This window comes from Microbacterium hydrothermale (assembly GCF_004854025.1).
Taxonomy (GTDB): domain Bacteria; phylum Actinomycetota; class Actinomycetes; order Actinomycetales; family Microbacteriaceae; genus Microbacterium; species Microbacterium hydrothermale.
In genome coordinates, this window is record NZ_STGM01000006.1 from 56519 (window position 1) to 112856 (window position 56338).

The 56338-nt window shown below is 72.3% G+C and carries 52 protein-coding genes and 1 tRNA gene (1 of these 53 only partly in view); 32 read left to right on the plus strand and 21 right to left on the minus strand.

The annotated features are described in order from the left end of the window. Window positions 1-74 precede the first annotated feature (74 nt). A tRNA-Arg gene (locus tag FB047_RS12320) sits at window positions 75-147 on the minus strand. A gap of 148 nt (window positions 148-295) precedes the next feature. Here FB047_RS12320 and FB047_RS12325 point away from each other — a divergent pair. Beyond that, complete coding sequence (locus tag FB047_RS12325; RefSeq protein WP_136587510.1) at window positions 296-1792, plus strand: L-serine ammonia-lyase, iron-sulfur-dependent, subunit alpha; 1497 nt, start codon at window positions 296-298, stop codon at window positions 1790-1792. A gap of 14 nt (window positions 1793-1806) precedes the next feature. Here the strand turns inward: FB047_RS12325 and FB047_RS12330 are convergent, their stop codons facing one another. Continuing rightward, window positions 1807-2232 carry a MarR family winged helix-turn-helix transcriptional regulator gene (locus FB047_RS12330; protein ID WP_136587511.1) on the minus strand — a complete coding sequence of 142 codons (426 nt, stop codon included), beginning with the start codon at window positions 2230-2232 and terminating at the stop codon, window positions 1807-1809. 341 nt (window positions 2233-2573) lie between these two features. On the opposite strand from FB047_RS12330, the gene FB047_RS12335 reads away from it, so the two are divergent. The 4 genes from FB047_RS12335 to FB047_RS12350 are packed head-to-tail and all read left to right on the plus strand — an operon-like array spanning window position 2574 to window position 9680. Beyond that, entirely contained in the window at window positions 2574-5501 is a 2928-nt protein-coding gene (locus FB047_RS12335) for a hypothetical protein (protein WP_136587512.1), read from the plus strand. Beyond that, window positions 5498-8002 (plus strand): hypothetical protein, encoded by a 2505-nt coding sequence (locus tag FB047_RS12340; RefSeq protein WP_136587513.1) that lies wholly within the window; start codon window positions 5498-5500, stop codon window positions 8000-8002. Before FB047_RS12335 ends, FB047_RS12340 begins: the two co-directional genes overlap by 4 nt. Further along, entirely contained in the window at window positions 7999-9006 is a 1008-nt protein-coding gene (locus FB047_RS12345) for an ABC transporter ATP-binding protein (RefSeq protein WP_136587514.1), read from the plus strand. The genes FB047_RS12340 and FB047_RS12345 overlap by 4 nt, the downstream gene beginning before the upstream one ends. Continuing rightward, window positions 9003-9680 (plus strand): ABC transporter ATP-binding protein, encoded by a 678-nt coding sequence (locus FB047_RS12350; RefSeq protein ID WP_136587515.1) that lies wholly within the window; start codon window positions 9003-9005, stop codon window positions 9678-9680. Before FB047_RS12345 ends, FB047_RS12350 begins: the two co-directional genes overlap by 4 nt. A gap of 16 nt (window positions 9681-9696) precedes the next feature. Here FB047_RS12350 and FB047_RS12355 read toward each other — a convergent pair whose 3' ends face one another. Together FB047_RS12355 and FB047_RS12360 are read right to left on the minus strand one after the other, a co-directional pair. After that, window positions 9697-10314, minus strand: coding sequence for a histidine phosphatase family protein (locus FB047_RS12355; protein WP_136587516.1), 618 nt, complete (start codon window positions 10312-10314; stop codon window positions 9697-9699). A 216-nt stretch (window positions 10315-10530) separates the two neighbouring features. Further along, window positions 10531-11733 carry a trans-sulfuration enzyme family protein gene (locus FB047_RS12360; RefSeq protein WP_136587517.1) on the minus strand — a complete coding sequence of 401 codons (1203 nt, stop codon included), beginning with the start codon at window positions 11731-11733 and terminating at the stop codon, window positions 10531-10533. A gap of 106 nt (window positions 11734-11839) precedes the next feature. On the opposite strand from FB047_RS12360, the gene FB047_RS12365 reads away from it, so the two are divergent. Next, the gene (locus FB047_RS12365; RefSeq protein ID WP_136587518.1) at window positions 11840-12283 is read left to right on the plus strand and encodes an Lrp/AsnC family transcriptional regulator; all 444 of its coding nucleotides are present in this window, start codon (window positions 11840-11842) and stop codon (window positions 12281-12283) included. Window positions 12284-12407: 124 nt separating this feature from the next. On the opposite strand, the gene FB047_RS12370 is transcribed toward FB047_RS12365, so the two are convergent. Both FB047_RS12370 and FB047_RS12375 read right to left on the minus strand, forming a co-directional pair. Next, window positions 12408-13787, minus strand: a complete 1380-nt coding sequence (locus tag FB047_RS12370; protein WP_240752783.1) for an aldehyde dehydrogenase family protein — start codon at window positions 13785-13787, stop codon at window positions 12408-12410. A gap of 8 nt (window positions 13788-13795) precedes the next feature. Then, on the minus strand, window positions 13796-14851 hold the full coding sequence (locus FB047_RS12375) for a homoserine dehydrogenase (protein WP_136587520.1): 1056 nt from the start codon (window positions 14849-14851) through the stop codon (window positions 13796-13798). 267 nt (window positions 14852-15118) lie between these two features. On the opposite strand from FB047_RS12375, the gene FB047_RS12380 reads away from it, so the two are divergent. Beyond that, the gene (locus FB047_RS12380) at window positions 15119-16615 is read left to right on the plus strand and encodes an amino acid permease (protein ID WP_136587521.1); all 1497 of its coding nucleotides are present in this window, start codon (window positions 15119-15121) and stop codon (window positions 16613-16615) included. Continuing rightward, window positions 16612-17361: an IclR family transcriptional regulator domain-containing protein gene (locus FB047_RS12385; protein ID WP_136587522.1), complete on the plus strand. Its 750-nt coding sequence runs from the start codon at window positions 16612-16614 to the stop codon at window positions 17359-17361. Before FB047_RS12380 ends, FB047_RS12385 begins: the two co-directional genes overlap by 4 nt. 5 nt (window positions 17362-17366) lie before the next feature. Here FB047_RS12385 and FB047_RS12390 read toward each other — a convergent pair whose 3' ends face one another. Beyond that, a complete protein-coding gene (locus tag FB047_RS12390) occupies window positions 17367-18161 on the minus strand; it encodes an IclR family transcriptional regulator (RefSeq protein WP_136587523.1) in 795 nt (264 codons plus the stop codon). An 81-nt stretch (window positions 18162-18242) separates the two neighbouring features. On the opposite strand from FB047_RS12390, the gene FB047_RS12395 reads away from it, so the two are divergent. The 6 genes from FB047_RS12395 (at window position 18243) to FB047_RS12420 (ending at window position 25265) form a co-directional block, all read left to right on the plus strand. Further along, a complete protein-coding gene (locus FB047_RS12395) occupies window positions 18243-19724 on the plus strand; it encodes an amino acid permease (protein ID WP_136587524.1) in 1482 nt (493 codons plus the stop codon). 287 nt (window positions 19725-20011) lie between these two features. Beyond that, window positions 20012-20698 (plus strand): SipW-dependent-type signal peptide-containing protein, encoded by a 687-nt coding sequence (locus FB047_RS12400; RefSeq protein WP_240752785.1) that lies wholly within the window; start codon window positions 20012-20014, stop codon window positions 20696-20698. Beyond that, window positions 20695-21327, plus strand: a complete 633-nt coding sequence (locus FB047_RS12405) for a signal peptidase I (RefSeq protein ID WP_167494234.1) — start codon at window positions 20695-20697, stop codon at window positions 21325-21327. The genes FB047_RS12400 and FB047_RS12405 overlap by 4 nt, the downstream gene beginning before the upstream one ends. 13 nt (window positions 21328-21340) lie before the next feature. Then, window positions 21341-22069, plus strand: a complete 729-nt coding sequence (locus FB047_RS12410; RefSeq protein ID WP_136587526.1) for a hypothetical protein — start codon at window positions 21341-21343, stop codon at window positions 22067-22069. After that, window positions 22066-23826, plus strand: coding sequence for a choice-of-anchor G family protein (locus FB047_RS12415; RefSeq protein WP_136587527.1), 1761 nt, complete (start codon window positions 22066-22068; stop codon window positions 23824-23826). The genes FB047_RS12410 and FB047_RS12415 overlap by 4 nt, the downstream gene beginning before the upstream one ends. A gap of 110 nt (window positions 23827-23936) precedes the next feature. Beyond that, complete coding sequence (locus FB047_RS12420) at window positions 23937-25265, plus strand: flavin monoamine oxidase family protein (protein ID WP_136587528.1); 1329 nt, start codon at window positions 23937-23939, stop codon at window positions 25263-25265. Between the two features lie 15 nt (window positions 25266-25280). Here FB047_RS12420 and FB047_RS12425 read toward each other — a convergent pair whose 3' ends face one another. Together FB047_RS12425 and FB047_RS12430 are read right to left on the minus strand one after the other, a co-directional pair. Continuing rightward, window positions 25281-26144, minus strand: coding sequence for a sulfurtransferase (locus tag FB047_RS12425; protein WP_136587529.1), 864 nt, complete (start codon window positions 26142-26144; stop codon window positions 25281-25283). 4 nt (window positions 26145-26148) lie between these two features. Continuing rightward, a complete protein-coding gene (locus tag FB047_RS12430) occupies window positions 26149-26667 on the minus strand; it encodes a DUF4188 domain-containing protein (RefSeq protein ID WP_136587530.1) in 519 nt (172 codons plus the stop codon). Window positions 26668-26735: 68 nt separating this feature from the next. Between FB047_RS12430 and FB047_RS12435 the strand changes: the two genes are divergently transcribed. Then, complete coding sequence (locus FB047_RS12435) at window positions 26736-27350, plus strand: MerR family transcriptional regulator (RefSeq protein ID WP_136587531.1); 615 nt, start codon at window positions 26736-26738, stop codon at window positions 27348-27350. Here the strand turns inward: FB047_RS12435 and FB047_RS12440 are convergent. After that, complete coding sequence (locus FB047_RS12440) at window positions 27347-27637, minus strand: DUF4287 domain-containing protein (RefSeq protein WP_136587532.1); 291 nt, start codon at window positions 27635-27637, stop codon at window positions 27347-27349. The genes FB047_RS12435 and FB047_RS12440 overlap by 4 nt on opposite strands. Before the next feature lie 87 nt (window positions 27638-27724). Between FB047_RS12440 and FB047_RS12445 the strand changes: the two genes are divergently transcribed. From FB047_RS12445 to FB047_RS12470, 6 genes are all read left to right on the plus strand, one after another. Continuing rightward, a complete protein-coding gene (locus tag FB047_RS12445; RefSeq protein WP_136587533.1) occupies window positions 27725-28183 on the plus strand; it encodes a GNAT family N-acetyltransferase in 459 nt (152 codons plus the stop codon). Beyond that, on the plus strand, window positions 28180-29943 hold the full coding sequence (locus FB047_RS12450; RefSeq protein WP_167494235.1) for a S16 family serine protease: 1764 nt from the start codon (window positions 28180-28182) through the stop codon (window positions 29941-29943). The genes FB047_RS12445 and FB047_RS12450 overlap by 4 nt, the downstream gene beginning before the upstream one ends. A gap of 361 nt (window positions 29944-30304) precedes the next feature. After that, window positions 30305-31285 (plus strand): siderophore ABC transporter substrate-binding protein, encoded by a 981-nt coding sequence (locus tag FB047_RS12455; RefSeq protein WP_136587535.1) that lies wholly within the window; start codon window positions 30305-30307, stop codon window positions 31283-31285. A gap of 108 nt (window positions 31286-31393) precedes the next feature. Continuing rightward, window positions 31394-32359, plus strand: a complete 966-nt coding sequence (locus FB047_RS12460) for an ABC transporter permease (protein ID WP_240752787.1) — start codon at window positions 31394-31396, stop codon at window positions 32357-32359. Beyond that, window positions 32352-33362 (plus strand): iron chelate uptake ABC transporter family permease subunit, encoded by a 1011-nt coding sequence (locus FB047_RS12465; protein ID WP_136587537.1) that lies wholly within the window; start codon window positions 32352-32354, stop codon window positions 33360-33362. Before FB047_RS12460 ends, FB047_RS12465 begins: the two co-directional genes overlap by 8 nt. Further along, window positions 33359-34117 carry an iron ABC transporter ATP-binding protein gene (locus FB047_RS12470; protein ID WP_136587538.1) on the plus strand — a complete coding sequence of 253 codons (759 nt, stop codon included), beginning with the start codon at window positions 33359-33361 and terminating at the stop codon, window positions 34115-34117. Before FB047_RS12465 ends, FB047_RS12470 begins: the two co-directional genes overlap by 4 nt. Window positions 34118-34121: 4 nt before the next feature. On the opposite strand, the gene FB047_RS12475 is transcribed toward FB047_RS12470, so the two are convergent. The 3 genes from FB047_RS12475 to FB047_RS12485 form a co-directional block, all read right to left on the minus strand. Next, a complete protein-coding gene (locus FB047_RS12475) occupies window positions 34122-34343 on the minus strand; it encodes a hypothetical protein (protein ID WP_136587539.1) in 222 nt (73 codons plus the stop codon). Window positions 34344-34414: 71 nt separating this feature from the next. Continuing rightward, window positions 34415-35404, minus strand: coding sequence for a DNA-3-methyladenine glycosylase family protein (locus tag FB047_RS12480; protein WP_240752788.1), 990 nt, complete (start codon window positions 35402-35404; stop codon window positions 34415-34417). Between the two features lie 112 nt (window positions 35405-35516). After that, complete coding sequence (locus tag FB047_RS12485; protein WP_136587540.1) at window positions 35517-36281, minus strand: winged helix-turn-helix domain-containing protein; 765 nt, start codon at window positions 36279-36281, stop codon at window positions 35517-35519. Between the two features lie 438 nt (window positions 36282-36719). Here FB047_RS12485 and FB047_RS12490 point away from each other — a divergent pair, with 438 nt between their 5' ends. The 7 genes from FB047_RS12490 to FB047_RS12520 all read left to right on the plus strand — a co-directional run bounded on the left by FB047_RS12490 (window position 36720) and on the right by FB047_RS12520 (window position 43890). Further along, complete coding sequence (locus FB047_RS12490; protein ID WP_136587541.1) at window positions 36720-37019, plus strand: GNAT family N-acetyltransferase; 300 nt, start codon at window positions 36720-36722, stop codon at window positions 37017-37019. A gap of 91 nt (window positions 37020-37110) precedes the next feature. Further along, window positions 37111-37320: a hypothetical protein gene (locus FB047_RS12495; RefSeq protein ID WP_136587542.1), complete on the plus strand. Its 210-nt coding sequence runs from the start codon at window positions 37111-37113 to the stop codon at window positions 37318-37320. A gap of 1 nt (window position 37321) precedes the next feature. Further along, window positions 37322-37639 carry a hypothetical protein gene (locus FB047_RS12500; RefSeq protein ID WP_136587543.1) on the plus strand — a complete coding sequence of 106 codons (318 nt, stop codon included), beginning with the start codon at window positions 37322-37324 and terminating at the stop codon, window positions 37637-37639. A gap of 123 nt (window positions 37640-37762) precedes the next feature. After that, on the plus strand, window positions 37763-38917 hold the full coding sequence (locus FB047_RS12505; RefSeq protein WP_136587544.1) for an exonuclease SbcCD subunit D: 1155 nt from the start codon (window positions 37763-37765) through the stop codon (window positions 38915-38917). Next, window positions 38914-42072, plus strand: a complete 3159-nt coding sequence (locus FB047_RS12510) for an AAA family ATPase (protein WP_136587545.1) — start codon at window positions 38914-38916, stop codon at window positions 42070-42072. The genes FB047_RS12505 and FB047_RS12510 overlap by 4 nt, the downstream gene beginning before the upstream one ends. Window positions 42073-42105: 33 nt before the next feature. Next, the gene (locus tag FB047_RS12515; protein ID WP_136587546.1) at window positions 42106-42288 is read left to right on the plus strand and encodes a hypothetical protein; all 183 of its coding nucleotides are present in this window, start codon (window positions 42106-42108) and stop codon (window positions 42286-42288) included. A gap of 99 nt (window positions 42289-42387) precedes the next feature. Further along, window positions 42388-43890: an MFS transporter gene (locus FB047_RS12520; protein WP_240752789.1), complete on the plus strand. Its 1503-nt coding sequence runs from the start codon at window positions 42388-42390 to the stop codon at window positions 43888-43890. Between the two features lie 82 nt (window positions 43891-43972). Here the strand turns inward: FB047_RS12520 and FB047_RS12525 are convergent, their stop codons facing one another. The 4 genes from FB047_RS12525 to FB047_RS12535 all read right to left on the minus strand — a co-directional run bounded on the left by FB047_RS12525 (window position 43973) and on the right by FB047_RS12535 (window position 45990). Further along, window positions 43973-44530 (minus strand): phosphorylase family protein, encoded by a 558-nt coding sequence (locus FB047_RS12525; RefSeq protein ID WP_136587547.1) that lies wholly within the window; start codon window positions 44528-44530, stop codon window positions 43973-43975. 104 nt (window positions 44531-44634) lie between these two features. Then, the gene (locus FB047_RS12530) at window positions 44635-45579 is read right to left on the minus strand and encodes an aldo/keto reductase (RefSeq protein ID WP_136587548.1); all 945 of its coding nucleotides are present in this window, start codon (window positions 45577-45579) and stop codon (window positions 44635-44637) included. 76 nt (window positions 45580-45655) lie between these two features. Continuing rightward, on the minus strand, window positions 45656-45796 hold the full coding sequence (locus FB047_RS16960) for a hypothetical protein (RefSeq protein WP_167494236.1): 141 nt from the start codon (window positions 45794-45796) through the stop codon (window positions 45656-45658). Beyond that, a complete protein-coding gene (locus FB047_RS12535; RefSeq protein ID WP_136587549.1) occupies window positions 45793-45990 on the minus strand; it encodes a hypothetical protein in 198 nt (65 codons plus the stop codon). The genes FB047_RS16960 and FB047_RS12535 overlap by 4 nt, the downstream gene beginning before the upstream one ends. 104 nt (window positions 45991-46094) lie before the next feature. On the opposite strand from FB047_RS12535, the gene FB047_RS12540 reads away from it, so the two are divergent. Next, window positions 46095-46592: a DUF427 domain-containing protein gene (locus FB047_RS12540; RefSeq protein WP_136587656.1), complete on the plus strand. Its 498-nt coding sequence runs from the start codon at window positions 46095-46097 to the stop codon at window positions 46590-46592. 12 nt (window positions 46593-46604) lie between these two features. On the opposite strand, the gene FB047_RS12545 is transcribed toward FB047_RS12540, so the two are convergent. After that, window positions 46605-48665 (minus strand): NAD(+) synthase, encoded by a 2061-nt coding sequence (locus FB047_RS12545; protein WP_136587550.1) that lies wholly within the window; start codon window positions 48663-48665, stop codon window positions 46605-46607. A 107-nt stretch (window positions 48666-48772) separates the two neighbouring features. On the opposite strand from FB047_RS12545, the gene FB047_RS12550 reads away from it, so the two are divergent. Next, window positions 48773-52315, plus strand: coding sequence for a TM0106 family RecB-like putative nuclease (locus tag FB047_RS12550; RefSeq protein ID WP_136587551.1), 3543 nt, complete (start codon window positions 48773-48775; stop codon window positions 52313-52315). A 458-nt stretch (window positions 52316-52773) separates the two neighbouring features. Here the strand turns inward: FB047_RS12550 and upp are convergent, their stop codons facing one another. Further along, a complete protein-coding gene (upp, locus tag FB047_RS12555) occupies window positions 52774-53406 on the minus strand; it encodes a uracil phosphoribosyltransferase (protein WP_136587552.1) in 633 nt (210 codons plus the stop codon). Between the two features lie 84 nt (window positions 53407-53490). Between upp and tadA the strand changes: the two genes are divergently transcribed. Continuing rightward, window positions 53491-53922 carry a tRNA adenosine(34) deaminase TadA gene (gene tadA / locus FB047_RS12560; protein ID WP_136587657.1) on the plus strand — a complete coding sequence of 144 codons (432 nt, stop codon included), beginning with the start codon at window positions 53491-53493 and terminating at the stop codon, window positions 53920-53922. Between the two features lie 114 nt (window positions 53923-54036). Here the strand turns inward: tadA and FB047_RS12565 are convergent, their stop codons facing one another. Both FB047_RS12565 and FB047_RS12570 read right to left on the minus strand, forming a co-directional pair. Beyond that, window positions 54037-54966 carry an LLM class F420-dependent oxidoreductase gene (locus FB047_RS12565; protein ID WP_136587553.1) on the minus strand — a complete coding sequence of 310 codons (930 nt, stop codon included), beginning with the start codon at window positions 54964-54966 and terminating at the stop codon, window positions 54037-54039. A gap of 31 nt (window positions 54967-54997) precedes the next feature. Continuing rightward, a complete protein-coding gene (locus tag FB047_RS12570; RefSeq protein WP_136587554.1) occupies window positions 54998-56110 on the minus strand; it encodes an alpha/beta fold hydrolase in 1113 nt (370 codons plus the stop codon). A 122-nt stretch (window positions 56111-56232) separates the two neighbouring features. Between FB047_RS12570 and proC the strand changes: the two genes are divergently transcribed. Continuing rightward, a protein-coding gene (gene proC / locus FB047_RS12575) for a pyrroline-5-carboxylate reductase (protein WP_136587555.1) crosses the window boundary here: on the plus strand, window positions 56233-56338 show its 5' portion. 746 nt of this gene lie beyond the right edge of the window; the window shows 106 of its 852 coding nt (coding positions 1-106); it begins with the start codon at window positions 56233-56235; its stop codon lies beyond the right edge, outside the window.

Sequence of the window (56338 nt, forward strand, 5' to 3'; positions counted from 1 at the left end):
CCTCGCCGGGGACGGAAAAAGCCCCGGCTCAGAATTTCTTCTCAGCCGGGGCTTGTCACTGTCTCAACACAGTGTGCGCCCGAAGGGACTCGAACCCCTAACCTTCTGATCCGTAGTCAGATGCTCTATCCATTGAGCTACGGGCGCTAGGGCCTCCGCGCGAAACGGCGCGCAGGCCGTGGTCCAGCATAGCCGGGACCCCCGGAGACGTCTAATCGGGCCCGAACGGTGTGCATCCCGGGCGTGGCGCGCCGATGACCGGCGGGTGTCGGGACGACGGCCGTACGCTGGCGGGATGAGCGCTTACACCTCCGCGTTCGAGCTGTTCTCCATCGGGATCGGACCCTCGAGCTCCCACACCGTCGGCCCCATGAGGGCCGCGTTCTCCTTCGCCGCGCGACTCCGGGTCACAGGCGCCCTGGAGCGGGTGGCATCCGTCTCCTGCGCCCTCTACGGTTCCCTCGGCGCGACGGGGATCGGGCACGGCACCCCCGACGCGGTCGTCGCGGGCCTGCAGGGCCTCGAGCCCGAGACGGTGGATCCGGATGCCGTCCGCCGCGCGTGGTCGGATTGGCCCGACGGGCGCGCGCTCGCGCTCGCCGGCACGCACGACATCCCCTTCGCCAAGACGGACATCGCTCTCGAGCCCCGAACGCGGCTGCCCGGTCACCCCAACGCGATGACCCTCGTGGCGCGCGATGCGAACGGCGCCGTGCTCGCGGAGGAGACGTTCTACTCGATCGGCGGCGGCTTCATCCGCCGCGAGGGCGAGGCCGACGCCGTGGCCGCCGCGCCCCTGCCCCTCGCGTTCGACGACGCCGCGACCCTGCTCGAGATCTGCGACGAGCGCGGCATCACGATCGCCGAGGCCGCGCGGCTCAACGAAGAGGCGCTGCGCTCCGACGAAGAGATCGCCGCGGGCCTCGACCGCATATGGGACGCGATGGCGGCGTGCGTCAACGCCGGTCTGCACAACGACGGCGTGCTTCCCGGCATCCTGAAGGTGAAGCGTCGGGCCGCCGTCATCCGCGGGCAGCTCGACGCGATCGAGGCGGAGGGGCACCGCGAGCTGCCGGGCGAGTGGCTCGGGGCGTTCGCCCTCGCCGTGAACGAGGAGAACGCCGCGGGAGGGCGGGTCGTGACGGCTCCCACCAACGGGGCGGCGGGGATCCTGCCCGCGGTCGCGATGTACTGGTGGCGCTTCCTCGCCGACTCGGGGCTGGGGGTCGGCAATGCCGTCACCCCGCACGGCGAGCTCGTGGGAAGCGCTCTGCTCGGGTACGACGGTCACGCGGTCACGCGCTCCGAGGTCTCGCACTGGGACGACGACGACGTCGCCGAGGCGAATCGGCGACGCGGCATCCGCCGGTTCCTGTTGACCGCCGCGGCGCTGGGGTCGTTGTTCAAAGCGAACGCGTCGATCTCGGGAGCCGAGGGCGGATGCCAGGCCGAGGTCGGATCGGCCTGCGCGATGGCCGCGGGCGGACTGACGGCGGTCATGGGCGGCACGAACCGGCAGATCGAGAACGCGGCCGAGATCGCGATGGAGCACCACCTCGGGCTCACGTGCGACCCCGTGGGCGGTCTCGTGCAGATCCCGTGCATCGAGCGCAACGCGATAGCCGCGTCGACGGCCGTGACCGCCGCGCGGCTGGCCCTGCGCGGCGACGGCAGCCACTACGTCTCGCTCGACGCGGTCGTCGAGACCATGCGGCAGACGGGCATCGACATGTCGACGAAGTACAAGGAGACCAGCGAGGGCGGCCTCGCGGTCAACGTCATCGAGTGCTGACCCGCCGCGGTAGGTCAGGCGCGCAGCTTGGCGGTCAAGGTGCGCAGTTGCGCGAGTTCGTCGTCGGTCAGGCGGGCCATGCGGTCGGCGATCGAGCGACCGTGCGCCGCGGCCAGGCGGCGGAACATCACGGCCCCCTCTTCGGTCGCCGTCACGAGCGAGCCGCGGCCGTCTTCGGGGTCGGCGCACTTGGTGAGCAGCCCGCGCGCGACCATGCGCTCGACGAGCCGCGAGACGCTCGGCTGGCTGATGAGCATGTTGCCGGTCACGTCGCGCAGTCGCGCGGTCATGCGCGGGGCGCGGGTGACGGTGAGGAGCACGTCGTACTCGGCCTGGGTCAGGTCTTCGCCCTCGAAGTCCGATCGGATGTCTTCGAACACTTCGTGCTGCGCGCGGAAGAGGCTCTCCCAGGCCTGCACGGCGAGGCGACGATCGGTCATGTCCTCAGCGTAGAGGGATCGGGATGCCGCGGAGTCGGCGTCGACGCGGGAGCTGTGGACAGAGTAAGGGCCGGTCGGAGAGGCTTCCGACCGGCCCTTGTCCCTGCACCAAGAGTGTCCTGCAATCACATGTCGGTAGCTGCCACAGCAAAACAACTACCGTGCGAGCACTCTATAACGGTGAGGTAACGGAAGGGAAGAGGCGGCCGTTACATTTTCGTGACCGGTTTCGCGGGGCCGTTCTGCGGGTTTCGTCCGGCGCGCGGCGCGCCGGACCGGCCGCGCTCCCGGGCCCCCTCACGCGGAGTAGGGTCGGCCCATCTTCTTCGGGTAAGGACGCCGTGCGCCGACAGGTTCTCTCCGCGCGCGCTGTCTTCGAGGGCATGGTCGCCCTCGTGGCAGCCGTGGCGACCGCTCTGACCGTCGCCGTACTCGCGCTCACCGCGACCGCCGCCGACGCCGGGGCGCGCGAGGTGCTGGCGGCCGGAGCGGGTGCAGAGACCGGGCTCGACCTGTCGCTGCCCCTCGCCGTCGACGCCGCGCAGCAGGACGCACGCGTCCGCGATGCCCTCGAGCGCCTCCTGCCGACCGATGCGACGGTCACGATCGATCGCGTCGAGACCGCGGGCTTGATCGACCTCGGCCGCGGCCGCGGATACCTCGCCGGTGACGGAGGCGACGCGCTGCCCCTCGCCGCCGGCCGCTGGCCCGCGGCGTCCGACGAGGCCGCCCTTCCGGCGGTCGTCGCGGAGGAGCTCGGCATCGGTCTCGGCGACACCGTCGATCTCGGCGTCGGCCGCGTGACGGTGACCGCGCTGTGGGCATCGTCTCCGGCCGCGGCCGATCGGTGGTTCGGGGTGCGGGCGGCGTCCGCCACCGGCGGGGGAGAGGGGCCGCTCGCGGTCGCGTCGAGCGTGCTCGCCTCCGCGGCCTCGAGCGCCGGGCTGGACCGGCGCGCGCACTGGAGCATCCATCTCGGCGCCGACGGAACGGGCGTGTCCACGGTGCGCGACGTCGCGGCGGCCTGGCGGGGGCTCCCCGACGCGCTGACGGCAGAGGGCGTGGACACGGCGGACCTCGAGACGGCGGGCGCACTGATCCCCACGGCGCAGCGGATCGCATCCCGGGCCGCGGTCCTCGAGGCGGCCGCCCCGGTGGCGCTCGTCACCGCGATCCTCGCCGCGCTCGCCGTCAGCGCGCTGTTCGCGGCTCTGCTCGTCGACGCAGCGGCACCGGAACGACGCATCCGATGGGCCCGCGGTCAGGCATCCGCGCTCATCGTGCGGTCCGAGGCCGGACGGGCGCTGACGGCCGGTCTCGTCGGAGCCGCCGTCGGGGCGACCGCATCGACGCTCGTCCTCGCTCCCCCGACCGCACTGGTGCCCGCGGTCGTCGCGGTGGCGTGCGCGAGTGCCGCCGCTCCCGCCGCGCTGACCGCGGCCTACGTCGCCGCCGACCTGCGACGCCTGACGCGAGGCGGCGCAGCGGCGGCCCCCCTCGCGGTCCGGTGGACGACGGGCATCGCAGCATCCGTCGTCGTGCTCCTCGCGGCCCTGACGACCGCCCGCGCGATCTCGCTCGGGTCGACCCTGGGGCAGGGCCGCAGCGGACCCGAGCTCGATCCCCTCGCCGTCGTCGCCCCCGCCGCACTGCTGCTCGCACTCGTCGTGATCGGCGCGGTCGCGGTCGTCGTGCTGCCGAGGCGGCTACGGGAGCGCCGGGCCTCCGATGCGACGGTGGGGCCGTTCCTCGCGGCCACGACCGCGGCACGGCGGCCCCTGACCTCGGGCGCCGTCATCGTCCTCGTCGCCGCCGCGGTCGGTCAGATGACCTTCGCCGCGATGTACCAGGCGACGTGGAACTCCGCCTTCGCGACGGCCGTGGCGGTACAGGAGGGTGCGAGGCACCGCGTCTCGAGCGACGGGGACGACCTCACCCCGGCGGTGCTGGACCGCATCGTGGCCGCGTCGGGTGGTGGCGGCGTCGCGCCCGTCTGGACCGCGAACACGTCGATCGCCGCTCGCTCCGCCACCCTCGTCATGGCCGGCGCCGCCGCCGTGGCCTCGCTCGCCGACCCCGCGCTCGAGGATCTCGACCGCGTCGTGGGGGCGATGCGGACCGAGGTGGCCGGACCGGTCGTCCCCACCGGGGCGTCGACGCTCTCCGTCGAGGTCGACGTCCGCGACGCGCAGGCCGCGGTGGTCTCGGTGGCGCTGCTCGATGACTGGGGACGCCTGCGGGCCGTCACTCCCGACGCGTCGGGGGCGATCCCCGTGCCGCCGGTCGCCATCGGCCCGGGAGGTTCCTGGCGGGTGGCGGCCGTCGACGTCGCCGTGACGGCGGCCGAGCCGTCCGGCGCATCCGTGTCGATCGAGGGCCTGAGCGCGGGCGGTGAGAGTCTCAGCCTCGGCGGATCCGTCATGCCCGTCGACGTCAGCGCCGACGCCATCGACCTTCAGGCGTCACCGGGGCCGGCGTCGGTCGCCGTGAGCGATGACGTGACGCGCGTGCGGTTCGTGCCCGTCAGCCCCTCGGCACCGGTCGTGGTGTCGCAGGCTTTCGCGCAGGCGTCCGGGGTGGGAGAGGGCGACACCCTGCCCGTCTCGCTCGTCGCCGGCGCCGAGTCGCGGCCCGTCCGCATCGCCGCGGTCGTCCCGGCGATCCCGGGCGCGGTGCTCTCCTCCGCCGTGCTCGTGGACGCGGGAGCGGTGATGTCGAGTCGCCTGCGCGCCTTCACCGCCCTGCCCGGGGCGGCCTCGGCGTGGATCCCGGCGCCGTCCGACACCGCCGCCGTCGCGGCCGTCCTCCCCGACGACGCCCGGCTGACCGGGAGCTCGCGCGACCAGGGACGTACGGTCCTGTCGACCGCGTCCACCCTGCTGTGGTGCGGGGCCGTGGGAGCGACCGTCTTCAGCGCCGTGGGGCTCGGCGCGGTCGCGCTCTCGGCCCGTCGTCGGAGGCGGGGCGAGGTCCTCTCACTCCGGGCCATCGGGGTGGATGCCGCGACCCGTCGACGCATCCGGATGCAGGAGGCCGTCACCGCGGTGGTCGCGGGGACGGTCGTCGGTGTGGTCGCGGGCGTGGGGAGCGGCATCCTCCTTCTTCCCGCAGTGGTCGCGGGTGCCCTGCCGCGAGCGGTCGGCGTCGTGGTGACGGCGGATCCGTTCGTCGCGGCGGCGACCGTCGGAGCGGTGGTGGCGATCGCCCTCGCCTCCGCCGGGGGCTTCGCCGCCGTCGACGACCTTCGCGCCCGGAGGTCCGGACGATGAGGCGATGGTGGCGGACCCTCGTGCCGCACGCGGGCGCGCTCGGCCTCGTCGTGATCGCGGTGGCGGTGCTCGTGGCCTCCTGCCTGATCGTGCCCCGCCTGCTCGAGACGGTGGCCGATCGCCGGCTCGACGCGGCGCTCGGCCCGGGCGAGGATGCGGCCGCGGTGACCCTCAGCGCCGAGCTCGACGATTTCGCCCTCGGCGCCGACACGATCGCCGATATCGGCGAGACGCTCGCGACCTATCCCGACACCGTCGACCCTCCCCTGCGCGCTGCGCTGGGTGAGCCGGCCTGGGTGCTCACCTTCCCTGACGTCACGGCCGTCGCCGTGGACGGGACCCTCGTGCGCGTGCGTCTGGGAACGGCCCCGGTGATGCAGGCGGGGGCCGTCGTCATCGAGGGGCGTGCGCCGCGCCCGTGGACCCTCGGCGAGGCCGTCGAGGTCGTCCTCGAGCAATCGGTCGCCGCGCGCATGGGGGCGGTCGTCGGGACGACTTGGAACGGCCCCGGCGGCGCGATCGTCGTCAGCGGCCTCCTCTCCGATGACGACAGTGGGCCCGTCGCGCAGGACGTCTTCCATCGCGCCGAGTCGGACCGGGTCAACGGCGCGGATCTCGTCACCGGTGGCGCCTACATCGACCCCGCCTCCGTCGCCGCTCTGGGGCCGACGCTCGCTCGTGCGCAGTTCGTGGCCGACGTGCCGGTCGGCGGGGCCGGACTCGGCGCACGCGACGTCGCCGACCTGGAACGCGCCGCGAACAAGACCGCGGCCCAGGGGACGACCCTGCGCAGCGGATACCCCGTGACGGTGTCGACGCGCCTGCCCGCCCTGCTCGCGGGCCTGGTCGGGGCCCAGGACGCGCTCGTCTCGCTCACCGCCCTGATCGCGGCCGCTCCGCTCGCGTCCGCTCTGCTCGTCGCGGCGCTCGCCGTCTCGGTGGTCGAGCGCCGTCGCGCGCGCGAACGCGTGCTGCGCTCGGCGCGCGGCGAGTCGACGTGGCGGCTGCAGCTCGCCGCGGCGCGCGACGCCGCGATCCCGATCGCCGCGGGGGCCCTCCTCGGCGGGGCGGCGGCGGTGTCGTCGACCCCCGACGCCGCGTCCCCGGGCATCGTGCCGGTGCTCGCGGTCGTGATCTGCGGGGTGGCCCTGGCGGCGATCGTCGCGCGGCGCACGGTCGTCGCATCCGTCGTCCCTCCCGTCCTGCGCGTCGTCGCGGAGATCGCGATGCTCCTGCTCACCCTCGTCGCTTTCGCCCTGCTGGTGAGCCGCGGCCTCCCGCCCGCCGGAGTCGATCCTCTGCTGAGCGGGGTCGTCGTCTTCGCCGCGGTCACGGCCGGGCTCATCCTCGCGCGGCTGCTCGGGTGGGGGCTCGCTCCCGCGCTGCGGGCGTCTCATCGTCGGGCGGGAGTGGCGGGCGTCCTCGCGGTCGCGCGCATCGCGCGGGGGAGCGGTCGGGCGCTGCTGATCACGGGCGTCACGATCGCCGTCGCGACGGTCACGCTCGCGCTGGGTCTCACCCAGGTCGCGGGTGACGGTCTCGTCTCCGCCGCTCACCGCTTCGTGGGCGCCGACATCCGCGCCTGCGGAGACGCCGCCGCGACGAGCGACCTGGTCGCGCGTCAGCCCGCGGGGGCGACCGCGATGGTCGAGGTGCGTCGCCTCGCCGGCATCCCCGTCACCGGGGAGGGGCGACTGCGGGCGGTCACGGTGCTGTCCGCGCCCACCGTCGACCTCCACCGCGTGCGCGGCGACGTCCCCGTCCTCGATCCCGGGACGCCCGCGTCCGCGGTGGTGTCGCGGTCGGCGGCCGAGTTGCTCGACGGGGGCGTGATGATCGGGGGGATCGCGGTCGCGCCGACCGCGGTGGTCGACGACGACGTCCTCCCCTCGGACGGATCCGCGTGGATCCTGCTCGACCGTCGGGATGCCGCCGACCTGACGACCGCCTCGGACACCGCGTGCGTGCTGGTGAACGCCGGCGAGGTCGCACCCGTGGCCGCGGTCGTGCGCCAGGGGCATCCCGACCTCGACGTCGTCGACGTCGCGAGCGATCTCGAGAACAGGAAGGCGGCCCCCACCGTGACCACCCTGGCGATCCTGCTGGCCGGAGCGGGCGCCGTCGCGCTGGCCGGGGCCGTCGCCATCTCAGCGGCGACGGAGGTCGCCGCCGCCCGCGAACGGCGACGGACCGCCGCCGTTCTGCGCATGATCGGCGCGGGCCGTCCCCGCGGCGTCGTCGCGCTCGAGGTGGGGCCGTTGGCCGCGGTGGCGGCACTCGGCGGGTGGGGAGTGGGCTGGATCGGCGTCGTGGTCGTCGCCGGCGCGGGGGGATCGGCCGAGCGGCTCGGCATCGTGGCTCCCGTGTCGCCGGCTGCGGTCGCGCTCACGGCGGCCGCGGCGACGGGCGTCGTCGCGGTGATCGTCGCGACCGCGGTCGTCGTGGCGACCGGGTCGGGATGGAGTGCGCGACGCGTCGCGCGGAAGAGGGAGCGATCATGAACGATTCGGCCGCCGTCGGGCCCGTCGGGCCCCCGCACCGTCGAAGCGGGGTGGACGCCGGGGCCGAGATCGAGTGCGTCGATCTCGTGCGGATCTTCCGCGGCGCGGGCGTGGAGGTCCAGGCGCTGCAGGGGCTGAATCTGCGCGTCGAGCGCGGGGAGCTCACCGCCATCGTCGGCGCCTCGGGCTCGGGCAAGTCGACGTTGCTGTCGATCCTCTCCGGCCTGGACACCGCCAGTGCGGGTCGCGCGAGCGTCGCGGGACGCGACCTGCTCTCGCTCGGGGCGCGGCAGCGGGCGGAGTACCGGCGCCGGGTCGCCGGCTTCGTCTGGCAGCAGACCGGCCGCAACTTCCTGCCCGCGCTGACCATCCGCGAGAACCTCGACCTCACCCTCTCGGTGGGGCGCGTGCCGCGTCGACGACGGTCTGCGCGAGCGGCGGAAGTGCTGTCGTTGCTCGACGTGCGGGCGGTGGCGGATCGGCGGCCCGGCCAGGTGACCGGTAGCGAGCGTCAGCGCGCCGCGATCGCCCTCGGCCTGGCGAACGGGTGCCGCGTGCTGTTCGCCGACGAGCCCACCGGTGAACTCGACGAGGCCTCCAGTGCGCAGGTGCTCGAGGCGATGCGCCGGGCCAATGACGAATCAGGGGTGACGGTGCTCATCGTCACGCACGACACCGGGGTGGCCGATCACGTGCGCCGGACCATCGGCATCCGCGACGGGCGCACGTCGATCGAGGTCTGGCGCGATCGTGCCGGGGGCGATGAGGCCGCTCGGGAGTACGCCGTCCTCGACCGGGCGGGCCGCCTGCAGCTGCCGCGGGATCACATCGAGCGCCTCGGGATGCGGGATCGCGTCCGCCTGCAGCTCGAGAGCGACCACGTGCGCGTCGAGCCCGCCGTCACCGCCGAGGAGAGCGGGTCGGCGAGAGAGGGCGCGCCGGTGACGACGGGCCCCGCGGCGACCCCCGCTCGCCCGATGACGCGGCGGGAGCGCCGGTCGTGACCGGCCCGCTGTTGCGCGTCGAGGGGCTGTCCCGCGTCTACGGGACCGGCTCCGCGCGCACGGTCGCCCTGCGCGGCGCGACCCTCGAGGTGGGAGCAGGCGAACTCGTCGTGGTGAGGGGGCCGTCGGGGTCGGGCAAGACGACGCTGTTGACCCTGGCCGCGGGTCTCGACGACCCGGATGAGGGCGCGGTGTGGGTGGACGGCGCGAAGATCACCGGTGCCACGGAGACCGAGGGGGCTCGCCTGCGGCGCGAGGTGGTGGGTTTCGTCGACCAGGAGTTCGCTCTCGTCCCCTTCCTGACCGCGGCCGAGAACATCGAGCTCCCGCTGCGCGCGTCGCGCCTCGCCGCGCGCGAGCGTCGGGCGCGGACGCGGGAGATGGTGGATGCCGTGGGGCTGAGCGATCATTCCGCGCAGAGGCCCGAGGAGATGTCGGGAGGCCAGCAGCAACGCGTCGCGGTGGCGCGGGCGCTCGTGCACCGTCCCCGTGTGCTGCTGGCGGATGAGCCGACCGCTCAGCTCGACAGCACGACGGCGTCGTCGGTGATCTCGCTGCTCGCCGAGCACGTCCGCCGACACGGGACCGCGGCGCTCGTCGCCTCGCATGACACGAGCGTTGCGGAGCGGGCCGACCGGGTGATCGAGATCCACGACGGTCGGCTCCGGGGATGAGGGCGCCCTGCGCGCCTCAGCGCCCCCGCACGTGGTTCCACTGCGTGATGACCTCGCTGCCGTGCTCGAACCCGAGTTCGCTGACCGCCGACGTGCCCAGCACGAAGTAGCGGCCGCCCGCGGCGGTCAGTCCCAGCCAGGTTCCCGCGAGGGCGCGCAGGAAGTGCCCGTGCGAGAACAGAAGCACCTGTTCGCCGGCGCGCACCCGCGGGCGCAGTTCCGCGAGCAGCGACTCCGCCCGGACGGTGACCTGGGCGACGGATTCGCCCGGGGTCGCGCCGGCGGGCGTGCCCTCCCAGATCGTCCACGGGCGTCCGAGCTGATCCACGATCTCGGGGGTGGTGAGGCCCTCGTAGGCGCCATAGTCCCACTCGACGAGTCGCGCGTCGGTCTGCACGTCGGGGTAGCCGGCGCGCGAAGCGGTCTCGACGGCGCGCTGGAGGGGGCTCGAGAGGATCAGGTCGTAACGGCGGGTGGCGAGCAGCGTCCCCGCGAGCTCGGCCTTGTAGGCGCCGGTCTCGGTCAGCGGGATGTCGGTCAATCCGGTGTGCCGCCCGGTGCGGCTCCACGCGGTCTCGCCGTGCCGCACCAGCACGATGCGTCCGTCGGGTTCGGTCAGCTCGTCGTCCTTCACGTGTCCATCCTCCCGCTGCGCCGCGGAACCCGGGCACGGGCGCACGAAGAAGGGCCGGTCGGAGGTGTCCGACCGGCCCTTTCCTGCACCAGAGTGTCCTGCAATCACATGTCGGTAGCTGCCACAGCAAAACAACTACCGTGCTCTCACTCTATAACGGTCAGGTAACGGAGGGGAAGGGGATGCCGCTCGGACATTCGAAATCCATAGGTCGGTTCACGCCCCGGATGCGTCGAGCGCCGCCGTGATGTCGGCGACGAGGTCGTCGGCATCCTCAAGTCCCACCGACAGCCGCAGGTGACCGAGCCGGCGGAACGGTTCGGGGTAGGTCGCGGTGCGGGGGCCGTCGGCGGCCGTGTGCACGATGAGGCTGTCGTCGTGACCGAGGGAGAACCCCGAGGTGATCAGGCGCAGCTGCGCCACGAAGCGGTTCTGCAGGTCGGGGTCGCCGTCGAGGGCGAAGGCCATCATGCCGCCGTACGCGGCCCCGCCGAACTGCCGACGCGCGAGCTCGTGCTGGGGGTGCGACGGCAGTCCCGGGTACGCGACGAACGCGACGCGCGTGTCGGCCTCGAGCGTCTCGGCGATCCGCTGGGCCGAGGCGAAGTGCTGACGCAGCCGCAGGGGCAGGGTGACCGACCCGCGCTGGATCAGCCACGCGTTGAAGGGCGAGATCACTCCGCCGACGTCGACCATGGCATCCGCCTTGATGGGTTCGATCAGCTCGCTGCGCCCGACCACGGCCCCGCCCATCGCGTCGCCGTGACCGTTGATGTACTTCGTCAGCGAGTGCACGACGAGATCGGCGCCGTCGTCGAGGGGGCGGTAGAACGGCGGGGGAGTGAAGGTGGAGTCCACCATCAGGACGGCGCCCGCGGCGTGCGCGATCTCGGCGAGCATCGCGATGTCGGCGACCTTCGTGGTGGGGTTCGCGATGGCCTCGACGCACACGAGGCGGGTTTCGGGCCGCATCGCCGCGCGGACGGCATCCGGGTCGGTGACGTCGACGAAGGTGGCTTCGATGCCGTAGCGGCGGGGCAGGAGTTCGGTCCAGAGGCGCCAGGTGGCTTCGTAGACCACGTCGCTGACGACGACGTGGTCGCCGACGCGGACGTGGGTGAAGAACACCGCGTGCAGGGCCGCGACCCCGGATGCCAGGGCGACGGCCTGTTCGCCGTGATCGAGGGCCGCGAGCTTGCGCTCGAGCGCGAGCTGGTTGACGCCCGTGTTGCGCGTGTACAGGCCCGGTGCGGTGGCCGACCAGCTGATCTCGCTGGGGTCTTCGGGCAGGGCGAAGGAGTTCGACATCACGAGCGGCGTGCGCAGGGCTCGGGTGCTGTCGAGCTCGATGCCGCCGTGGACGGCGAGACTCGCGTCGCCGAGACTCGTGGCGTCGGTGCGGTCCGGGTGTGTCGTCATCTCGGAGGCCCTTTCCGTCGTCCGCGTGACGGGACGATCGATCTGAGCTACCCTAGCGTGCAATATACGCATTGGCGAGTGCTGAATGAGCACGCAAGGAGCTGAAATGGTCCGCCCCCGCACGGATGCCGTCGATGACCGCATCCTCGCTGAGCTCCACGCCGACGCGCGCATCCCCCTCGTCACGCTCGCCTCGCGCGTGCACCTCTCGCGCAACGCGGTCAAACAGCGCATGGAGCGCATGGAGCGCGACGGATTGATCGCCGGATACACCCTCGCGCGCGGGCGCGTCGATGACGGCCGCGTCACCGCGATCGTGCTCGTCTATCGCGCCGACCGCATGCGCGGCGCCGGTGTCATCACGGAGCTCGCCCGCATTCCCGAGGTCGTGCAGTGCGACATCCTGTCGGGGCAGTTCGACCTTCTCGTGACCCTCCGCGCCGACACGATGGAACGCATCGGGCAGATCTGGGAGCGCATCGCCGCTCTCCCGGAGGTCAGTGACACGGTCACCTCGGTCTCGCTCACGCGCGTCATCGATCGCGCGTGACGAGGGTCATGCGGCCCGGCGTGCCGGCCCGCTCACGCGTGGCGTTCCCCCGCTCGCGGCGCCGATGTCGGAATCCGGATGCCACGCCCCCGTGCTCGTGGCCGGAGGGCGTGGCATCCGAGGGTCATGCGTTGATGCACACGACCTTGGGCTGGGTCATCTCCTCGTAGGCGAAGCGCACTCCTTCGCGGCCCATGCTCCCGTACTTGGCCCCGCCGAACGGCATGCTGTCGACGCGGTAGTCGGAGGAGTCGTTGATCATGACGCCCCCGGCCTCCAGGCGCTCCGCCACGCGCAGGGCGCGGCCGAGGTCGCGGGTGAACAGCCCCGCGTGCAGGGCGTATTCGATGTCGTTCGCCTGTGCGATCGCTTCGTCCTCGGTGTCGAACGGCGCGAGGACGACCACGGGGGCGAAGGCTTCGTCAGCCCACAGCTCGCACGAGAGAGCGACGCCCTCGATGACCGTCGGGGCGTAGACCGAGCCGTCCCGGCGATGGCCGGCGAGCACGCGCGCCCCGGCCCGCACGGCGTCGTCGACCACGTGTTCGGCGCGCTCCGCGGCATCCGTCGTGATCATGGGACCGACGTCGGTCGCCTCTTGCGTCGGATCGCCCGCGCGCAGCGCCGCGGTCGCCGCGACGAAACGCTCGCGGAAGGCGTCGTGGATCCCGCGCTGCACGAGGATGCGCTGCGCGCCGACGCAGTTCTGCCCCGCGGCCCAGAACGCCCCCGACACGCACGCCTCGACGGCGTGCGCGAGGTCGGCGTCATCGAACACGAGCACGGGCGCATTGCCGCCGAGCTCCATCGCGAGTCGCTTGAGTCCCGCGCCGCGCGCGATCGCCTCGCCCGTGGCGAAGCCGCCGGTGAACGACACCAGGCGCGCCTCGCGTGCCGAGACGAGCGCCGCGGCCACGTCGCGATCGCCGTGCACGACCGTCACGATCTCGTCGGGCAGGCCCGCGTCGATCAGGATGCCGACGAGGAACTCCGCCGTGAGCGGGGTATGCGGCGACGGCTTGAGAATCACCGCGTTGCCGCCGGCCAGGGCGGGTCCGAGCTTGTGCGCGACGAGGTTCAGCGCGTCGTTGTAGGGCGTGATCGCCACGACGATGCCGAGCGGTTCACGGGTGAACCACCCTCGGCGGTTCTCGGACCCCTCGAAGGCGTCGAACGGGATGACCTCGCCCGTCGCGGCGCGAGCCGTCTCGGCCGAGAGCGACAGCGTCGTCACGGCGCGGCGCACCTCCTTGCGGGCCTGTCGGACGGTCTTGCCGGCCTCGCGCACGATGAGCGCCGCCGCCTCGTCGGCGCGGTCGTCGAGCAGCTGCGCCGCCCGGTGCAGGACCGCGTGCCGGGCGAAGCGCGAGAGACCGCGCGACAGTTCGGCGCCGACGCGGGCGCGATCGAACACGGCGGGCACGTGGTCGACGCCGATGGTCGGCACGCTGCCGATCACGGAGTCGTCGAAGGGGTTGCGCACCTCGAGGGCGTCGGTGGGCATCGTCAGCGTCATCGCCGTGCCACCGCGGCCTGCGCCACGCGGGCGTCGATCTCGATGATGTCCGAGAGCAGCGCGTAGGCCGTCTCGACGCGTCCGGCTCCGGGGCCGCTCACGGTCACCGTGCCGAGCAGGTCGGTGTCGAACGACACCGCGTTGGTCGGACCGCTGATACCGGCGAGCGGGTGGGTGAGGGGCAGGGCGACGGGCTCGACGCTCGCGCGCACCGTGCCGTCGGCGAGGCGTTCGGCCGCGCCGATGAGCTTGTACCGAAAACCCCGGGCTGCGGCATCCACGATGTCGGCGGGGGTGATGCCCGTGATGCCGACGCAGGTCACGTCGGCGGGGGTGATGTCGGCGCCGAGGACCTCGTTCGCGAGGATGACGACCTTAAGGCGCACATCGGAACCCTCGATGTCGGCGGTCGGGTCGGCCTCCGCGTAGCCGAGGGTCTGCGCCTCGGCGACCGCGGTGGCGAGGTCCATGCCCGTCTCCATCTGGCCGAGCACGTAGTTGCTCGTGCCGTTCAGGATGCCGCGTACCGCGTCGACGCGCAGTCCCTGCAGCGTTGAGGAGGCGAAGCGCAGCACGGGCGTACCGCTCACGACGGAACCTTCATAGGCGAAGTGCACGCCGTTCGCCGCGGCGATCGCGTTCAGTTCGGGGCCCGCGAGGGCGACGGGGCCCTTGTTCGTGGTGGTGACGCTCTTCCCCGCCTCGAGGGCCAGGCGCACGTGCGAGACACCGGGCTCGCCGTCGACCGGGTTGGTGAAGGTCGCCTCGACGACGATGTCGGCGGTCGTGTTCCGGATGACCTCGACGTTCCGGGGCTCGGCGTCCCCTCCCGGCCAGCCGGCGAAGGTGGCGCCGGGTGCCAGGGCCAAGACGGCGTCCAGATCGATGCCGTCCTCCTGCATGAGGGAGCCCAGGCGCAGGTCGGTGATCGCGACGATGCGCAGCGCGAAGCCGAGCTCGGTCGCGAGGTCGTCGCCGCGGTCGCGGATGAGCTCGGCCAGGGCGCGGTTCACGCCGCCGAAGCCGATGAGGGCGAGATCGTGACGGTTCATGGGTCTCCTCGAGAGGGTGCAGGACGGGGTCTTCGGCCATCGTCCGTCGCCGTCGTGTCGCTCTGCGCCTGGCATTCCGACGGTGAGGGATGCCGTTATGTCGGTGCGGCTGCCGGATCGCCCGATCGATCGCCGAGCGTTCTCCGCCCTTGAGCGGACCGCCCGAGGCCGCTACTGTCCGAGGAAACATGTGCGAAATGAACACAGTGCAGTGTTCATGCCACACGAAATGCGATCCGTTCCCCTTCTTCCCGAATGCGAGACGCCATGCCACGCCCCACCGACTCCTCGTCCCTTCCCAACGCCCTCCCGCAGACCGTCGCGACACAGGTGCCGCTGCGGCGCCTGCAGCGCTCCATGGACGCGCGCCACCTGGTGATGATCGCCCTGGGCGGCGTGATCGGGTCGGGGCTCTTCCTCAGCTCGGGCTACACGATCAACCAGGCCGGCCCGCTCGGTGCGATCGTCGCCTACCTCGTCGGCGCGTTCGTCGTGTACCTGGTGATGTCGTGCCTGGGCGAACTCGCCGTGGCCTACCCCGTCTCGGGCGCCTTCCACATCTACGCTGCCCGCGCGATCAGCCCCGCCACCGGGTTCACGACGGCCTGGCTGTACTGGCTGTGCTGGGTCGTCGCCCTCGGCTCCGAGTTCACCGCCGCCGGCATCCTGATGCAGAGATGGTTCCCCGGCGTGGAGGTGTGGGTGTGGTGCCTGGTGTTCGCCGGCATCCTGTTCACCCTCAACGCGATCTCGGCGCGCGTGTTCGGCGAGACGGAGTTCTGGTTCTCGCTCATCAAGGTGGTCGCGATCGTCGCGCTCATCGTGCTCGGCGGTGCGGCGATCTTCGGCTTCACCCCGCTGTCGTCCGAGCACCCCGGGGCCGTCCTGTTCAGCAACTTCTCGACGCCCGACGGGCTCTTCCCCACCGGCATCGCCGGCGTCCTGATGACCTCTCTGGCCGTCTTCTACGCCTTCAGCGGCTCGGAGCTCATCGGCGTCGCCGCGGGCGAGACGAAAGACCCCGCCCGCAACATCCCGAAGGCCCTGCGCTCCACCGTGCTGCGCCTGCTCGTGCTCTTCGTCGGCTCCATCACCGTCATCGCCGCGATCCTTCCCTACGAGCAGGCGGGCCTGACCTCGAGCCCCTTCGTCGACGTCTTCGAATACGTCGGTGTGCCGTTCGCCGGCGACATCATGAACTTCGTCATCATCACCGCGCTGCTCTCGGCGGGCAACAGCGGCCTCTTCTCGTGTGCGCGGATGCTGTTCTCCCTCGCGGAGGAGGGGCACGCTCCCCGCGCGTTCACGAAGCTCACCTCCCGCGGCATCCCGATCGTCGCCCTCAGCGTCAGCATGGCGGTCGGTCTCGTCTCCCTGGTGTCGAGCGTGATCGCCGCCGAGACCGTCTACCTCGTGCTCGTCTCGATCGCCGGGTTCGCCGTCGTGGCGGTGTGGATGTCGATCGTCGCGGCGCAGTTCTTCCACCGGCGGGCCTTCGTCCGTGGGGGCGGTGACATCAAGACGCTCGCCTACCGCACGCCGTTCTACCCCGTCGTCCCGATCCTGGCGTTCGTGCTGCTCGGGGTCTCGATCGTCGCGATCGCCTTCGACCCGAACCAGGTCGCGGCGCTATACTTCGGCATCCCGTTCGTCGTCGCGTGCTACGTGTTCTTCTGGTGGCGGTACGGTCGTCGGGGAGCCGCTGCCGGGGCCACGCTCGATGAAGAGGCGCCGCAGGCGCCCGTGACCGAAGGACGCCGATGACACCTCCCGCCTCGCTGACGCAGGGACTCTCGCTGCTGGACGCGGCGATCGAGAGGGAGCGGTCGGGGCGGGCCGGGTTCGCCCTCGCCCGCCTCGCCGAAGCGGCCGGGGTCGAACGCAGCCGCGCCTCGCGCGTGACGCAGGAGCTGCGGCGCCTCGCCTTCATCGAGCGCGACGCGACGACCGTGCTGCACGCGGGCCCCGCCTTCTTCGACGCGGCGGGCGCGCGTCACGAACCCTGGCTGCGCGCAGCCCGCATGCACCTGCGTGCGTTGGCCGCGCACCTGGGGATGATCGCCCGCGTGGTGGCCGCCGACGGGCAGAGGGCGCTGCTGCTGCGCATCGAGGGCGCGGGGGCGAGCGGCGAGGGAACCCTGCGTCCGGCGGCGGTCACGCCGGTCTGGTGCACCGGCGCCGGGCGGGCATTGCTCTGGGATCACTCGCGCGCCGCCCTCGACACCCTTCTGCGCGATGCGCAGTTCGTGGGCGTCGGCGGGCCGGCCGCCGCCCGGACGGTCGACGCGGTCGACGCGCTCCTGCAGCGCGATCGAGAGCGCGGGCTCATCATCGCGCGCTCCGAGTACGTCGCCGGCCTCGACGAGTTCGCCCTGCCCGTGCGGGGGGCGCACGGTATCGTCGCGGCTCTCTCCGTGAGCGGTGCGCCGGTCTCGGCGGCGCGCGAGCGCCACATCGAGACGCTGCTGTCGCAGAGCGCGGAGCGGCTGAGTTCTCTGGCACGAGGCTGAACGGGTCAGCCGCGGCCCCGCCCGCCGCCGAGACGTTCGGACAGGGCCGCCGCGGCGCGTCGGCAGGCGGTTGCCGCCTGAGACGTGCGCGGCTGCAGGATGGTGCGTTCTCCGACCACCTGGATCGCCGCGACGACCTCTCCGCGGAAGTCCCAGACCGGTGCCGCGACGGAGTACAGTCCCGCCTCGGCCTCCTCGTCCACGATCGTGTACCCGCGCTCGCGGGCCTCGCGCAGTCGGCCGAGGAAGTCGTCGACGGATGCCGGAGCCCGGGGCCCCGCGCCGGCGAAATCGGTCGCGGCGAACACCGCGCGCACCTCCTCGTCATCGGCGTCCCACAGCACGGCCTGGCCGGCGTCGCTGCAGAAGGCGGGGTAGCCGCGCCCGATCCACGTTCCGACCATGTTCGAGGCCGAAGGGATGCTTTCGACGATGGTCACCGTCGTGTCGCCGCGCAGTACGCCGAGGAAGACCGCCTCGCCGGTCGCGGCGGCCAGGTCATCGAGGACGGCGAGGCCCTCCAGCCGCAGGCGGCGGTCGACGAGGTCTTCGGCGGCGGTGTACCACGCCCACGACGGTCGGTAGCGGCGCTCGTCGTCGCGCGCGACGACATCCTGTGCAGCGAGCGCCGTAAGCGTGCGGGAGACGTGCGAGCGTTCGCGCCCGAGCGCCCGGGCGACGTCGGTCGCCGACGCTCCGCGGCCCGTGCGGGTGAGCGAGGCGACGGCGGACACCACGTCGAAGGCGCGGCTCACGGTCGAGGTGGCGTCGTCGTCGGTGCCGGCGCCCACGGTGCTCATCGGCCCAGCGTACCGAGGGGCCTCCGGCATGAACTACTGTGACTGCGTCGCCCGGACGCCTCGACGGCTCCGGGCTCGATCATGAAGGCGAGCACCCCCATGAGTCGTCCCCTCGATTCCTCCCTCGACACGTCCGGCTCCGCGGGCGCACCCCGGCGACTGCGCCGCGCCATGGATGCGCGCCACCTCGTCATGATCGCCCTCGGCGGGGTGATCGGCTCGGGCCTGTTCCTCAGCTCGGGCTACACCATCCATCAGGCCGGCCCGCTCGGCGCGGTCCTGGCCTACCTGCTGGGCGCGTTCGTGGTGTGGCTGGTCATGGTGTGCCTCGGTGAGCTCGCGGTGGTCTACCCGGTGTCGGGCTCGATCCACATCTACGCCGCGCGCACGATGGGTCCCGCCACGGGGTTCGCCACGGCGTGGTTGTACTGGCTGTGCTGGGTGGTGGCGCTCGGGTCTGAGTTCACGGCATCCGGGATCCTCATGCAGCGCTGGTTCCCCACCGTCGACGTGTGGGTGTGGTGCGTGGTGTTCGCCGGCGTCCTGTTCACCCTCAACGCGATCTCGGCGCGCGTGTTCGGCGAGACGGAGTTCTGGTTCGCCCTCATCAAGGTCGTCGCGATCGTGGCCCTCATCGTGCTCGGGACGATGGCCATCTTCGGATTCACCCCGCTGTCGCCGGAGCCGCATCAGGCGGTGGGTCTGAGCAACTTCGTCACCCCCGACGGACTGCTGCCCGCCGGGCTCGGCGGCGTGCTCATCACCTCGCTCGCGGTCTTCTACGCCTTCAGCGGTGCGGAACTGGTGGGTGTCGCCGCCGGGGAGACGAAGGACCCCCGCCGCAACATCCCGCGCGCACTGCGCTCGACGGTGCTGCGCCTGCTCGTGCTCTTCGTGGGCTCGATCGTCGTCATCGCCGCCCTCCTGCCCTACGACCAGGCGGGGCTGTCGTCGAGCCCGTTCGTCGACGTCTTCGAGTACGTGGGTGTGCCGTATGCCGCCGACATCATGAACTTCGTCGTGATCACGGCGCTGCTCTCGGTGGGCAACAGCGGCCTGTATTCCTGCGCGCGCATGCTCTTCTCGCTCGCCGAGGAGGGGTACGCCCCGAAGGTCTTCACGAAGCTCACCCGCCGCGGCATCCCGATGGTCGCGCTCCTGGTGAGCCTGGCCATCGGCCTCGTCTCGCTCATCTCCAGCGTCGTCGCGGCCGAGACGGTGTACCTCGTGCTCGTCTCGATCGCCGGATTCGCCGCGGTGGCGGTGTGGATGTCGATCGTCGCCGCGCAGTTCTTCCACCGCCGCCAGTACCTCCGATCCGGCGGCGACGTCGCCGACCTCGCGTTCCGCACACCCCTGTACCCGCTCGTCCCGATCCTCGCCTTCGTGCTGCTGACGGCCTCGATCGTCGCGATCGCCTTCGACGAGAATCAGGTCGCGGCGCTGTACTTCGGCATCCCGTTCGTGGGCGCGTGCTACCTGTTCTTCTGGCTCCGGTACGGCCGCCGCGGGGCTCGGCCCGTTCCACTGAACGAAGAGGCTCCCGCGGGATCCGTCGACTGACGGCGGTCGTCGGTGAGAGCGTCGCGCATCGACGGGTGCGCGAGGTTTCGCGCGACGCCACCCACGGATGACGGACGCGACTACCTGGTCCCCCCGACTCGGTAGTCGGATTGCGATGCGCAGCTGCGGGTCCGTCGGCGGGTCGGTAGTGCGCGGACCACTGGTTCTTCATCTGGTTTGACCCGACTGCTCTTGGCGCGCGCTCCGGAGAGCGCGAGTGTCGGCGTCGCGGGGCCTCCCCGCCCGCTGGGCACCAGCCGAGCGGATCGAACCTGATGGGGGTATCCATGGAGAACCAGAAGCGCCGACTCGTTCGGCGTCGCATCTTCGCCGTCGCCGCGGGTGGCGCGGCTCTGGGGGTCGGCGTCGCGGCGACCCTCGCCGCCTGGACCGATACCGAGTGGGTGTTCGGCGGCGACGGTGCAGGAGGGGCGGGGGTGGGCACCTCCACCTTCGCGATCGAGCAGAACACCGACCCCGGCTTCGACCCGACCGCGTGGACGGACGAGCCGGACAACCCGGGCGGCCAGATGGTGTTCACCGCTGCGGGACTGCTGGGGACGGAGCTCACCCCGGGCGACAGCGTCTACGCCGCGGTGGCGCTGCGGACCAAGAACGCCTCCATCGCCGGCGACGTCCAGCTCCAAGCGGCCGATCCCGCCGCGGGGATCGCCACCGACGACCCCGGCGACCTGCTCTTCGACGCCCTCGACGTGCGCGTCGCGACGAGTGCCACCGCCTTCACCTGCGACGCGACCGCCTTCACGGGACCGGTGACCGTCATCGCCGACGGGTCGCTGGCGAACACCGGAGCCACGCTCACGCAGTCGCTCGCCGCGGCGTCGGGCTCGACGCAGTACTACTGCTTCGAGGTGACCCTGCCCGACCCGATCCCGCTGGCGGGCGGGACGACCCCCGAGGACTACATGGGTCGGACGATCGCCCCGGCGTGGGAGTTCGTGGCCACCTCGTGAACGACCTGGTCACGGCATCCCGTCCGCTCGCCGCGCACGCCGCGGGTCCGCGGCACCGGTTCTCCCCTCCCGCGTCGGCCGCTGAGGCGCCGACGCCCCTCGAGCGGGTGCGGGATGCCGTGACCACCCTCGTCGGATGCCTCGGCATCCTGACCGTCGCCTGGCTCGTTGCCAGCGCCGTAGGGGGACTGGGGATCATCGTCTTCGTCACCGGCTCGATGTCGCCCTCGCTCCCCACCGGTGCCGCCGCCATCACCCGATCGGTGGATGCCGCAGATCTCGCCGTCGGCGACATCGTCACGGTGCGACGCCCCGGGAACGGTGCGCAGGTGACCCACCGCATCGTCGAGATCGCGCCCGTCGCCGGCGACCCGCGGGCGCGCAGCCTCGTGCTCCGCGGTGACGCGAACCAGGCCGCCGACCTCCAGCCCTATGTCGTGCAGAGCGCCCCACGGGTGCTGATCGGTGCTCCCCTCGTGGGCACGATCATCACGACGGCGAAGGCCCCACCGGTGATGCTCGCCACCGCCGTCCTGATCGCCTTCGTCATCGCGTGGGCACTGTGGCCCTCCGCTGAACGAGTGCCGCACCTCGACGCCGATCAGCCGACTCCTGCTTCCTCCCGCTGACCATCGGAGAACCATGACCCTCTCTCCTCGCGTCGCCGGTCGGCGCGTCAGCGCGGTCCTCGCCGCCGCCGCCTCCCTTGCGCTCCTCGGAGCCGGAGGGGTGTTCGTCGCCGATGCGGCACGCGCCGCCTTCGTCGACGTCCCGCCCACGGGCGCACCGGGACGACTCGTGCTCTCCGCCGATCCGTATCCCGCCGAGTTCTTCGAACTCAGCCCCGGAGATCCCGCCTTCTGGCAGATCCAGGCGCGCCTGGAGGATGCCACGTCCGCCACGCTCGCGCTCGAGTTGCGCAAGAGCGGCCCGTTGGCGGAAGTGCCCCGCGGGCTGGTCATGCGGGTGGACGTCTGCGACGACCCCTGGTCGGGTGCACCCGATCAACCCGTCTGCGCCCGGGGGAGCCGCTCCATCACGGTCGCGACGCCGTCCGACGAGTACGCGACGACGTCGCCCTCGTTCGAACTGCGCCCGCTCACGCCGTCGGCCCCGCAGTATCTGCTGGTGACCCTCTCGGTCGAGGACTCCGCCGCGGCGCGGGAGGACGCCTCCCTGATGGGCTTGCGCGGACGGATGGGCGTCGGACTCACGGCGATGTCGGTCGACGACGTGCCGGTGCGCCCACCGGGGCGGTTGCCGGCCACCGGTTTCGACCCGATGGCGCTCGTCGGCGTGGGTGCGCTCGCCGCGGGGCTCCTCGGAATCGGGGCGTCGATGCGGATCGCACGGAACGGGGGACGGCGATGAAGGCTGTGATTCGGGCTGCTCTGGCCGCCGCGACGGGAATGCTGCTGGTGGTGCCGTTGGGCATCACGGCGACGACCGCGAACTGGAACGACGCCGAATGGGTCCACGACGAGGCCCTCGGGACGGGCGTCCTGGATTGCGCGCAGAATCCCGCTCTCGAGAGCCGGTCTCGGGGAACCTTCCTCGCGGGGGAGTTGCTCGGGGTCGACCTGGATGCGCTCGCGCAGCTCGATGACATGCGTCTGACGGTGCGGCCGGACGGGGTGGCGGTACCCGATCCGGCGAACGCGCTGAATCTCGGCTCCCCGCCCCCGACCTCCACTTTCGCCAACCCGCTGAACGTGGGGGCGCTGGGGATCGTGGGGGTCGATCTCACCGGCTTCTCGGTCGGGCTGCCGGGCGCGACCCTCGGAGCGGCGAACCAATGGACGCAGGGGGCTGCCACCGGGAGCGCCGTGGGGGCGTCCGGCCTGATCAACAATTCCGGGGCCGTCCTGGTGTCGGACACGACACCCGACAGCGACCTTCCCCGGCCCGCGACGATCGACATCACCGCTCTTCTGCCGACCGTCGCGGGGCTGAACGCCGCGCGGCTCGAGGTCGGTGCGGTCGCCGCCCGTTCGCAACTGAACGGGTGCGCCGCCCTGCTCGACCAGGTGTGGGGCGTGCCCGCCGCTCAGCCGATCGCGCAGCGGGCCTACGGCATCGCGGGTCTCGGTCTCGTCCTCGACGCTCCCGCGGTGGGGGCGTTGACCGGGGCGGTCACGACGACGGTGGGACAGCTCGAGACGGCGGTCGCCGGGCTCGTGGGGCAGAACGGCCTCATCTCGCAGACGTTGAGCAACACCCTCCGACTCCGTGTCTCCACTCTCGCGAGCACGCAGACGACGGGTACGGTAACCATCACGGGTCTCGACCTGCGGTCGACGGTCGCCCCGTTCCTCGCCCTGCAACTGCGGGGCGACGGATTCACGATCGACCTGGCGAACGGACGGATCCTCGTCGATCTCGAGCGGCTGACCGGCCCGCTGAACAACGCGGCCCCCAACACCCAGCTCGTCCTCAACGCCGGTGTCGTGAACGCCATCACGGCCGAAGCGGGCGCGCTCCTGGATGCGTGGGCGACGGACGTCACCGCGGCGTTGCGCGCGGCGATCCTGAACGCGCAGATCAGCATCGACCTGAGCGTGCAGGTGGGCGTCAGCCTGACGACCAACGCCCCGACCACCAACCTGGCGACCGCTCGACTCACGTTGAACACCACCATTCGCAGCCTCTTCGAAGGGAGCCCGGCGCCGGTGATCGGGGTTTCCCTCTCCGGGGTGCCCACGACGGGGCTCACCGCGCTCAACGCCGCTCTCGGCCTTCTCGGACTGCCGAACCTGACGACGATCGTCAACACCCTCTCCCTGTCCGGACCCGTCCTGACGACGTCCTTGACCAGCCTGCTCACCACCGAACTCCTGAACCGCGTCACCACCCTCGGCGCGACGCTGTCCACGCTCTCGGCACCGGTGGTCACCGTTCTGGCGAATGTGTTGAACGCGCTGCCGTCGGTCGTGTCGGTGATGGTCAACGTGCAGCCGGACGTGTCCGGGGCTCCTCCGGGGTCGACGTACACGCTGCCGACAGCCCGCTCGACGGCCGAGTACGCGGTGACCGCGCTCCGGCTCGGGCTCGCCGACTTCGCAACCCCCTCCGACGTCGCCCACGTCCTCTTCGCCACGGGATCGGCGGGGCCGGTCACCCTTCCCTGACGGGCCGCGGCGGCGCCCGGACGTCGCCGCGGCCATCTCCGGGGCGGCCGCCGTCGACGACCCCGGGCGGACTACTCTCGTCACACGGTCGTCTACCCGAGGGAGCCGTCATGCAGGAGCAGTTCGACACCGTCGTCGTGGGAGCGGGCATCTCCGGCCTCGCCGCCGCCCGGCTTCTCGCCCGTCACGGGCATCGAGTGGTCGTGCTCGAGGCCCGTGACCGCGTCGGCGGCCGGGTCTTCACCGACCGCAGCGAAGGGCACGTCACCGACCGGGGGGCGTCGTGGATCCACGGCATCGACGACAGTCCGGTCGCCGAGGCCGCACGCGCCTTCGGGATGCCGATGGTGGAGTTCACCGTCGGGGGCTACCAACCGGACTCGCGTCCCCTGACGTACTTCGACGCCGAGGGTCACCGCCTGGCGCCCGAGGCGGTGCGCCGCTACGCCGACGACATCCGCGCGCTCAATGCGGCCCTGGTGGACGTGATCGCCGAGGCCGCGGACGATGCGACCTACGCCGAGGTCGTCGAGCGGGCGCTCGCCGCGCAGGACTGGGATGCCGAGCGCGCCGAGCGCGTGCGCGAGTACAACGACCGCCGCGCCCAGGAGCAGTACGGCATCGGCATGGCCGGTCTCGGGGCCCACGGTCTCGACGACGACACCGTCAACGGCGACGAGGTCGTCTTCCCGCGCGGGTACGACGAGCTCGCGACGCGGTTCGCCGAGGGACTCGACGTGCGACTCGAGCACGTGGTCTCCCGCGTGCGGTGGGCGGCCGACGGGGCCGAAGTCGAGACGGACCTCGGCACGTTCCACGGCAGGCACGTGGTGGTCACGGTGCCGGTGGGGGTTCTGCAGGCGGGTGATCTCGAGATCGAGCCCGCCCTCCCCGCGGCGCACGCCCGTGCGCTCGGCCTGCTCCGCATGAACGCCTTCGAGAAGGTCGTGCTCCGCTTCGCCGAACGGTTCTGGGAGCCCGACGTCTACGGCATCCGTCAGCTCGGCGACGAGGGGCAGTGGTGGCACTCCTGGTACGACCTCGGGCGCCTGCACGACGAGCCCGCCCTGCTCACCTTCGCCGCGGGTCCCGCCGCCCTCGCGACGCGCGCGTGGAGCGACGACGAGATCGTGGCGTCCACCCTCGCGCAGCTGCGGCGGCTGTACGGCGACGCGGTGCCCGAGCCCGAGAGTGCGGTGGTCACCCGGTGGCAGGACGATCCGTTCTCGCACGGCTCGTACGCCTACATGCTCCCGGGGTCGGTCGGCGCGGATCACGACGACCTCGCCGAGCCGGTCGGCGGGGGAGTGCTGCACGTGGCCGGCGAGGCGACGTGGGGCGACGACCCGGCGACGGTCCCCGGCGCGATGCTCTCGGGGCATCGCGCGGCGCAGAACGTGCTCGGTCGAGAGGTCGCGGTCGGCGACCTCTGGGCCTGACGCGACGGAGAGCGCTCAGCGCGGCGCGGGGCCCGTCGCGACGGGGAGCTCGGGGTGGTTCGACCACTGGCTCCACGATCCCGGGTACAGGCGCGGTTCGAAGCCCGCGAGGGTGAGGGCGACGGCCTGGTGCGCCGCGGTCACCCCGGATCCGCAGTAGACGCCCACGCTCATCCCGTCGTCGGCGCCCAGCAGGCGGAACCGCGCGCGCAGGTCGTCGGGGGAGCGGAATCGCCCGTCGGCGCCGACGTTCTCGGTCGTGGGTGCGCTCACGGCTCCCGGCACGTGGCCCGCGCGCGGGTCGATCGGCTCGGTCTCGCCGCGGTAGCGTTCGCCGGCGCGCGCGTCGAGGAGCAGGCCCTCCGCGGCGACGTCGGCGACGTCGTCGAGCTCGAGCACGGGCAGGGCGCCGTAGGCGAGGTCGACCGTTCCGGGCGCGGGGGTCGCGGCATCCCCCTCCTCCTGCGCGAAGCCGGCGTCGACCCAGGCGCGATACGCGCCGTCGAGCAGGCGCACGTCGGTGAGACCGGCGTAGCGCAGGAGCCACCAGGCCCGCGCGCTCGCCATGTTGTTCGCGTCGTCGTAGACCACGACGGTGTCGCCCGCGTCGATCCCCCAGCGGCGCGCGGTGGCCTGCAGGTGGTCGACGGAGGGGAGCGGATGCCGCCCCTCGCTCGACGAGGCGCCGTGGGCCGCCAGGTCGCGGTCGAGGGCGACGTACTGCGCGCCGGGGATGTGGCCCTCGCGGTAGTCCGGTCGCCCGTCGGGGCGGTCGAGCCGCCACCGCACGTCGAGCACGCGCACGGGGCCGCCGTCGGGGTACGCCCCCGCGGCGAGGGCGGCGTTCAGGTCGGCGGCGGTGGTGAGGAGCGATTCCATACGCTCATTCTGTCCCCGCGGTCGCCGCGGCGGTCGGTGCGGGGCCCGTGCGGCCGTCGGCGACGCGCGCGCGAGCCCGGTCGTGGCGGGAGGCGATCGGCACCACCGCGGTGGCCTTCGGCAGGCCCATCGCGGGGGTTCCCACGTAGATGGTCTCGGCGCGGTCGACCACGTAGGTCTCGTGCCAGATGCCGACGGCCCCCAGGTTCGAGCGCGCCCGGCGGTTGAACCGCGTCCACGCGGGGCGGTGCTCCTGCGTGGGGGCCGAGGCGTAGGCGTAGAGCTTGTCGAGCGACGACCAGTACTGCACGAGGTAGGGCCCGCGCGCGCCGAGCAGCATCGTGAAGCCGAGCAGGCCGGAGTCGGCGTCGACGCTCAGCTCGCGGAGCATCTTCGGCATGTCGCTCATGAGCGGCATCCACTGGTCGACACGCCACCAGCGGTTGACGGTCATGCCGATGTGGAAGACGACGAGTTCGTCGTCCCAGCGGTGGGTCATCCGACCCGGATTGATGGGGGCCATGGCACGTCCTCACTCGATAGTGGCACTATCCAGTGTTGGATAGTTTCGCTATCGAGTCAAGGGGGAACGTGCGGATCTCAGAGCTGGCGGCGCGCAGCAGCGTCCCCGTCGCGACCATCAAGTACTACCTACGCGAGAAGCTGCTGCCCGAGGGGGAGCGGTCCTCTCCCACGCAGGCCGCCTACGGCGAAGCCCACGTGCAGCGACTCGGCGTCATCCGTGCCCTCGTCGACGCCGGCGTCGGCATCGCGGGCGTCCGCAAGGTCGTCGCGCTGCTCGAGGAGCCGCCCGAGAACCCCTCCGACCTCCTCGGCGCGGCCAACGCCGCCGTGACGCCGGCGGTCTCGAGCGACCTCGACCTCACGGCGGCGCTCGCCCTCCTGGAGCGCATGGGCGGCTCGGCGGAGCACTGCTTCCCCGACCAGGTCGCCGCGGTCGCGCAGGCCCTCGCGACCCTCGATCGCGCGGGGTTCACGGTGCCGGACGCCGTCATGGACGCCTACATCGAGCACCTCGGCGCCCTCGCCGAGGCCGAACTCGCGGCGACCCCCGACTCCTCGATCGAGGATGCCGTGCGGTACGTCGTGCTGGGGACCGCGCTCGTCGAACCCCTCATCCTGGCGCTGCGCCGCGTCGGCGAGCAGATCGCCGCGTCGCGACGCTTCGGGGCGGGTTCCGCCTAGCGGTTCGGGTTCGAGGCGGCGCCGTCGAGCCAGAGCTCGTCGGTCGCGTCGCCGTGCGGACCGGTGGAGCCCACGTGCGCGTCGCTGATCTTCGGTCCCTTCGTGATCACGTGCACCAGAGCCATGCCGTGACCGCGGCCGAGGTCGTGATCGTCCTTCAACCACTGCAGGATCGGGCCGGCCTTCGTGCCGGGCCCGAACCCGCGCTCTTCGGCGAGGGCGAGGAACTGACGCGGCGTGAGTCCGGTCTTGGTCTCGATGTTGTCGAGGTACGCCTGAAACGACATGCCAGGAGGCTAGCGCCGCGGAACGACCGCGTCCACGGCGCGATCGAGGCGTCCGCCTCGCGCCGGACGCCCGGGTACGGTCGAAGCATGGCCGTCACCCTGCATCGGGCGCCCGTCGCCGGCATCCCCCCGCTCGCTCTCTACCGCATCCTGTGGATGCGCGTGAGCGTGTTCGTCGTGGAACAGCAGGCCGCGTACCCCGAGATCGACGGCCGCGACATCGAGCCGGGCGCGGAGCTGATGTGGGCGAGCGAGGGCGACGACGTGCTCGCCACCCTGCGGATGCTGCGCGAACCGGCGAACACCCGCATCGGGCGGGTCGCCACCGCCCCGCACGCCCGGGGCCGCGGCATCGCCGCCGACCTCATGCGCGCCGCCGTCGCCCACCTGGATGCCGAGGCGCCAGGCCTTCCCATCCTGCTCGACGCGCAGGAGCACCTCGCCGACTGGTACGGCCGGTTCGGGTTCGTCGTCTCGGGGGAGCCCTTCGCCGAGGACGGGATCCCTCATGTGCCGATGCGGCGCGATATCGCTGGCGTCGCGTGACGCGCCGCGCCCTGCAGGCCGGGATCCTGGCCCTCGCGTGCACGCTCGTGCTCGCGGGATGCGACCTGAGATTCTCGCTCGGTTTCGGCACCGGTTCCGACGGATCGTTCTCGGGTTCGGAGGTGACCGTGCCCGTGCTCTACGCCAGTGGGAAGAAGGGCGGGGTGACCAGTCAGCGCATCACGGCCGACTCCGCCGACGGCGGCGACCTCAGCATCGACATCACCGAGAACGACGTCAGCGGTGTCGACCCGGTCACCCAGTCGGCGACGTGGACGGCCGTGACCGCCGCGACCCTGCTCACCGGCGCCCGGCCCGACACCGCTTACACCTTCGGTTTCGACGCCCGCATCGCCACTCCCGCGGCGGGAGCGGTCACCGCGGTCGGCGTGCTCGCGCTGTACTACGGCACCGAGGTGCAGCCCGGGGTCGCGCTCACCGGACGGGTGACGCCCCTGGGCACGATCGGCCCGGTCGCGGGACTGCCCGAGCAGGTCACGGCGGCGATCGAGGCGGGCGGGATCGACACGATCCTCGTTCCCGCGGGCCAGCGGACGGCGATGGATGCCGAGGGCACGGCCGTCGATCTCGACCAGCTCGCCGCGACCGGGGGCATGACCGTCACCGAGGTGGCCGACATCGCGAGCGCGTACGCCGTGATGACCGGGGAGGACCTCCCCGAGGCCGCCTTCCCGACGCCTCCGCCGTCGCCGTCCCCCCTGCCCACGGCGGAGGAGGCGCCGACGGCCCCCGATTCCGTGATGATGGCGGTCGACGACGCCCTGGATCGCGCGCGCTCGTCGCTCGTCTCCGCACCGGAGGGGGCGCTCGCCGACCGGGCGCGGGCCGCGGTCGATCGCGGCGAACGCCTGCGCGATGCCGGCGACGCGGGTGGTGCCTGGGCGGCAGCGTCGACGGCCGCCGACATCGCCGCCGCTGCGGCGGCTCCCGCCCTCTCGCCGGTGGATGCCGCAGCGCTCGCGGCGGACGCCGCCGGCGATGCCGACGCCGTGCTCACGGTGTCGACCGAAGCACCCTCCACGCTCGACGACGCCGACGGTGCACTCGCGGCGATCGGTGGGGCGGCCGAGGCCCGCGCCCTGGCCGCGCAGGCGCAGGCGTACCTCGCGACCGAAGCCGACCCCTCGCTCGCTCCCGCGGGGCTGACCTCCGCCGCGCTGGCCTCCTCCGCGGCGCGCAACGCCCGGGCGATCGCCGACCTGCGCGGCGAGATCGACGGGACGGGCGCCCTCGCCTCGGATGCCGACCTCGACGGTCTCGCCTCCCTGCTGCGCCGGGCGGCGATCGCGACCACCGACGCCGTCGACGCGCGGCGCGGTGACGCGGCCGTGCCCGCCGACGACCTCGATGGTCTGCGCACGAGCGCGTTCGAGGCCGCGCGCGACGAGCTCGCCGCGCGCGCCGACGAGGGGGGCGAGTGGCTCGCGTTGGGCATCTCGACCGCCGCGTTCACCCGTGGTTCCGCGGCGCTGTCGGCGTTGACCGCGGTGCGGGTGCCCGACGGCGTCGACCCCTCGGATGCCGTCTCGCAGCGCATCGGCATCGCCGACGAGTACACGGTCCGGGCCGTCGACGCGCTGACGGCGACCGGCGCCGAGCTCCCGCTTCTGCGCGGCGCCCTCGCCGACGCGGCGGCGGCCGCGACGGCCGATCCGGCGCCGGGGGCGTCAGGCGTCTTCACCGCGTCCTTCCTGCGGGCGCGCGTCCTCGCCTTCGCCGGGGGCGTGCAGCGCGACTGACGGGCTGGTCGCGGGCGGGTGCCCGGGGTCGGCGTGGGATCGCCGTGGGCGCGTGATCGCCCGTTCTCGCGGGCGCCGGGGGATCGGCGTGCGATCGCCGTGGGCCCGCGATCGCCCGTCCTCGCGGGCGCCGGGGACCGGCGTGCGATCGCCGTGGGCCCGCGATCGTCCGTCCCCACGCGTGCCGGGGGACCGGCGCGTGATCGGCGCGGACGGCGCGCGTCATCCCCTCGCGTACCTGTCGCGACGCCATCTTCGGTGGATTCGACATATTTACATAGCTAAGGCTAACCTAACTTTCCCGAGCGGTCGGGGTCCTCCCGCCGCTCGCGCACCGTATCCCGCACTGGAGTGACACCTGATGAGTTCTCGCCTGTCCCGCACCGCCCTCCGGCCCGCCGCGATCGTCTCGCTCGCCGCCGCCCTCGCCCTCACCGGCTGCGCCTCCGGAGCCGCCGCGCCCGTGGACCAGGCCGCGGCCGCGCGCACCGTCACGGTCGACGACAACCACGGATCGATCGAGGTGCCCGTGGCGCCGGAGCGGGTCGTGGCGCTCGACAACACCACCTTCCAGACGCTCAGCGACTGGGGAGTCACCCTCGTCGCGGCCCCCAAGCCGCTCATGTACGACCTGTGGCCCTCGCTCTCCGGCGGCGACGAGGTGCTCGACGTCGGACTGCACCGCGAACCCGACATCGAGGCCGTCGTGGCGAGCGAGCCCGATCTGATCGTCGGCGGCTACCGCTTCCGCGACATCTACGCGCAGCTGAAGGACATCCAGCCCGCGACCATCGAGACGAGTCCGCGCGACGGCGAGGACCACACCGCCGAGCTGAAGCGCCAGACGGCCATCCTCGGACAGGTCTTCGACAAGAACGACGAGGCGGCGCAGCTCTCCGCCGACCTCGACGCCGCCATCGCCGACGCGAAGAAGGCCTACGACCCGTCGCAGACGGTGATGGGGCTCATCGCCTCCGGCGGCAAGATCGCCTACGCCGCCCCGGGGGAGGGGCGCGGAGTCGGGACGCTCTTCCCGACCCTCGGCCTGACCCCCGCGCTCGACCGCGCCGCCGAAGACGCCTCGCACGGCGACGACATCAGCGTCGAGGCGATCGCCGCGGCCAACCCCGAGTGGCTCTTCGTCCTCGACCGAGACGCGATGTTCGGCGAGGACGGGTACGTCGCGGCCCGGCAACTCGTCGAGAACTCGGAGGCGCTGAAGAACGTCCCCGCGGTGCAGAAGAACCAGATCGTCTACCTCGACGCGGGCTTCTACCTCGACGAGGGCATCCAGGCCTACACGAAGCTGTACCGCTCCGCCGCCGAGGCCTTCGCCTCCTGACCGCTGTCCGCACCTCGCTCGCGTGAGGGGTCGAGGAACACCGTCGAGCCGCTTCCGGCGACGCGGACGACCCCTCCCGCGGGCGCGGTCCCGACAGGGATGGATGCCATGCCTCAGACCGCCCTCCGCCCACGCGCGCGACTCGCGCTGCCCGCCGCGGCAGCCGGTGTCGCCGCCCTCGTCCTCCTCTCGCTCTTCGTCGGCGCCTACGACCTGACCGCCGACGCCTTCGGGGCCGAGATGTTCGCCATCTCGCGCGTCCCCCGCACGACCGCCCTCGTCCTCGCCGGCTGCGCGATGGCCGTCTCGGGTCTGACCATGCAGCTGCTCACGCAGAACCGGTTCGTCGAACCCTCGACGACGGGCACCTCCGAGTGGGCGGCTCTGGGCCTGCTGCTGACCGTGCTGCTCGTCCCCTCGGCGCCCCTGTGGGTGCGCATGGTCGCGGCATCCGTCGCCGCCTTCGCCGGCACGATGGTGTTCCTCGGCATCCTGAGGCGCATCTCGCTGCGCTCGTCGCTCGTCGTCCCGCTCATCGGCATCATGCTCGGATCCGTCGTGTCGGCGTTCACGACCTACCTCGCCGTGTCGACCAACTCGCTGCAGATGCTCGGCACGTGGTTCATGGGCAGCTTCACCTCGATCGTCCGCGGCCGGTTCGAGGTGCTCTGGATCGTCGCGATCGTCGTCCTGCTCGTCTTCTTCTACGCCGACCGCATCACGGTCGCCGGTCTCGGTCGCGACATCGCCACCGCGGTGGGCGTGGACCACGCGCGCGTGCTGCTGGTCGGCACCGCCCTCGTCGCGGTGGCCACCGGGGTCACCACCGTCGTCGTGGGCTTCCTGCCCTTCCTCGGACTGGTCGTTCCCAACCTCGTCTCGATGTGGCGGGGCGACGACGCGCGGTCGAATCTCCCGTGGGTGTGCCTCGGGGGCGTCGCGATCGTCGTGGCCTGCGACATCCTGGGTCGTGTCGTGCGGATGCCGTTCGAGGTGCCCGTGTCGATGATCCTCGGCGTCGTGGGCTCCGTCGTCTTCATCGCCCTGCTGTTGCGGATGCGTCCCCGTGGCTGAGGTGCTCACCGCCAGCGCCGTCGCGGCGCCCGCTCGACGCCCCCGGATCGCCTGGCGCTTCGGCATCCTGGCCCTCGTGGTCGTCGTCGCCGCGATCGGCGTGCTGACGTGGGACCTTCCCGGGGTGCCCGGCTCCCGCGGCTTCTGGATCGCCGTCGACCTGCGGATCGTGAGCGTCGCCACGATCGCCCTCGTCGCGTGCTGTCAGGCGGTGGCCACGGTGCTGTTCCACACCGCGACGGCGAATCGCATCCTGACGCCCTCGATCATGGGGTTCGACGCCCTGTACGTCGTCATGCAGACGGCCCTGGTGTTCTTCTTCGGCAGCGCGGCCCTGTCGGCCACCGACGGTCTGGCGAAGGTGATCGTGCAGAGCGTGCTCATGGTCGGCTTCGCGACGCTGCTGTACGGGTGGCTGTTCGCCGGGCGCCGCGGCAACCTGCACGTCATGCTGCTGGTCGGAGTCGTGCTCGGCGTCGGCTTCGGATCGCTGTCGACGGTGATGCAGCGCCTTCTCACCCCCAGCGACTTCGACATCCTCTCGGCCCGGCTCTTCGGCAATCTGTCGAACTCGGATGCCGAGTACCTCCCCTGGGGTGCGCTCGTGGTCGCTGCGGTGCTCGCGGTCGTCTGGCGACGCCGTCACCGCCTCGACGTGATCGCGCTCGGGCGCGAGACCGCGCTGAACCTCGGGGTGGCGTACCGGCGCGAGGTGGTCGGCATCCTGGTGCTCGTCGCGGTGCTCATCTCGGTGTCGACCACGATGGTGGGGCCGATGACCTTCTTCGGGTTCCTCGTCGCCACCCTCGCGTACCAGCTCGCCGGGTCGTCGCAGCACCGCGTGGTGCTGCCGTTCGCCGCCCTCCTGGGCGCGGCGACGCTGCTGGGTGGCTACCTCGTGCTGCGGCACGTGTTCTATGCCGCGGGCATGCTCTCGATCATCATCGAGTTCGTCGGCGGTCTGTTCTTCCTCATCTTCCTGCTGCGAAAGGGAAGCCTGTGATCTCGCTCTCCGACATCACGATGACCTACGGCGACCAGACCGTGCTCGGTCCGGTCTCGCTCGACATCCCCGCCGGAGGAGTCACCGCGCTGGTGGGACCGAACGGCGCCGGCAAGTCGACGCTGCTGACGATCGTGGGTCGTCTCACCGCCCCGACGAGCGGACGGGCGCGCGTCGGCGGTCATGACGTCGCCACGACGCCCGGCCGGACGCTCGCGCGCGTCGTGTCGATCCTTCGCCAGGAGAACCACTTCGTCACGCGTCTCACGGTGCGAGAGCTCGTCGGGTTCGGACGCTTCCCGCACTCGCAGGGGCGGCTCACCGCCGCCGACCACGCGAAGATCGACGAGGCGATCGCCTTCCTCGACCTCACCGCTCTCGCGGGCCGCTACCTCGACCAGCTCTCCGGCGGTCAGCGCCAACGGGCGTACGTGGCGATGGTGCTCGCACAGGACACCGACTGCATCCTGCTCGACGAGCCGCTGAACAACCTCGACATGAAGCACGCCGTCGCCATGATGGGACAGCTGCGCCGCGCCGCCGACGAGCTGGGCAAGACGATCGTCATCGTGGTGCACGACATCAACTTCGCGGCCGCCTACGCCGACCGCATCGTGGCCCTCGCCGACGGGCGCGTCGTGCACGTCGGTCCGCCCGCGGAGCTGATGACGCCCGAGATCCTCGAGCGCGTGTTCGGCACCCCGGTCGAGGTGCGCCGCGACGGTCCCTACCCCCTCGCGGTGTACTACCGGTGACGCGTCAGAGCTGGATGCCGTTGTCGGGATCGTTCACGCCGACGTTGCGGCCGCGGCTGGACTCGTAGGCGATGAGCCACCCCACCGACACCGCCGCCGCGATGACGAGGCCGAGCCAGACGTTCTGCCAGACCAGCCCGAAGAGGATGCCGAGACCCAGCAGCAGAACGCTGCCCAGCACCCAGTACGTCCGTCCGCGCGGCCAGCCCGTCCCCGATTGCGTCATGGGCCCACCCTACGGGGGCGCGGGCGACCGGCGTCTCGCGGACGGGGGCGCCGCGGAACCGGCGGTCCCGTTCACCGGTTGCGGTGGTCCTCCGGGTGCAGTCGGGGGCCGCGCCGGGGCTCGAGGCCCGAACCGGCGTAGATCAGACGGATGACGCGCTGCCGGTGTCCGACGAACGGCTCGAGCAGTTCGAGCATCCCGTCGTCGTCGGTGCGATGGCCGGTGAGGGCGAAGCCCACCTGATGGGCGAGGTGGTAATCGCCCACGCTCACGGCATCCGGATCTCCGAACGCGCGGATGCGGGTCTCGGCGCTCGTCCAGATGCCGACGCCCCGCAGGCTGATGAAGACGCGGTCGCGGGCCTCGCCGTCGGCGGCGGCGGCGGCGGCGCGGACGATCGCGGAGCCTCGACGGGCCGACTCGACGATGGTGCGGGACTGCGGAGGCTCGAGGCCCGCGCGATGCCAGGCCCATGACGGCACATGCCGCCAGCCCTCCACATCGGGCGGGGCGAACATCGCTCGCGGGGTGGGGCCGGGAGCGCGTTCGCCGTACCAGGTCACGATGCTGCGCCAGGCCGAGAACGCCTGCATGCTCGTCACCTTCTGCTCCATGATCGCGCTCACCAGGGCGTCGAACACGAGGTCGGTGCGGCCGATGCGCAGATCGGGGTGGCGGCGGTGCCACTCGGCGACGGAGGGATGCCGCGACGCGTCGAAGCCCTCGGGATCGTCGTGTGCGCCGCACAGCGCCGGCAGCTGGTCGAGGGCCCAGGTCGCCCCCGGCCCCCATGCCGCGGCCCGCACGCTTCCGTCGGCGCGCTGACGCACGGCGAGCGTCGCGACGCCGAGCGGGGTGCGGCTGACCCTCCAGACCACCCCGCCGCTCGACAGTGGAGCGGTCGCGACGTAGGTGGGGTCGTTGACGCCGTGGCGCTGCGCGGAGATCGCGCGGCTCACGTCGACCGCGGAGGACGGGCGGTACTCGGTCTCGACGGGAGGCGGCGCCGGGGCGCCGAGGTCGCGCGGGGGTCGCGGCGTGCGCACCCCGGTCGATCTCATGCCGACACCCTACGTCGCATCGCCGACATCGCGGCATCCGCCGGTCGGTCCGCGCATTCGGCGGCCCGTCGGAACGGGTGTCGCGCTCGCGGGAGCCCGGCGGGGCGCGCCCTCAGAAGCGGTCGGGCGAGGGGGTGCCGTGTCCGTAGCGGATCGAGACGTCGGCGTGACGGTCGAAGCGGTAGCCGACGCCGCGCACGGTGCGCACGATGTCTTCGTAGACGCCGAGCTTGGCGCGCAGGCGACGCACGTGCACGTCGATCGTGCGCTCTCCGGGGGCGTCTTCGTCGGGCGAGCCCTCCCACAGCGAGGCGACCAGTTCGGTGCGCTCGATCGTGCGTCCCTCGCGGAGAACGAGGTACTGCAGCAGCTCGAACTCCTTGAAGGTGAACGCCGCCGACTCCCCGTCGATCAGCACGCGCTTGCGCGAGATGTCGACGACCACACCGCCGGGTGCCCGATCCTCTTCGGCCGGCTCGTCCTTCGTGCGGGCCACGGCCGACGGCTCGTGCAGGGCCAGGCGCACCACGTCGACGTCACGTCCGCCGGAGCCGACGGGGGCGAGCGCGACGGTGGCGTACGTCTCCGCCGCGGGGGCGAGCTCGCCGAGCGTGCGGCGCAGGGCCTCGACGAGGGTGCCGAGGCTCACGCCGGCGGCGGCGGCCTTGGCCTCGTCGATGCCGACGTAGAGCGCGAAGCCGCGGGGGGCGGTGGCGGATGCCGCGCGGGGGGCGTCCGCGGCCGGGGCGGCGGGAGCGGTGGCCGGCGCGGGGCGTGCCGCGGCGGGGCGGGGGGTGGCGGGAACGGTCACGCGCGGGGCCTGGGCGCGGACGGCGGAAGCGGTCTGGGGGCGGTCGAGAACAGCGGAGATCGACATGAGGAGAAGTCCTTGCGTGGGTGAACCCGGGCGTCGGTCGAGAGCGGGGTTCGACGGGAGGTGAGGGCCGAATGGCCGGAGCGCGGTGCCGGAGGGCGCGTGATCGACGCGCGGCTCGGGCGACCGGGGGACGAGGTCGGCATACAGAAGCGCGAGGTCGTCCGGGCGAGGGGTCGCTGTTAGCGGCACATTCGACAACACATGACAGCGCGGCCGGGCATCATCATGCCGGCAGTCCCGTTCGCCTCCCGGGCGGACAGAGAACGCGCAGTCACAGTCATGGGGGTGATTATTACCTACCGCGTCGGTGGCCGTCAAATCATCCGCGGTCGGCCGGTCAGTGAGCATTGTGCGCAGTCGATCTTCGTCCTCTGTCGGTCCGGCTGTGCATTGTGCGCGATCGGGCCCTGTCGTTCAGGAGCGGCGTACTCTCTCGGCATGGCCGACCTGAGCTTCGCCGACGACAAGACGGCATCCCGATTCACCCTCCACCGGGGCGACGACCTCGTCTCGGTGCTCGACTACCGCGACGACGGGCGCACGATCGCCCTCACGCGCGCCTTCACGATCCCCACCTTCCGCGGCCACGGCTACGCGGGTGTCGTGACCGAGCGGGCTGTGGACGCCATCGAGGCGGCGGGCGACCGCGAGATCATCCCGGTCTGCTGGTACGTGGGCGAGTGGTTTGAGGCGCACCCCGAGCGTGCGGGTCTCCTCCACCGCCGCCCCGCCGGGTGAGGGCCGCGCCTACGCGCGCCGTGAGCGAGCGTCAACCCCTGCCGGGTGCCCTCCCGCCCCGAGCAAGCTGGACTCCTCGAAAGGGGGAGTCATGAACGACGACCGCGACCTACCCGAAGGCGTCATCGACGCCGACCCGCCCGGAGGATGGGAGAGCGGCGCCGTCGCCGACGGCGAGACGGCCGAGCGCAACGAGAGCGCCAAAGGATCGTCCCGCCTCAACGACGCCGCCCCCTCGGACCCCATCGAAGGCGATGCCGCCAGTCACGGCATCGATCCCGATCTGAGCACGGAGGACTGACATGGCCGACCAGACACGAGCCCCCGAACCGGGCGACGGCGCCGACGGCGGCGCCGGGGCGGCCGATTCCGTCGGTGGTGCCCTGCACCGCGATCGCAAGGTCGCGCGGCCCGACGAGCAGTCGGAACCGGCCATGGACACGCATCCGACGGATGACGAGGCCCGCATCCAGGGCGTCGTCGTGCAGACGCGCGCCGACGTCGGCGACAAGAGCGAGCAGCGCATCGCCGACGTGCTGCGCCAGCGTTTCACCGAGGTCGGCCTCGACCTGGGCGACGACCGCATCCGCGCCCTCGCCGCCGAGATCGCCGGCGCGTAACCACCTCCGAACGCCCCGCCCCCGCCTGTCGGGTGCGGGGCGTTCGCACGCCGGGCGGACTGCAGCCACGGGGCGAGGGCGTTGCGGCGAGCCGATGTCGGAGGTGCCGCGTACCGTGGCTGCATGCGAATCCTGCACACCTCCGACTGGCACATCGGGCGCACGTTCCACGGGCATTCGACGCTCGACGCGCTGAGCGAGGTGCTGTCGACGCTGGTCGACCAGGTGCGCGAGAACGCGGTCGACGTCGTCATCGTCGCGGGCGACGTGTTCGATTCGGCGGCCCCCGCCGCCGCCTGCTATCCCGTCCTCACGCGCACGCTGGCCTCGCTCGTCGACGGCGGTGCGAGGGTCGTCGTCACCAGCGGCAACCACGACTCGGCCGCCCGCCTCGGCTTCCAGTCCGCCCTGCTGCGCGACGAGATCACGATCGTCACCGATCCCGCCACCGTGGGCACCCCGATCACCCTCGCCGACGAGCACGGCCCCGTCCACTTCTACGGCATCCCCTACCTCGAACCCGCCATCGTGCGGCACGTGTGGCAGGGCGTCGAGCTCCGCAGCCAAGCGCAGACCATGGCGCACGCCTTCGACCTCGTCCGCGCCGACCGCGCCGAGCGCGGGGGCCGTGCGGTGGTCGCCGCCCACTGCTTCGCCGCCGGGGTCGATTCCACGCCGGGTGTCGAGCGCGAGATCCGTCAGGGCGGACTCGACGTGGTGCCGCTGCCGACCTTCGACGGCCCCGACTACGTCGCGCTCGGGCACATCCACGGGCGGCAGCAGCTCTCCGATCGCGTCCGTTACGCCGGAGCGCCGTTGCACTACAGCTTCGGCGAAGCGGGAAAACCCCGAGGGTCGTGGCTCGTCGACCTCGACGCGCAGGGCCTTGCCGCCGTCACCTGGCTCGACCTCCCCGTCCCCCGGCCGCTCGCGACCCTCCGCGCCCCGCTCGACGATCTCCTCGACGACGAGCGGTTCGCCGCTTACGAGGGCCACTGGGTGCGCGCCGAATACACCGATTCCACCCCGCAGCCCGATCCCATGCGGCGTCTGCAGGAGCGGTTCCCCTGGTGCGCCACGGTCGCGCACCTCCCGGCCGCGGCGCACGTCGACGACGGCGTGGGCTACGCCGAGCGGGTCCGCGCGGCGCGCAACGACAGCGAGGTGATCGACGCGTTCCTCGCGCACGTCCGCGAGGGCGAGGGGGCGTCCGAGGCCGAACGCGCGCTCATCCGCGACGTGCTCGACGCCCGCCGGGTCGAAGAGGCGCGGTCGTGAAGCTGCACCGCCTCGAGCTCGAAGGGTTCGGCCCGTTCCTCGAGACGCAGACGGTCGACTTCGACGCCTTCGCCGCCGACGGGATCTTCCTCATCACCGGCCGCACCGGCGCGGGCAAGTCGAGCGTCCTCGACGGCGTCTGCTACGCCCTCTACGGCGGAGTCCCGCGCTACGACGGCGCCGAGAAGCGGCTGCGCAGCGACCACTGCTCGCCCGACGACCCGACGCGGGTGACGCTCGAGTTCAGCGCCGCCGGAGAACGCTGGCGCATCACGAGGTCCCCCGAATTCGAGCGCCCCAAGCGTCGCGGAGGGGGGACGACGAAAGAGCCGCACCGTGCCCTGCTCGAGCAGCTGCGCGAAGAGGGATGGACCGGTGTCGCCGCGCGACCCGTCGACGTGGCCGCGCACCTCGACGACGTCCTCGGCCTCACGCAGCAGCAGTTCCTGCAGGTCATCCTGCTGGCGCAGAACCGATTCGCCCGCTTCCTCCTGGCCAAGAACGACGAGCGCCTGGGACTCCTGCGCACGCTGTTCGGCACTCGCACGTTCGAGCAGTACGCCGCCGACCTCGACGACCGCCGCAAGCGCGCTCACGAGGCGCTCGCCGCCGAAGGCGTCGAGGTCTCCACCCTCCTCGACGAGGCGGAGCGCCTGGCCGGCGAGCTCGACGCCGCGCACGACACCGACACCTCCGACGGCGACGCCGTGGAAGCCTCCCCCGAGGAGCTCGCGTCCGCCGCTCCCGCCGAGCGCCTCGCGCGGCTCGTTCGTGCGGTGGAACGGGCGGAGTACCGCGTGGAGTCGCTGGGTCGCGAGCGTGAGCGGGCCGACGCCCGACTCGACGCGGCCCTGCTGGCGCAGCGCGAGGCGACCGCCCTTCGCGATCGTCTCGACGAGCGCGCGCGGGTCAGGGAGCGGCTCCGTGCGCTCGAGGCCGACGACGAACGTGTCACGCGCTCACGCGAAGAATCCGCCCGGGCGGTCGAGGCCGAGCGGATCCGGGGCGCGCTCGACATCGCGGCCGCGACGGCCGCGGCCGTGACGCAGGCCGAGGACCGTGCGCGAACGGCCGCCGAGCGGGCCGGTGCCCTCGACGAACCGGCCGGGCCGTCTGCCGCCGCCGGCGCGACCACGGCCGGCGACGGCGACGGCGACAGCGCCGATGTCGGGCTCGACGGGGAGGCCGCGTCCGCCACCGCCCCGTTCGAGGCGGACGTCGTTCTCGCCCTCGACGATGCGACCCTCGCCCAGCGCGAGGACGATCTCACGGCGTCGTTGTCGAGGGGAGAAGCCGCTCTCACGGCCGAGACGGACTCCGCCCGCGTGCACGAGCGGATCCAGGGCCTGCAGGGACGGGTGGCCGCGGCGCAGGCCGAGCGCGACGTCCTGTTCGCCGAGCGCGACGGCATCCCCTCCGCTCTCGACGCCCTCGACCGACGTCTCGACGAGCTGTCCGCGGGAGCGGCGCTCCTCGAGACGGCGCGTTCGGCGCGCGACGAGGTGCAGCACCGCCTCGATGCCGCCATCGAGGCGGCGCGTCTGCTCGAGCATCGCGAGCAGGCCGATCTGGCCGCGCTCGTGCGTTCCGATGCCCTCCAACGGGCGCTCGAGGAATGGACCGGCCTGCTGCGCAGACGGCTGGCCGGCGCGGCGACCGAGCTCGCGCACGACCTGGTCGAGGGCGAGCCCTGCGCGGTCTGCGGCTCGCTCGAGCACCCGAGTCCCGCGGTCGGCGACGCGCAGCCCGTGTCCGACGACGAGCTGGCGGCCGCCGAGGAGCGCAAGAACGTCGCCGCCGAAGAAGATCGCGAGGCCTCCGACGCGGCGAGGGTGGCGCGCGACATCCACGCGCTGGCCGCGGCCCGCGCGGGCGGGCACGACGTCGAGACCCTGTCCGCTCGACGGGAGGCCGCCGAGCGGACGGTGGCCGAGGCGACTGCCGCCGTCGAGGAGCAGGAGAGCGTGCGCGCCGAGCGCGCGCGACTCGGCGCCGATGACGCGCGGATCGCGCGTCGTCTCGACGACCTGGCGGGGGAGCTCGCCGACGCGAAGCAGGAGCTGGCGCTCGCGCGCCAGCGCGGTGACGACCTCGACCGCGTCGTCACCGAGGCCCGCGGGGCCTTCGACTCGGTCGCCGCGCGTCAGGACGACCTCCGCGCGCGCCGTGACGCCGTGCGCGAGCTGCGCGATGCCCGCAGCGAGCTCATCCGCACGCTCGATCAGCGGCAGACCGCGCACCGGACGCTCGACGAACTCGTCGCGGCCAGTCCGTTCGCCGAGGCCGAATCCGCCGCGGCGGCGCTCCGCTCCGAGGAAGAACGCCGCCGACTCGACGCCCTCGTCGCGGAGCACGTCGCGGCCGTCGCCTCCACCCGAGAGCGGCTGCTCGAACTCGAGCTTCAGCTCTCGGGGGTCGCCGACGATGCACTCGATCCGGAGCCCTTCGCCGCCGCGGTCGTCTCCGCGCGCACCGAGGTGCAGGCGGCCGCCGCCGCGCACGCCGAGGCGAGGGCTCTCGCCGAACGGCTGCGGGCACTCGCCCAGCGCGCCGACGCCGCCCACGCGTCGGTCGCGACCCTGGCCGAGGAGCACGCGGTCATCGCCCGTCTCGCCGACACCGTCGCCGGTCGGGCGCCGAACACCCGTCGCATGACGCTGGAGACCTTCGTGCTGGCGGCCGAGCTCGAAGAGATCGTCACGGCGGCGAACCTCCGACTCGACGAGATGTCGTCGGGTCGTTACCGCTTACAGCACACCGACGCGCTGGCGGCGCGCGGAGCGGCGAGCGGACTGGGTCTCGAGATCATGGACGCCTTCACCGGCCAGTGCCGACCGCCGCAATCCCTGTCGGGGGGAGAGACCTTCCTCACCTCGCTGGCGTTGGCGCTCGGACTGGCCGAGGTGGTCACCGCGCGGGCGGGCGGCATCCATCTCGACACCCTGTTCATCGACGAGGGGTTCGGCTCCCTCGACGACGACACGCTCGACCTCGCGATGCGCACGCTCGACGAACTGCGCCAGGGGGGACGGACGGTGGGCGTCATCAGCCACGTGGCCTCGATGAAAGACCAGCTCCCGGCCCAGCTGCATGTCTCGGCCACATCTCGGGGACCGAGCATCATCCGCCACGATCGCGGGCTCGCACCCGTCTGAGTCGGGTATCCGCGCGCCGTCTAGGCTGGGCGCATGCGCAAGAGCACCCTGTGGACCGTTCTCGGCGTCATCGCCGCCGTGATCATCGCGTGGGTCGTGGTGAACGTGCTGTTCTCGCTGATCGCGTTCGTCTTCCGGCTGGTGGCCGTCGCCGTCGTCGCGCTCATCGTCTTCTTCGTGTTGCGCGCGGTATTCGCCCGCCGCGACGTCGACTGACACCCCCACGAACCACGTCCCCGCCGACGACGGGGTCGTGTCCGCCGCGACGCGCAAGCCCGGCCGCCGTGTCGGAGGCCGGGAGTAGCGTCCATCCCGATGTCTGATTCCACGTCCGCTCCCGCAGAGACCGCCCACCCCGTCACACGCGACATCGTGCTGTCGCCGAAGCACCGGTGGAGGGCGTACTGGGTCGCGGTCGCGGTCGCGGCGCTGACCATCCTCGACCTCACGAAGGTCAACGTGGCGCTGCCCTCGATCGAGGCGGCGCTGAACGCCGGACCCACCGAATTGCAGCTCGTCGTCTCGGGCTACATCCTCACCTTCGGATTGGTGCTGGTCCCCGCGGGGCGACTGGGTGACCTGCGCTCGCGTCGTGTGCTGTTCCTCGTCGGGCTCTCGCTGTTCCTCGTGACGAGCCTCGCGTGCGCCCTCGCCCCGAACACCACCGTCCTGCTCGTCGCGCGTCTTCTCCAGGGCGTGGCCGCGGGTATCCAGATGCCCCAGGTGCTGGGTCTGGTGCAGCAACTGTTCCAGGGCAAAGAGCGCGGTCGCGCCTTCGGCCTGTTCGGCGCCACGATCGGCATCGCGACGGCGTTCGGCCCGACCCTGGGCGGGCTTCTCATCGCACTCGGCGGCGACACCGACGGGTGGCGGTTGATCTTCTGGATCAACATCCCCCTCGTCGCGATCGTGATCGCGCTCGCCGCGTGGCTTCTTCCCAACACGCGCGAGAAGTCGCGGCGACGACTGGATCTCGACCCGGTCGGGGTGCTGCTGTTCGCGCTGACGATCCTCGCGCTGATGTGGCCGTTCCTGTTCACCACCGGCAGCCCCGACGACAACCCGAACCGCTGGTGGCTGCTCGTGGCATCCGTCGTCTTCGCGGCGGCGTTCGTGTTCTGGGAGCGCCGCTACGCCGATCGGGGGCGGATGCCGCTCATGCCCTTCTCGATCTTCTCGCTGTCGTCGTATCGCAACGGCGTCCTCATCTCGACGGCCTACTTCTCCGCGGTCCCGGCGATGTTCCTCCTCGGAACCCTCTTCCTGCAGGGCGGGCTCGGGCTCGCGCCGGTGTTCGCGGGCATGGTCACGATCGGTTTCGCCGTGGCATCCGCGTGCAGTTCGTGGATCGGGGGCAATCTGGTGACCCGACTCGGACGTCCCCTCGTGGTGTGGGGGATCCTCGGCATGGTCGCGACCGCGGGGGGCCTCGTGCTCGTGGCGCTGTTCACCGCTCCGGAGTGGACGCCGTGGGCGATGGCCGCCGTGATGGTGTTCGGGGGTTTCGCGGGCGGCCTGGTCATCTCGCCGAACCAGACGCTCACCCTCGCCGACATCCCGGTGCGCAGCGGCGGGGTCGCCGGATCGGTCGGCCAGCTCGGACAACGCATCGGAACCGCGGTGGGGACGGCGATCGCCCTGGCCCTCTTCTACGCGACCGTCTATCGAGAGCAGGGCACCGTCGACGACACCGTGGTGCTCTACCACGACGCCTACGCCTCGGGCATGATCACCGTCGGCGTCTTCCTGGGTCTGGCCCTCATCGTCGGCGTCGCCGACCTCGCCGGACGTGCGCGTTCGGGTTCGCAGACGCCCTGATCCCGCGACGTAGCGCGGCCGGCCCCGCGGTGCGCGGACGGACGCCGTCGCGCGGTCCGCGACGGCGACGCCGTGGGGGCCGTCAGACCCCGTAGCGGGCGCGGATCTCGGCGCGCAGCTCGTGGCTGCAGCGCTCGACGACGTCGTCCCAGAGCTCGGTCGCACCGTCCTGCGCGCGGTCGGACACGGCGCGCAGGATGCGGATGGGCACATCGAACTGCTGGGCGACCCAGATGAGCGCGTAGGACTCCATGTCGACGAGGCTCGCGCCCAGCTCGCGGATCCGCCGGACGGTGTCGGCGTCGTCGACGAAGTGGTCGCCCGTGGCGATCACGAGGCCGTCATGTCCCGTCTCGACGCGCGCGGGGAGCGAGACGTGCTCGCCGAAAGTACCGTCCAAGCCCTTCACGTCATGCTGGATGGCGGCGGCGAGATCGTAGATGCCGCCCTCGACGGCGTCGTCGATCGCGCCGGCCGTCCCGACGACGACGATCTCGTCGTACGTGCCCGTCGACAGGGCGCGGGTCAGGGCGAAGGCGGCGGGGATCTTGCCCACTCCCGTCAGCAGGCGTTCGAAGCCGGGGATGTCGTCTTCGAAGGCGACGAGTTCGGAGGCGTGGGCCGCGACGAGGAGTTTCACCCTCCCATTCTCGCCCGAGATGCGGGAGGTCGCGGATGCCGTGCGTCCGTCGGGGCACCCGTGTCCCGCGCGCGCGGGACACGGGTGCGGGACCCGGGTGGGGCTCAGGCCTGCGCGGGCTCCGAGGCGGCGGAGAGACGGGCGATCTCGTCCGCGGTCAGCTCGAGCGCGGCGCCGGCCAGCAGGTCGGCGACCTGCGACACCTTCGACGCGCTCGCGATCGGTGCGGCGACGGTCGGCTGGGCGCGCAGCCAGGCGAGGGCCGTGGAGGCGATGGACGCGTCGTGTGCGGCGCCCACCTCTTCGAGCGCGTCGATCAGCGCGAGACCGGCGGGCGTCGCGAGCTTCGCGGCTCCCTCGGCGCGCGGCGACCCGCTCGCGGCATCCCCACCGCGGTACTTCCCGGTGAGGAATCCGCTGGCCAGGGCGTAGTAGGGGACGAGCGACATTCCGTACTGCTCGGCGACGGGGACGATCTCCCGCTCGACCTCGGTGCGGTGCACGAGGTTGTAGTGCGGCTGCACGGCGATGGGGAGATCCGCTCCGGCGGCCTCGGCGAGCGAGATCCACTCGCGGATGCGCGCGGCCGAGTAGTTCGAGACGCCGACGTAGCGCACCAGCCCGTCGCGCACGAGATCCGCGAAAGCAGCGACCGTCTCTTCGAGGGGCGTGTCCGCGTCGTCGAAGTGGGCGTAGTACAGGTCGATCGTGTCGAGCCCGAGGCGCGACAGCGAGGTCTCCGCGGCGGCGCGGACGTTCTTCGCGGAAAGGCCGCGGAACTCCGGATGCTGGCTGACCTTGGTCGCGACGACGACATCGCGCGGTGCGCGCGAGGCGAGCCACTCGCCGATGAGGGTCTCGCTCTCGCCGCCGGAGTTCCCGGGCGCCCACGCGCTGTACGCGTCGGCGGTGTCGATGAAGTCGCCACCGCCCGCGTGGAACGCGTCGAGCACCTCGAACGAGGTGTCGCGGTCGGCGGTCCAGCCGAAGACGTTGCCGCCGAGCGAGAGGGGGAGGATGTCGAGGTCGCTGCGTCCGATGCGCGTCATGATGCCCTTTCTGCCGAGGTCGAGAGACCCTCGTGACAACGACGGGCGCGGGAGGGCATTCCCGCGACGCGCCGGTTCAGCTGCCCCCGGACAGGATGCCGATCAGTCCGCTCACGAGCAGCCACAGGCCGATGCCGGCTCCGGCGATCCAGATCACGACCGTTCCGGCCGGGTACTTCTTCTTGCCGTCGCCGGCGGGGCCCTCGGGCGCGCTCACGAGCGCACCATCATCACGATCGACACGATGAGCACGGCGAGACCTCCGATGACGGCGATGGCGGCGATGATGGGTCCGCCTCCGGCGAGGAAAGCGGCGACGCCGAGGGCGACGAACAGGATGGCCAGCACGATCCCGCCGATCTGGTACACGCGGTACCGCCGATCGACACTCGACGTCTTCTGATCGCTCACGCTGTCCCCCTTTCGCCCAGGCTACCGAAAAGCTGTGGGCTCCCTGAGCCGATCTCCCCGGTCCCCGCCCGTCCCGCACGAACCCGGCGTAGCGTTGACCCATGGTGTCGCGCCCCGTTCCCGATCCCGTCCGCCCCGGCCAGCAGTCCGTGTGGGATTATCCGCGCCCGCCGCGCGTCGAGCGGGTGCGCAAGCGCGCCCAGATCGATTTCGGGGGCGTGCGCATCGCCGACACCGACGACGTGGTGCGCGTGCTCGAGACGAGTCATCCCCCCGTCTACTACCTCCCGATCGCCGCTTTCGGCGATGCGCTGACCCTCGGCGAGGGCGCGTCGTTCTGCGAGTTCAAGGGCGGCGCCCGCTACTTCGACGTCCACGGCGGCGGGGGAGCGGTGGCTCCGCGCGCGGCGTGGAACTACCCGCACCCGATGCCGGGTTACGAGATCCTCGACGACCGTGTCGCCGTGTACGCGGGCGCCATGGACCGTTGCATCCTGGGCGGCGAGACCGTGCAGCCGCAGCCCGGCGGGTTCTACGGCGGATGGGTCACCAGCGACCTGGCGGGGCCCTTCAAGGGCGTCCCGGGGTCGATGGGCTGGTAGATCCTCTTGGGCTCAGTCGCCCGCGAACGCCTGCGGCACCGCGGCGTGCAGATCGGCGAGCCAGGCCCGGGCGTTGCCGTCGGACGGTGCCCGCCAGTCCCCGCGCGGCGAGAGCGAGCCGGCCGGTGACACCTTGGGCCCGTTCGGGATCGCGGAACGCTTGAACTGAGCGAAGCCGAAGAAGCGGCGGAGGAAGACGTCGAGCCATTTCGCGATGGTGACGAGGTCGTACGACGGGCGTTCGCCCTCGGGGTATCCGGGCGGCCAGGTCCCGGCATCCGGATCCGCCCACGCGTGCGCCGCGAGGAACGCGATCTTCGACGGCCGGAAGCCGAACCTCATCACGTGGTACAGCGTGAAGTCGTGCAGGTTGTAGGGGCCGATGCGGTCTTCGGTGGACTGCATGCGGCCGTCTTGGCCGGCGGGCACGAGCTCCGGGCTGATCTCGGTGTCGAGCACCGCCTGCAGCACCGAGATCGTCGCGGCGCTCAGCTCGCCCGACCCGATGACCCAGCGGATGACGTGCTGGATGAGGGTCTTGGGCACCCCGGGATTGACCGAGTAGTGGCTCATCTGGTCGCCCACGCCGTAGGTCGACCACCCGAGCGCGATCTCGGACAGGTCGCCGGTGCCGACGACGATGCCGCCGTGCAGGTTGGCGAGTCGGAACAGGTAATCGGTGCGCAGGCCCGCCTGCACGTTCTCGAAGGTGACGTCGTGCACCGGCTCGCCCGCCGCGAACGGGTGGCCCACGCGGGAGAGCATCTCGGATGCCGCGGGCCGGATGTCGATCTCTTCGATCGTGGCTCCCACGGCCTCGGCGAGGGCGATCGCGTTGCGCTTGGTCGCGTCGCTGGTCGCGAATCCGGGGAGGGTGTAGGCGAGGATGTCGCTGCGCGGGCGCCCCATGCGGTCCATCGCCCGGGCGATGACCAGCAGCGCGTGCGTGGAATCGAGCCCTCCGCTCACGCCGAGAACGGGCTTCGGGTCGCCGATGGCCTGGAGTCGCTGAACGAGTCCCGACACCTGGATGTTGAAGGCCTCGTAGCAGTCCTGCGCGAGTCGGGCGGGATCGTCGGGGACGAACGGGAAACGGTCGAGCGCGCGACGCAGCCCGACGTCGGCGGCGGGCGGCGACAGCTCGAACGACACGGTGCGGAACACCGGACCGATCGAGCGACGGTTGTCGTCGAACGTGCCCTGGCGCAGGCGATCCTGCCGGAGCCGGTCTAGATCGACGTCGGCGACGCTGCGGCGGGGTCCGTCGGGGAAGCGCTCCGTGGTGGCGAGTAGCTGGCCGCCCTCATGGATCATGGTCTGGCCGTCCCACGAAACATCGTTCGTCGATTCGCCCTGCCCGGCTGCCGCGTAGACGTAGGCGGCCAGGCACCGCATCGACTGCGACTGCGACAGGAGCAGCCGGTCGTCGGCGCGCCCGATCGTGATGGGGCTGCCGGAGAGGTTGGCGAGGACGGTCGCCCCGGCCAGGGCCGCGTGCGACGACGGCGGGACGGGAACCCACACGTCTTCGCAGACCTCGGCGTGCACGACGAGTCCGGGGACGTCGGTGGCCTCGAACAGCAGGTCGGGGCCGAACGGGACCGTGACCCCTGCGACGCGGATGTGCTGGGCGGTCTGATCGTCGCCGCGCGCGTACCAGCGGTGCTCGTAGAACTCGCGGTAGGTCGGCAGATACGACTTCGGGACCACGCCGAGCACGCGACCCCGGTGCACGACGACCGCGCAGTTGAACAGGCGGTTGCCGTGGCGCAGGGGAGCGCCCACCAGCAGCACGGGGAGGAGGTCGACGGATGCCGCGACCAGACGGTGCAGCGCCGACTCGACCGCGTCGAGCAGGGGGTCCTGCATGACCAGGTCGTCGATGGCGTACCCGGTGAGGCAGAGCTCGGGGAAGACGGCCACGGCCACGGCCTCGTCGTGGCAGGCGCGCGCGGAGGCGAGCACGGCGTCGACGTTGCGGGCGGGGTCGGCCACCGCGACGGGGATCGTGCACGCGGCGACGCGCGCGAACCCGTGCCGGTACGCGCTCTCGAACGGCAGGTCGGTGATCACCCCCTCAGTCTGTCAGGCCCCTCCGACACTGCGGGGGTCGGATCGCGTCGTGCGCCCCTGTGGAGGCGGCGCCGGTCGATGTCGGGGGTCGCGATTAGCGTGGGACCATGCGGTACATCGAGCACGACGCGCGAATCGTCTGGAGCGCCAGCGACCTGAAGGCCGCGGCCGAATGCGAGTTCGCCTGGCTGCGGGCGATCGACGCCAAGCTCGGGCGCGTGCCCGCGGTCGACGACCCCGAAGACGCCACGCTCGAGCGCGCGGCGCGCCTCGGCACGGCGCACGAGCTCCGGGTCCTCGACGAGTACCGCGCGCGCTGGGGCGACGCGGTGCGCGAGATCCCCGCGGCGCGCTCCTCCGACGTCGAGGCGCTCGCCGATGCGGTGCGCCGCACCGACGCCGCGCTCGCCGACCCCGCCGTCGAAGTGGTCTACCAGGCGGCGTTCTCGACCGCCGAGTTCGTCGGTTTCGCCGACTTCCTCGTGCGCACCCCCGAGGCCGATGCCGAGGGGCGCCGTCCCTGGATCGTGCAAGACACCAAGCTCGCCCGGCGGGCGCGCGTGACCGCCCTCATGCAGCTCGCCGCCTACGTCGACCAGCTCGATCGACTGCGCGTCCCGCGGGCCGACGAGGTGCAGCTCCTGCTGGGCGACGGCACGACGAGCACCCACCGGGTCGACGACCTGCTCCCGGTGTTCGCGCTGCGTCGCGCCCGGCTCCGGGCCCTCATCGCCGACCGCGATATCGCCGCGGGGGCGTCCGGGGCCGCGATCCCGTGGGGCGACGCCCGCGGCGCGCTCGACGTCGTGGCGTGCGGCCGATGCGCCACGTGCGAGCTCGAGGTGGTCGCCCACCGCGATCTGCTGCTGGTCGCGGGGATGCGACCGGTCCAGCGCGAGCGACTCCGCGCGGGCGGCATCGACACGATCGACGCCCTGGCCGCCGCCACCCAGGCCCCGCCCTCGATGAGCGTCGACACCTTCGTCTCGCTGCGCACGCAGGCGCGGTTGCAGCTCGAGAGTCCCGCGGGCGTCCCCGGGGCCGACGTCCCCGCTCACGCCGTTCCCACCTTCGAGGTCGTCGCTCCGAAGTCGCTCGGCGTGCTGCCCCGCCCCGACCACGGCGACCTGTTCTTCGACTTCGAGGGCGACCCGCTGTACACCGAGGGCGACGGCGAGCACTGGGGGATCGACTACCTCTTCGGCTGGGTCGACAGCCGGGAGGTCTACGGCGCCCTGTGGGCCCATACCTTCGCCGAGGAGCGCGCGGCGCTCGAACGCTTCCTCGACATGATCGCGCTGCGGAGGCAGCAGTACCCGGCGATGCACATCTACCACTACGCCCCCTACGAGCCGAGCCACCTGCTGACGATGGCGGCGCGGTACGGCGTGCGCGAGGCCGACGTCGACCGGCTCCTGCGCGACGGGGTGTTCGTCGACCTCTACCCGGTCGTCCGCCGCGCCCTGCGCGTGGGGTCACGGTCGTACTCGATCAAGAAGCTCGAGCCGCTCTACATGGGCGACGAGGTGCGCACGAGCGAGGTGCAGCGCGGCGACGACTCGATCGTCAAGTACGTCGAGGCGCGTGCCCTGGCCGCCGACGGCGACGCCGCGGGGGCGCAGCAGGTGCTCGACGACCTCGCCGACTACAACCGCTACGACTGCGTCTCCACCCGTCGTCTGCGCGACTGGTTGGTCGATCGGGCGCGCGAGTCGGGTGCCGTCCCGTCGCGCAGCGCCGAGCCCGACGAGCAGGCTTACGAGCCGTCGCCGCGCGCGACGGCCCTGCAGCACTGGGCCGCCGACGCCGTCGAGCCCGATGCCACCGCGCTGCGCCTGGCGGCCGCCGCGATCGACTACTACCCGCGCGAAGAGAAGACCTATTGGGCGACGCACTTCCTGCGCCTGCGCGAGCCGATCTCGGTGTGGGAAGAGACGCGCGACGTGATCGTCGTCGACGCGGCGCGCTCCCGGGTCGTCGCCGACTGGCACATCGCGGAGTCCGGTCGCGGGTCCGAGCGCCGGCTCGTGGAACTGCGCGGTGAGCTCGCCCCCGGCACGCGCGTGAGTCCGGATGCCGAGCCCTTCGCGCTCTACGACCTCCCCGCGCCCTTCCCGCTCGAGACGCGACCCCGCTGGATCCACGGTGCTCGACGCGTCACCGTGCGCGAGGTGCTCGACGACGGGGTCGTCATCGAAGAGGTCGCGGCGGACGGCGTCACCTGGGACGACCTCCCGCTCGCCCTCACACCCCCCGCACCGCCGCGCGCCGGCAACCAGCAGAAGGCGATCGATTCCTGGGCCGACGCGGTCCTCGCGACGGCCCCGCGTCTGCCCGACGGCCCGGCGGCCGACATCCTGCGTCGTGTGCCTCCGCGCACGCGGTCCGGCTCCCTCGCGCCGGTCACGGCGATCGCGGGCGAGCCCGGCGACGACGAGGTCGCCGCGATCTCGCGGAGCGTCGTCGACCTCGACCACAGCTACCTCGCGGTGCAGGGCCCTCCCGGCACGGGCAAGACCTACGTCGGCTCGCACGTCATCGCTCGACTCGTCGCCGAGCGCGGATTCCGCGTGGGCGTCGTCGCCCAGTCGCACGCGACCATCGAGCACATGCTCGAGCGGGTCATCGCGGCCGGGGTTCCGGCGTCCCGCGTCGGCAAGGCGCCGAAGGATCCGAGCGTCGCGCACGCGTTCACGGTGCTGCCCAAGAACGGTGTCGCCGCCTTCACTGCCGAGAACGCGGCGCACGGCGTCGTCGTGGGAGGAACGGCGTGGGACTTCAGTCACGAGGCGCGCATCCCGCGGGGGAGCCTCGACCTCCTCGTCATCGACGAGGCCGGCCAGTTCTCCCTCGCCTCCACCATCGCCGTCTCGGTCGCGGCGACGCGGCTCCTGCTGCTCGGTGATCCCCAGCAGCTTCCGCAGGTGAGCCAGGGCACCCACCCCGAGCCGGTCGACACCTCGGCCCTCGGGTGGATCATCGACGGGGCCGAGGTGGTGCCCGCCGAGCTGGGGTATTTCCTCGCCCGCACGCGCCGCATGCATCCCGCCGTGGCGGAGCCGGTCTCGCGGCTGTCGTACGAGGGGCGTCTCGCCGCCCATCCGTCGACCGCGCTCCGGCAGCTCGAGGGAGTCGAGCCGGGTGTGCACGTCCGCCCGGTGCACCACCGCGGCAACGCGACCTCGTCGCCGGAAGAGGCCGCGGAGGTGGTGCGCATCGTCGCCGATCTGGTGGGACGGGTCTGGACCGGGGCCGAGGGAGGGGCCGGCGAGTCGGCCACCGTCGAACCGCCCCGCGCTCTGCTCCCGGACGACATCATCGTCATCACGCCCTACAACGCCCAGCAGGTCGCGGTCGAAGAGGCCCTGTCGGCCGCGGGCTTCCCCGACGTCCCCGTCGGCACGGTCGACCGGTTCCAGGGCAAGGAGGCCGTCGTGGCGATCCTCACCCTCGCCGCGTCGGCCGGACGCGACGCTCCGCGCGGGCTGGAGTTCCTCCTCCTGCGCAATCGCATCAACGTCGCCGTCTCGCGCGCGATGCAGGCGGCCTACGTGGTCTTCTCGCCCGCGCTGCTCGACGATCTCCCGCGCACCCCCGAGGGGGTGGCGCGACTCAGTGCCTTCGCCCGCCTCGTCGGCGAGGCGCGCTGAGCTACCGCGTCCCGTCTCGTCGCCGGGCGCGCCGAGCTTCCGCGTCCCGTCTCGTCGGCGAGCGCGCTGAGTTCCCGTGTCCCGTCTCGTCGGCGAGCGCGCTGAGCCTCCGAGTCTCGCCTCGTCGGCGGGCGCGCTGAGTTCCCGCGTCACGGGCTTTCGCCGGACTCGGCCGCGGCGCTCGGCTCCGTCGGCTGCCGCCCCGACGCGCGAGATCGTCGAGCGCCGGCGAGCGGCACTCTCCGCAGGGCACGGATGCCACGGCATCCGGGCCCTTTCCGCGTTGCGTCGGCAGCGCGGGCGCAGGCGCCGCACGAGATTACACGGTCGGCGCGACGTCACACGCTCGTGCGTCGCCGGAACGTGTGACGTCGCGCCGAACGTGTGATCTCGGCGGCTCAGCGATCGCGGCGCGACCTCGCGCGGAACGAAGGATCCCGCCGGGACGCGGGGTCGCGTCAGGCCGTGCCGTACAGGCGGTCGCCGGCGTCGCCGAGACCGGGCACGATGTAGCCCTTCTCGTTGAGGCGCTCATCCATTGCGCCGAGCACGAGGGTCACGTCGTGGCCCTCGACCTGCTTCTCGATCGCCGCGACGCCCTCGGGGGCGCCGAGCAGGCAGATCGCGGTGACATCCTGCGCACCGCGCGCGAAGAGGAAGTTGATGGCCGCGCCGAGCGAGCCGCCGGTCGCGAGCATCGGGTCGAGCACGAAGCACTGGCGGTCGCTGAGGTCGTCGGGCAGACGCTCGGCGTAGGTGGTGGGCTCGAAGGTCTCCTCGTCGCGCACCATGCCAAGGAATCCGACCTCGGCGGTGGGGAGGAGCTTCACCATTCCCTCGAGCATGCCGAGGCCGGCGCGCAGGATCGGGACGACGATCGGGCGCGGCTCGCTGATCTTCACGCCCATCGTGGTGGTGACGGGCGTCTGGATCTCGATGGGGTCGACGCGGACGTTGCGGGTCGCCTCGTACGCGAGGAGCGTGACGAGCTCCTCGGTGAGCTGTCGGAACACCGGCGACGACGTCTGGACGTCACGCAGCACCGTGAGCTTGTGGGTGATGAGCGGGTGATCGGCGACGTGGACACGCATAGGCTCAAGGCTAACCGCTTCCCCCGCACGCCTCAGCCTCGTTTTCGGAGCCCCGTGACCCCCACCTCCCTCGACCTCGACGCCATGCGGCGAGCTCTCGCGCTGGCGGAGACGGCCCGGGCCGACGGCGACGTGCCCGTGGGAGCGGTCGTCGTCGACGCCCGGGGCACCGTGCTCGGCGAGGGACGCAACCTCCGCGAGGTCACGCACGATCCCACGGCGCACGCCGAGATCGTGGCGCTGCGCGAAGCGGCATCCGCCCTCGGCTCGTGGCACCTGGCCGACTGCACGCTCGTGGTGACGCTGGAGCCGTGCGTCATGTGCGCGGGCGCCATCCTTCAGGCGCGCGTGGCCCGGGTCGTATTCGGATCGTGGGATGCCAAGGCGGGCGCCGCCGGGTCGATGTACGACGTCCTGCGCGACCGGCGCCTCCCGCACCGGGTCGAGGTCGTCGGAGGGGTCGAGGAGGAGCGCGCGGCCGCGCAGTTGCGCGCGTTCTTCGCGGACCGTCGCTGAGCAGGTCCCGCACACCGCTCGCCGCGAGACGGTGACCCCGTCGCCGTTCCGACGAGCAGCGGTGCAGGGATGCGGGCCCGGGCTCCGGTTCCTCGAGAGCGGCGACGCCCGCCGTCAGCGGGGGAGCAGGGGCAGCAGCTCGGTGCCGACGAGGTCGGCGTGCTCGACGTCGCGCAGGTCCATCAGCTGGAAGTAGACGCGCTCGGCGCCCAGACGGTGCAGGCGCTCGGCCTTCTCGGCGACCTGCGCCGGCGTCCCGATGAGGTTCGCGCCGTTGTCGAACTGCTCGCGCGACTGGCCGATGGCCGCCGCCCGGCGGGAGATCTCGGCGTCGTCGCGACCGACGATCGTGGGGAGGGCGACCGAGAGCTTGAGTGTGGCGGGGTCGCGGTCGATCGCCTCGCACGCGGCGCGCACGACCGCGAACTTCTCGGCGACGACGTCTTCGGCGACGAAGCCGATGTTGAACTCGGTCGCGTAGCGGGCCGCCAGCGCGGGGGTGCGCTTCGGCCCTCCGCCCCCGACGATGACCGGAACGCGCTCCTGCGCCGGCTTGGGCAGCGCCGGCGCCTCGTCGAGACGGTGGTGCGCGCCCTCGAACGAGAAGGTCTCGGCATCCGGGGTCTGCCACAGGCCCGTCACGATCTGCAGCTGCTCCTCGAGCAGGTCGAATCGCTTCGCCGGGAAGGGGATGCCGTAGGCGGCGTGCTCGCGCTCGAACCATCCGGTCCCCAGGCCGAGCTCGGCCCGCCCGCCCGACATCGCGTCGACCTGCGCGACCTGGATCGCGAGGATCGACGGCACGCGGTAGGTGACCGACGAGACGAGGGTCCCGAGCCGGATGCGGGAGGTCTCGCGGGCGAGGCCCGCCAGGGTGGTCCAGGCGTCGGTGGGACCCGGACGGGGGTCTCCCTCGCCCATGCGCAGGTAGTGGTCGGAGCGGAAGAACCCGTCGAGGCCGTTGCGCTCGGCCGACTGCGCGAACGCGAGCTGGTCGTCGTAGCTGAAGCCCTGCTGGGGCTCGGTGAACAGGCAGTACTCCACGGGAGCCTCCGGGGGATCGAGAGCGGTGGGGTCAGTCGGCCGAGCGCAGGATGATCGCCTCGGTCGGCGGCGCCGGGTCGGCGGGACGACCGACGTAGCCGATATGGGTCAGCAGCGCACGACGGAACACCGCGGGGCGCTCGAGGTGCACGGAGTGTCCGGCTCCCTCGACGGGGACCTCGGTGACCTCCCCGCCCTTCTCCGCGTACGCGGCGAGCACGTCGCGCGTCTGCGAGACCATCGGCTGCGCCGGGGCCACCTCGGCGCCGGGCCAGCCCGGGACGACGCCCAGGGCGCCCAGGTGGTTCAGGTCGTAGAACGAGGTGTCCGACACGATCGCGTCCGCGGTGCCGTGGATCCACAGGATCGGCGGCTTCCGCTCGAGGTCGACGATGCCCGAGACATCGAAGTTCTTCGGGGCCATCGTGTTGAGCACGCCGGTGGTCCCCGGCGCGAAGCCCGGCCACGTCGAGGTGGTCACGGAGTCGCCGGGGTAGTTGCCGCCCGCCGTCGAGGTCGTGAGCATCGACTCGACCCAGACGTCCTCGTGCTCGCTTGTGTATCCCGGGGCGACGTACCCCGAACGGAACACCGATCGCGGCGACGTGGGGGCGTCGGCCGTGGTGTCGTGGTCGATGAGACGCTGCACGAAGTCGGCGTTGGCGCCTCCCGCGCCGGTGCCCGCGTCTTCGTCGTTCAGCCGCGAGCCGTCGCGGCGCGTGCCGCCGAAGCCATAGGGCGACACGGGCGCCTGGAGAGTGAGGGAGCGCACGGGATGGTCGAGCGCGTACTGCATCACGACGCCGCCGCCCATCGACCATCCCACGAGGTGGGCCTCGGGGATGCCGAGGGCCTGGAGGGTCGCGAACAGGTCGTCGCTGAAGTCGCGCACGCCGCGGGTCGCGTCGATGGGGGTGTGCTCGGTGCGGCCGAAACCGCGCAGGTCGACGGCGAGCACCCGCAGGTCGCTCGGCAGGTCCTGCATGATCTCCTGCCAGAACAGCGACGACGACACGTTGCCGTGCACGAAGACCACCGTGTGATCGGGGGTCGTGGCCGGGTCGTCGCCCACGCGCTCGAGCACGTTCACACCCAGCCGGTCGGTCTCGACCAGGCGCGCGCTGATGCCGTCGAAGAGAGTCATCCAAGGTCCTCCGTGTCGCTCGCCGGTGCCCCGGTACACCGGCTTCCGATGCTAACGCGCACCCCTGTCGCCCGCATTCAGGCTTGCCCCGGGGGAGGGGCGTGGTTCATAGACTGAGCGTCATGACGGATGCAGATGCTGTGACCTCGCTGCCCCCGGTCGCGATCCTCGGGGCCGGCTCGATGGGCGGGGCGATCCTGCGCGGACTCGTCGCCGCGGGACTCGCCG

Excerpts from the sequence above, each read along its gene's own strand:
- FB047_RS12325 (WP_136587510.1), top strand. The coding sequence starts at position 296 with ATGAGCGCTTACACCTCCGCGTTCGAGCTGTTCTCCATCGGGATCGGA.
- FB047_RS12330 (WP_136587511.1), bottom strand. The coding sequence starts at position 2,232 with ATGACCGATCGTCGCCTCGCCGTGCAGGCCTGGGAGAGCCTCTTCCGC.
- FB047_RS12340 (WP_136587513.1), top strand. The coding sequence starts at position 5,498 with ATGAGGCGATGGTGGCGGACCCTCGTGCCGCACGCGGGCGCGCTCGGC.
- FB047_RS12345 (WP_136587514.1), top strand. The coding sequence starts at position 7,999 with ATGAACGATTCGGCCGCCGTCGGGCCCGTCGGGCCCCCGCACCGTCGA.
- FB047_RS12360 (WP_136587517.1), bottom strand. The coding sequence starts at position 11,733 with ATGACGACACACCCGGACCGCACCGACGCCACGAGTCTCGGCGACGCG.
- FB047_RS12365 (WP_136587518.1), top strand. The coding sequence starts at position 11,840 with ATGGTCCGCCCCCGCACGGATGCCGTCGATGACCGCATCCTCGCTGAG.
- FB047_RS12370 (WP_240752783.1), bottom strand. The coding sequence starts at position 13,787 with ATGCCCACCGACGCCCTCGAGGTGCGCAACCCCTTCGACGACTCCGTG.
- FB047_RS12375 (WP_136587520.1), bottom strand. The coding sequence starts at position 14,851 with ATGAACCGTCACGATCTCGCCCTCATCGGCTTCGGCGGCGTGAACCGC.
- FB047_RS12380 (WP_136587521.1), top strand. The coding sequence starts at position 15,119 with ATGCCACGCCCCACCGACTCCTCGTCCCTTCCCAACGCCCTCCCGCAG.
- FB047_RS12385 (WP_136587522.1), top strand. The coding sequence starts at position 16,612 with ATGACACCTCCCGCCTCGCTGACGCAGGGACTCTCGCTGCTGGACGCG.
- FB047_RS12390 (WP_136587523.1), bottom strand. The coding sequence starts at position 18,161 with ATGAGCACCGTGGGCGCCGGCACCGACGACGACGCCACCTCGACCGTG.
- FB047_RS12395 (WP_136587524.1), top strand. The coding sequence starts at position 18,243 with ATGAAGGCGAGCACCCCCATGAGTCGTCCCCTCGATTCCTCCCTCGAC.
- FB047_RS12400 (WP_240752785.1), top strand. The coding sequence starts at position 20,012 with ATGGAGAACCAGAAGCGCCGACTCGTTCGGCGTCGCATCTTCGCCGTC.
- FB047_RS12410 (WP_136587526.1), top strand. The coding sequence starts at position 21,341 with ATGACCCTCTCTCCTCGCGTCGCCGGTCGGCGCGTCAGCGCGGTCCTC.
- FB047_RS12415 (WP_136587527.1), top strand. The coding sequence starts at position 22,066 with ATGAAGGCTGTGATTCGGGCTGCTCTGGCCGCCGCGACGGGAATGCTG.
- FB047_RS12420 (WP_136587528.1), top strand. The coding sequence starts at position 23,937 with ATGCAGGAGCAGTTCGACACCGTCGTCGTGGGAGCGGGCATCTCCGGC.
- FB047_RS12425 (WP_136587529.1), bottom strand. The coding sequence starts at position 26,144 with ATGGAATCGCTCCTCACCACCGCCGCCGACCTGAACGCCGCCCTCGCC.
- FB047_RS12430 (WP_136587530.1), bottom strand. The coding sequence starts at position 26,667 with ATGGCCCCCATCAATCCGGGTCGGATGACCCACCGCTGGGACGACGAA.
- FB047_RS12440 (WP_136587532.1), bottom strand. The coding sequence starts at position 27,637 with ATGTCGTTTCAGGCGTACCTCGACAACATCGAGACCAAGACCGGACTC.
- FB047_RS12445 (WP_136587533.1), top strand. The coding sequence starts at position 27,725 with ATGGCCGTCACCCTGCATCGGGCGCCCGTCGCCGGCATCCCCCCGCTC.
- FB047_RS12455 (WP_136587535.1), top strand. The coding sequence starts at position 30,305 with ATGAGTTCTCGCCTGTCCCGCACCGCCCTCCGGCCCGCCGCGATCGTC.
- FB047_RS12460 (WP_240752787.1), top strand. The coding sequence starts at position 31,394 with ATGCCTCAGACCGCCCTCCGCCCACGCGCGCGACTCGCGCTGCCCGCC.
- FB047_RS12475 (WP_136587539.1), bottom strand. The coding sequence starts at position 34,343 with ATGACGCAATCGGGGACGGGCTGGCCGCGCGGACGGACGTACTGGGTG.
- FB047_RS12480 (WP_240752788.1), bottom strand. The coding sequence starts at position 35,404 with ATGAGATCGACCGGGGTGCGCACGCCGCGACCCCCGCGCGACCTCGGC.
- FB047_RS12485 (WP_136587540.1), bottom strand. The coding sequence starts at position 36,281 with ATGTCGATCTCCGCTGTTCTCGACCGCCCCCAGACCGCTTCCGCCGTC.
- FB047_RS12490 (WP_136587541.1), top strand. The coding sequence starts at position 36,720 with ATGGCCGACCTGAGCTTCGCCGACGACAAGACGGCATCCCGATTCACC.
- FB047_RS12495 (WP_136587542.1), top strand. The coding sequence starts at position 37,111 with ATGAACGACGACCGCGACCTACCCGAAGGCGTCATCGACGCCGACCCG.
- FB047_RS12500 (WP_136587543.1), top strand. The coding sequence starts at position 37,322 with ATGGCCGACCAGACACGAGCCCCCGAACCGGGCGACGGCGCCGACGGC.
- FB047_RS12505 (WP_136587544.1), top strand. The coding sequence starts at position 37,763 with ATGCGAATCCTGCACACCTCCGACTGGCACATCGGGCGCACGTTCCAC.
- FB047_RS12515 (WP_136587546.1), top strand. The coding sequence starts at position 42,106 with ATGCGCAAGAGCACCCTGTGGACCGTTCTCGGCGTCATCGCCGCCGTG.
- FB047_RS12520 (WP_240752789.1), top strand. The coding sequence starts at position 42,388 with ATGTCTGATTCCACGTCCGCTCCCGCAGAGACCGCCCACCCCGTCACA.
- FB047_RS12530 (WP_136587548.1), bottom strand. The coding sequence starts at position 45,579 with ATGACGCGCATCGGACGCAGCGACCTCGACATCCTCCCCCTCTCGCTC.
- FB047_RS12550 (WP_136587551.1), top strand. The coding sequence starts at position 48,773 with ATGCGGTACATCGAGCACGACGCGCGAATCGTCTGGAGCGCCAGCGAC.
- upp (WP_136587552.1), bottom strand. The coding sequence starts at position 53,406 with ATGCGTGTCCACGTCGCCGATCACCCGCTCATCACCCACAAGCTCACG.
- tadA (WP_136587657.1), top strand. The coding sequence starts at position 53,491 with ATGCGGCGAGCTCTCGCGCTGGCGGAGACGGCCCGGGCCGACGGCGAC.
- FB047_RS12570 (WP_136587554.1), bottom strand. The coding sequence starts at position 56,110 with ATGACTCTCTTCGACGGCATCAGCGCGCGCCTGGTCGAGACCGACCGG.